Here is a 56,540-nt window from a genome sequence, read left to right as displayed (position 1 = left end):
GCGCCGCCGGGATCGGCGAGCGGGTCACGAGTTTCACTTCTGCCCGCGCCGGGTTCTCGCGGATATCGGGCACGGTCATCACCGAATCCGCCACCTCGATCTCGCCGCCCTCGGGCGCGACAAGCCGCCCCTCCTCGACCATCAGCGTATGCATGTTCTCGGTGATACCGGCAAAGCCGCGCCCGGCGCGCACCGGCGGCAGGGTGCGCAGCACATGCACATCGGCGCCGCGAAATTCGTAGCCCAGTTCCAGCCGCGGCTCGGTGCCCGGACGCAGCCGCACCGCCGCGCGCACATTGCGCAGCTCGCCCGTCGCCACATTCTCCGAAAGCCAGTCGCGGGTGTGCGGCACCAGCGCCTTGGGCCAAAGCGCCAGCAGATCGGCCGAGGCAATCTCGCCCACCGCGGCATCAAAGGCCACGGTCCAGCCCTCCGGCCCCGCCGAAATATTGCCACGCCCCTCGACCCGCCGCGGCCCTTCGACAAGCTGTACCTGCCCGAGATCAACCCGGAACGGGTCGAGCCTCAGCCGCAGGTCGAGCGCGCCTTGCGAGATCCGCGCGGGTTTTTCAAACAGCCCTTCGGGGTCAGACTGGATGTCGGAAAGCGCCACCTGCGCCAGCGCCTCGCGCGGCAGCCCGCCCTCGAAATCGCGCAGGAGCACCTGCCCCGAGGCGCCCAGCTTCAGCGCCCGGCTTTGCAGGTCGAGCCGGTCGATATCCACGCGCCGCGCCAGAGGGTCGTAATGCAGCCGCAGATCGGCGCCTTCGAATTCCACCGGGCGCGCCCCCTCGACGGGGCGCAGCGCCCCGGTGCCGATGCGCAAGGTCGCGTCGAGCCGCTCCAGCGCGCCGGTCTCGGTAATGCCCGAATGGATCGTGCCCGAGATCGGCGCATCAAGCAGCCCCAGCATCGCCAGCGCCGGGCTCTGCACCGCCAGATCGGTGGCGGGAACTTCGGTCACGGCGGCCCCGAAAGCCGCGCGCGGGCTGTGCTTCGAGGTCGAGGCCGTCAGCGCCACCTGTGCGGGCAACCGGTCCCGCTCGCCCACGTCAAATCCAAGCGACAGCGCGATCGTTTCGGCATCTTGCGTCAGCCGCACGCGCCCGTCGCGCACCTCCCAGACCCGGTCAAGCCGCGCATCCACCAACCGGATGTGCAGATCTTCCGCCGTGATCTCGGCCACGGGCGCCAGCGCGGGCGTGGCGAAAAACGCCTCGATCGCATCGGTGACCCGGTTCGGATCGGTCAGATCCAGCCCGGCGAGCGCCGCCTCGCCCCCCGCTTGCGGCAGCGTGAGGTCAAGCCGGCCATCGGGGCGACGAAACAGCGCCACCCGCGCGCCGCGCACCGCAAGGCTTTGCGGCTCGACGCGCCCCGACAAAAGCCCCGAGAGCCGGAACCGCACATCAATCTCTGGAAAGGCGGCGATCGGCAGGCCCGTGGGCTGATCCAGTTGCACAAAGCGCAGCCGCACCTCCGGCACAAGCCCCGGCACGATCGCCACCGCCGCGCCGCCGATCCGCAAGCGGACCCTGCCGCTGAGCGCTTCGTTGGCGCGCGTCTCGAGCAGGCTCACAAGCCCCTGCGGCACCGCGACGGGCGCATGGCTGAGCGCCAGAAAGCCCAGCAGCGCAAGCGGCAGCAAAAGCGCGGCCGAGAGCACCATCCAGATGCCGAGCCGCCGACGCCAGCGCACGCGCAGCCTTCGGCGGCGCGGCATTCGCGCCTCCGCCGCACGCTCCCGCGCGTCCTCTTGCTCGTTGTCGATGCCCTGCAACACTCCGCCCAGCTGCCCGATGGCGCCGCTTTGACGGCGCATTATTCTGCCCTAACTTAACCTTCGCATCTGCCATGGAGGAACGCAAATGATCGCTGTCGGCGAAAACGCGCCGGATTTCACCCTTCCGCTCACCGAACCGGGCACCGAACCGGCCGAGCTTTCGCTCTCGGCGCTGCGTCCGGGCAAGGTCGTGCTCTACTTCTACCCGAAGGACGACACCCCCGGCTGCACCACCGAGGCGCTCGATTTCACCCGCCTTGCCGCTGATTTTGCGGCGGCAGGCGCAACCGTGGTCGGGATTTCGAAAGACAGCCCGAAAGCGCATGAAAAGTTCTGCCAAAAGCACGGGCTGGGCATCAAGCTCGTTTCCGACGAGACCGGCGCGACCTGCGAGGCCTATGGCACCTGGGTCGAGAAAAAGATGTATGGCAAGACCTCGATGGGGATCCAGCGCGCCACCTTCCTGATCGACGGCACCGGCACCGTGGTCGCGGCGTGGCCCAAAGTCTCGGTCAAGGGCCATGCCGAGGCCGTGTTGGAAGCGGTGCGCGCGCTCGGGTAAGCGCCAGCGCCTCCTTGCCGGGCCAAAGCGCGGGGCCGGGCCAAAACGCGGGCCCGGTAAGGAATTTTCAACCATAAGGCGATAAATATAGATCCTGATCGCGCCCAAAGAGCATGTTTCGGCAGGATCTTGCGCAGTGACGCGCCGTGATCGGCAGATTCGCCCCATCGCCGGGCAAAACGGGTTGCGGCCCGGTTCTTCCCCTTGTTAAGCCTCACGCGGTCCCGGCAGCGCAAGGCGCGCCCGGGAGGAGGACAGGGCCGTTCCCTCGCCGGCCCGCAACCGACAGGAAGATCGCCTTGCCCCGCCGTATCCTCGACCGCGTCAATACCGTTCTCGAGCCTTGGCTGCCCGAACAGCGCCTGTTTCTGAAATCGGAAGATGCCACCCGCTTCGTGCGGATGCGCCCGCTCACGCAAGCGGTGACGCTGTTCCTTGCTGGCATGCTGTTTCTGTGGTCGGTGATCGCGACCTCGCTGCTCTTCATCGACGGGATCTCGTCGGGGGGGGCGCGCGAACAGGCGCAGATCGCCAAGGCCCAGTTCGAAAGCCGTCTCGACATTCTCGCCCATCAGCGTGATCAGCGCGCCGCCGAGGCGCTTGCCGCGCAAGACCGTTTTCAAATGGCGCTCGCGCAGGTCTCGCAGATGCAGTCACAGCTTCTCGCCTCCGAGGAGCGCCGCCGCGAACTGGAAACCGGCATTGATGTGATCCAGTCCACCCTCAAGCGCACCATGGCCGAGCGCGACGACGCCCGCACCGCCCTTGCCGCCGCGCATGGCACCGGGGCGCAAAGCTCCGAACGGCTCGCCGCACGCATCGGTGACATGGGCGGCACGGTCGATCTGCTCACCGTCGCGCTGGCGCGCACCGCCACCGAGCGCGATCAGGCGAGCCGGGCGGCGCTGGAAGCGCGCGATCAGGCCGAACAGGCCGAACTCGACCGGCGCCTGATCGAGGAACGCAACGACGAAATCTTCGATACGCTCGAAGGCGCGGTGCGGATCTCGATGGAGCCGCTCGACCGGATGTTCCGCAAGGCGGGCATGAACCCCGACGACATTCTCACCCAGATCCGGCGCGGCTACTCGGGCACCGGCGGCCCGCTCCTGCCGGCGGCGATCTCCTCCAAGAGCATCGCGGGCCCCGATGCCGATACCGCCCGCGCCGAAGGCATCTTGCAGCGGCTCGACGAGATGAACCTGTACCGCATCGCCGTCGACAAGCTGCCCTTCGCGATTCCGCTCAAGGGCGGCTACCGCTTCACCTCGCCCTTCGGCTACCGCTGGGGGCGGCTCCATGCGGGGATCGACCTCGCCGGTCCGGTGGGCATGAGTGTCCATGCCCCGGCCGATGCGGTCGTGACCGAAGCGGGCTGGGAAAACGGTTACGGCAACGTCATCAAACTGCGCCATGAATTTGGTGTCTCCACGGTCTATGGGCACCTCTCCAAAATCCGCGTGAGGGCCGGGCAAAAAGTGTCGCGCGGGGAGGTGATCGGTGATAGTGGAAATACCGGACGGTCCACCGGACCGCATCTGCACTATGAAATCCGGGTCGGTGGCGCCCCCATCAACCCGATGACCTTCATCAAGGCGGCTCAGGATGTTTTCTAAAAGCAAGATCCACGAACCCGGCCCGAAAGCGGCCCCCGATTCCGAGAAAAAGCCCGAAGCCGCGCCGGCGCCTTCGCGGCCCTTGGGCGATTTCGTCCCGGCCGCCGCGGCACGCCCGAAGCCTGCGGCGTCGGTGCTCTCCTCCGATCTCACCGTGATGGGCAATATCAAGACCACCGGCGACATTCAGGTTGAGGGTATGGTCGAGGGGGATATCCGCGCGCATCTGCTCACCGTCGGCGAAAGCGCCACGATCAAAGGCGAAATCGTCGCCGATGATGTGGTGGTGCATGGCCGCGTGGTGGGCCGCGTGCGGGGCCTCAAGGTGCGCCTGACCTCCACCGCGAAAGTGGAAGGCGACATCATCCACAAGACGATCGCAATCGAATCGGGCGCGCATTTCGAGGGCTCGGTGCAGCGTCAGGATGATCCGCTGCAGGGCGCGAATGCGCCCAAGCTGATGCCCCCCGAGTCTGCCCCGGCGCCGAAAGCGCCCGCCGCGCCGCCCTCGGCTGCTGGCAAGTAATCCCGCGAAAAGGCTTGAACGAGGGCGGCTTCGGCCGCCCTTTTGCGTTTCTCCGCCGCGCCCCCAGGTCTCCGCCGGGCCGAAGCCACCGATGCACACACAGCCCCCCCAAGAGGAGCGCCCTTGCAGGGGGTCCGGGGGGCGGCAGCCCCCCGGCGGGTCGCTTCGGCCCTGCCGAAGCGAAACCCCATCCCCGAATGGAAAAGGCACCCCGCGGGGTGCCTTCGCCTTGCCTGATCTGTCAGGGGATCCGCTCAGTCGATCGGCACCGCCACAAAGCGCGGCTCGCCACCGCGGCGGATCAAAAGCAGAACCGACTTGCGCCCGCCTTCCTTCGCCTCGCTCACCCGCGCCTCGAGATCGCCCACCGACAACACCGGCTGCTGCCCGGCCTCGACGATCACATCGCCCTTGCGCAGCCCCTTGTCGAAGGACTCGCTGCTCTCGTCGACATCGGTCACAACAAGCCCGATCATCCCCGACGGCAGGTTGAGCTCCGAGCGCAGTTGATCCGAGAGCGGCGAGAGCGTCATGCCCAGCACCTCGCCATCGCTGCCGCCCGGCGTGGCCTTGCCGCCGTCGTCCGACCCGTCCGACCCTTCCGCCAGCTCCCGCTGCCCGAGCGTGACAAGCAAGGTCTGCTCCTTGCCGCCGCGCATCACGACAACGCGAACCGCCTCGCCCACCGGCGCATCGGCAACGCGCCGCACCAGCTCCTTGCTGTCCTTCACCGGATTGCCGTCAAAGCTCACGATCACATCGCCAGACTGCATCCCGGCCTCTTTCGCCGGGCCATCGGGCACATCCGAGACCATCACGCCCTCGGGCGCCGAAAGGCTCATCGCCTCCGCCATGTCGGGCGTCACATCCTGAATTTTCACGCCCAGCCAGCCGCGCCGCGTCGCGCCGAATTCCTTCAGCTGGCCCACCACTTTCGACACCACATTCGAGGCCATCGAGAAGCCGATGCCGATCGAGCCGCCATTGGGCGACATGATCGCGGTGTTCACGCCGATCACCTTGCCCGAAGTGTTGAAGAGCGGCCCGCCCGAGTTGCCGCGGTTGATCGCGGCATCGGTCTGGATGTAATCGTCATAGGTGCCCGAAAGCTCGCGGTTGCGCGCCGAGACGATACCCACCGAGGTCGAGAAGCCCTGGCCAAGCGGGTTGCCCATCGCCATCACCCAGTCGCCCTCGCGCATCGTGTCGCTGTCGCCAAAGCTCACAAAGGGCAAGGGCTTGTCGCTCTCCACCTTCAAAAGCGCAATATCGGTTTTCGGATCGGTGCCGACCAGCTTGGCGTCAAGCTTGGTGCCATTGGCAAATTCGATCGAGATCTCGTCGGCATTCTCGATCACATGGTTGTTGGTAACGATATACCCATCTTCCGAGATCACGAAGCCCGAGCCCAGCGCATCGGAGCGGTGCGGGCGCGCCGGGCCTTGCGGCCCCTGCCCCGGCATGTTCGGCATGCCGAATTCCTTGAAGAACTCTTCGAACGGCGAGCCCGGCGGAAAGCCCGGCATGCCGCCCGCCGGTTCGGTGACAACGGTGGAGGTGGTGATCATCACCACCGCCGGTTTCACCTGTTCGACCAGATCGGCAAAGCTTTCGGGCGCGGCAAAGGCATGGGCGGGGGCAATCGGCGCCACGGCAAGCGCGGTCGAGACGAGCGCGGCGCCCAGAAGCGTCTTGGCAAAATGGGATGCCGCAGCACGGGGCTTTTGGCGAGGGGCGGTGGTGGTCATCAGGTTCTCTCCCGTGGTCCTTGCCGGCGCGGGGACCGGCCTGGCGTTGTTATGAAGCCTAAGCGGCACTTCCATCAAATGAAAGCCCGTCGCGGCGCGTAAATTCGATGTGAGAGCCTGCGCGGGCGCGGTTGAGGGGCCAGTTCAGGACAAGAGCCGCACCAGCGCCACCACCCCCACCCCGGCGGCAACGGCGGCAAGCCCGATCCGGCGCCGCCCCTCGGGGCCGAGCGCGGCGATCAGCGCCAGCACCTCCTCGATACGCCGAGGGGCCAGCGCAAGCGCCAGCCCCTCGATCACCAGCACAAGACCAAGTGCGGTGAACAGCGATGTCATCAATTCCCGTCCGCTTCCGGCCCGAGCGATTTCATGAACCGATTATAGTCGAAATAGAGGCTGTCCGGCTCGGTCACGAGCGAGGAGGAGCCCGGCTTCAGACTCTCGGCATAGAATTGCAGCGCCCGGGTGAAGGCAAAGAACGACGCATCCTTGCCATAGGCCTCCGCATAGATCCGGTTGCGCTCGGCATCGGCCTGACCGCGCACGATCTCGGCCTGTTTGCGCGCCTCGGAGGTCAGCTCGACCACCTGACGGTCCGCCGCCGCCCGCACCCGCTGCGCCGCCTCGCCGCCGCGGGCGCGCTCATCCGCCGCCTCGCGTTGCCGCTCCGCCCGCATCCGCTCATAGGTGGATTGCAGGTTCTGCTCGGGCAGGTCGGTGCGGGTGAGCCGCACGTCGATCACGTCGATGCCCAGCGCATTGGCCTCACGCTTGGCAATATCGCGGATCTGGTTCATCAGCGCGGTCCGGTCGTTCGAGAGCACCGCCGTCGACGGCACCGAGCCCATCACTTCGCGGATCGCGTTGTTCAAGATGCCATCGAGCCGGTTTTTGGCAAAGCTCTCGCCCCCGTCGCCCACCGCCTCGCGGAATTTCACCGCATCGATGATGCGCCAGCGCGCAAAGGCATCCACCACAAGGCGGCGGTCATCCAGCGGCGTCACCTCGAGCGGCTGGGTGGACAGGGCCAGAATGCGGTCGTCATATTTCACCACATTCTGCACCAGCGGGATCTTGAAGCCGATGCCGGGCGCCGTGCGCGAAGACACCACCTCGCCGAATTGCAGCACCAGCGCCTTTTCGCGCTCGTCGACCGTGTAGACAGAGGACAGGGCAACGCCGAGCGCGATCACGCCGACGGGGATCAGAAGTTGCGCGCGCATCAGTTGCTCCCTCCGCTGGTCGGGCCGCCCTGCGGGCGCAGTTGATCAAGCGGCAGATAGGGCACCGCACCGGCATTGCCGTCGATCACCACCTTGTTCACATCGCCCAGCGTCTGGCTCATCGTCTCGTAGAACATCCGCCGCTTCGTCACATCGGGAGCCTTGCGATATTCCTCGTAAACCGAGGTAAAGCGCGCCGCCTGACCTTCGGCATCATTGACCACCGAGGCGCGGTAAGCTTCCGCCTGTTGCTGGATCTGTGCCGCCTGACCGCGGGCCTCTGCCGTCACCTTGTTGGCATAGGCATCGGCTTCCTTCTCGAGCTTGTCGCGCTCTTGTTGCGCGGCCTGCACGTCGCGGAAGCTGTCGATCACCTCGCGCGGCGGGTCGGCGCGGTTGAAGTTCACCCGCACGATGTTGATGCCCGCCTGATAGCTGTCGAGCGTCTGCTGCACCGCGGTGCGCAGGTCGGCGGCAATCACGCCGCGGTCGCGGTTGAGAATGGGCGCGAGCGCCGAGCGCGCGATGATGTCGCGCATCGCCGATTCCGAAACCGCCCGGATCGTGTCTTCCGGGTCGGCGAGGTTGAACAGATATTTCTGCGGGTCCGAAACATTCCAGACGATCTGGTAGTTCACATCCACGATGTTCTGGTCGCCCGTGAGCATCAGGCCCGAATCCATCGCGCTGCCGCGCCCGGTGCCGATCTCGGTGGTGCGTTCGTCGGTGACGGGGATCACCTCGGCCGTCACCACGGGCCAGGGCGCGAAGTTGAGGCCCGGATTGCCCGTTGCGCGATATTTGCCGAACATCAGTTCGATCGAGCGTTCGTTTTGCTGCACGGTGTAAAACGAGGCCCAGGCCCAGACGGCCAGAAGCGCCAGCGCCCCAAGCCCGAGCGTGCCAAGCGTGAAGGCGGGGCCATTGCCGCGCCCGCCGCCGCCGCCGGGGCGACCGCCATTGCCCGAACGCCCGCCCATCAGCACGCGGAGCTGTTCGGACCCCTTTTTCATGATCTGGTCGATCTCGGGGATGGAATTGTTGCCGTCCTGCGGGCGGCGCGGGCCGGGGCGGCGCGGCGGTTCGCGGTCATCGCCGCCGCCCGAGCCCCAGGGTCCTCCGTTCGTCATGCTGTCCTCACCTAGTGTCTCTTACGCCCCGAAGTGGGGATCATGCGTCAAATTTCAACCGTTTCGCTCATGTTTGCCGCAGGCTTTTGCCGCGTCAATGGGCGTCAGTGATGCCGCACCGGTGCGCGCATCGTCACCAGCTCCTCCGCCATGGTCGGATGCACCGCGCAGGTGGCATCAAATTGTTCCTTCGTGGCCCCCATCTTCATGGCGATGGCGGCAAGCTGGATCATCTCGCCCGCCTCCGGCGCAACGATATGGCAGCCAATCACCTTACGGCTCTCTTTTGCCACAATGAGCTTCATCAGCACCCGCTCCTCCGCGCCTGCAAAGGCAGAGCGCATCGGCCGGAACGTGCTGACATAAACCTCGACCGGGCCGCCTTTGCGCGCCTCTTCCTCAGACAGCCCGCAGGTGCCGAATTCGGGCCGGGTAAACACCGCCGAGGCGATCAACGCGTGATCGGTCTTGCGCGGGGCCGCGCCAAACACGGTATCGGCAAAGGCATGGCCCTCGCGGATCGCCACCGGCGTCAGGTTTACCCGGTCGGTCACATCGCCCACGGCATAGATCGAGGGGATATTGGTCTGCGACCAGTCATCCACCACCACGGCACCATTTTGCGCGAGCCTCACCCCCGCCGCCTCAAGCCCGAGGCCATGGGTGTTCGGCACCCGCCCCGTGGCATAGACGATGGCATCAAATTCCTGACTGCGGCCATCGCCACAATGGGCCACAAACCCGCTGTCGGCTTTCGTCACCCGGTCGATGACCACGTTCTCATGCACGTCAATGCCGCGCGCGCACATCCGCTCCACGATCAGGTCGCGGCATTCGGTGTCAAAGCTGCGCAGCAGGGGCGAGCGGTTCCATTGCGTAACGTCGCTTCCCAGCCCGTTGAAGACACAGGCGAATTCGGAAGCGATATAGCCGCCGCCCACAATCAGCAGGCGCTTGGGCAGGGCCTCGAGATGAAAGAGATCGTTGGAGGTCAGCACATGCTCGCAGCCGTCGAACTTCGGCACGAACGGGCGCCCGCCCACCGCGATCAGGATGTGTTTGGCGGAAATCACCGTGCCATCGGCGAGCTGCACCTCATGCGCCCCCGCCACGGTGGCGCGCTGATTGAAAACGCGCACCCCCGCATTGTCCTGACCGGCACGGTAGATGCGCTCCAACCGGTCCAGCTCGGCATGAAGCTTGGCGCGGAAGGCAAGCCAGTCGAACGCCCCGAGTGTCGCGCTCCAGCCATAGGCCTGCGCCTCGTCCACCGCCGCCGGCATCGAGGCGGCGAAAACCATCAGCTTCTTGGGCACGCAGCCGCGGATCACGCAGGTGCCGCCCATCCGGTCTTCCTCGGCGAGCGCCACCCTGGCGCCATAGCCCGCCGCGATCCGCGCCGCACGCACGCCGCCGGAGCCGCCGCCGATCACGAAGAGGTCGAAATCGAAGCTCATCTGCCGTCCTTTCCCAGCGCGGCCCCTGATGCCGCCAGAAGGACTTAGCCCCGCCTGCCCGCGATAACAAGGCAAGCGGCCTACTTGCCGCGCGTCACCGCAGCAATGGCGGGCACGCGCGCGGCCAGTTCCGCACGCCAGGCGGCATCTTCGTCCTTGGTCAGCACCCAGCCCGGGATCGACAGCGCGCGCAGCCGCACCGCCGCCTTGCCGCCCGCTTTTGCGGGATCTTCGTCCTTGTCATGCAGCTCGGCATAGCTGACAGAGGAATATTTTCCCCAAAACCGCGCCACTTCAAGCCGGTCGGGGCGGAACACCAGCGCCGGACGCGGCAGCGACCAGAGCACCCATGCAAGGAAGAAGCACAACACCGCACCAACAAGCCCGGTCAGCGCAGACCAGACCATCCCCGCCTCGCCCCCGCCGCGGAGCATTTCCACCAGCGCGAAAGCCGGCGAAATCGCCTGCACAAGCCCGATCAGCACGATCCCCGCCGCCCAGACATGGGGCATCTTCGCCCGGCCCTCGATCACCAGATCGGGCCGATGCTCGGGATGGTCTGCCTGTGTCTGTGTCGCCATGGTTTTGCCCCGGTCGATTGCTCAGTCGATATCGGCAAATATGTTGGCATCCTCGGCAAAGTCGATGCGCTCCTGCGTCACGGTGCCCTCGTTGATGTCGCGCAACTCGACCGCGCCATCGGGCCCGCCAATGATCACCATGTCACAGATGTCGATGAAAAGGCCGTTCTCGACCACGCCCGGGATCTGGTTCAGCGCCATCGCGAGCTGACGCGGATTGGCGATGCGGTTGAGGTGCAAATCCACGATATGGTTGCCCTCGTCGGTGATATAGGGCTGCGAACCGTTGAGCCGCAGCGTCGTCTGCCGCCCCAGCACATCGACCGAGATCAGCATCTCCTCGATCAGCGCGCGGGTGGTCTGCCAGCCAAAGGGCACCACCTCGACCGGCAACGGAAAGGCGCCCAGGTTGACCACTTCCTTCGAGGCATCCGAAATCACGATCATCCGGTCAGACGCGGTGGCGACGATCTTTTCTTGCAGCAGCGCACCGCCGCCGCCCTTGATCAGATTGAGCTCGCCGTCAAATTCATCGGCGCCGTCAATCGTCAGATCGAGCCATTTCGCCTCGTCGAGCCCGACAACGGAAATCCCCACCTGCCGGGCCAGATCCGCCGTGCGCGACGAGGTCGGCACACCAGTGATCCGAAGCCCCTCCTCGCGCACCCGCTCACCAAGGCAGCGCACCATCCAGGCGGCGGTGGACCCGGTGCCGAGGCCGACCTTCATGCCGTTTTCGACAAAGTCGACGGCGCGGCGGGCGGCGGCGAATTTCGCCTTGTCGATGGGGGAAAGCTCGGCGGGCATGGCAACTCCTCTCGGACAATCGCCGCGGCGAAGCGGCGAGAGATGGGCGATGGTCTTGCGCGGTTATAGCCAAGCCAGCCCGGCCGTGCGAGCGGTATTTGCCTGTGTTCAGACCCGTTGCAACCCCGCCACCTGCGCCGGGCCCTGCCCCGCGCGATGCTGCAAGATCAGCCGCCCGACCTTGGAGGGCGGCACGATCGGGCGCGCGGGCAGCCGCAAAAGCGGCGCCTCGGCGAGCGCGTCGCGCAGGCCGCGCGCCTGCACCGGCTCCATGATCCGCATCGCCTGCGGCCCGAGCAGCAGGCTCTCGGCGCGGGCATTCTCGGCAAAGATCACCTCATGGGCGGGCAGAAGCACATGCACCCATTCGATCCGCGCACACGGCATGCGCGCCACGCCGGGCAGCCCGACGAGCGATTTCGCCGCCACCAGCACCTCCTCGCCTGCAAGCGGCCCGGCGGTCGGGCGCAACAGCACCCGGTGCTGACCGGAGACGAACAAGGGCCGGTCATTGCCCAAAACCCCCGCGGCGATCCGCACCGGCGCCGAGGCGCCTTGCGCGTTCACGCGCCAGCGCCCGACCCAATCAACCGGGACAAACCCGTTGTCAGAGGTCTGGAGCCGGTCGCCCGGCATCAGTGTTTCCACCGGCTTCGGCCCGCGCCGTGTGGCAATCAGCGTGCCAGCGGCAAAACAGACCGCGAGGCTGGAATAGGGCACGGCCGGGTCATTCGATTCGATCGCCACGATCTGATAGGTCTGGCCGGCAAGGAGCCTTTCCGAACTGGCGATGCCATGCACATGCGCCTCGACCTCCAGCGCATAAATGGTGATGTTGTCAGCCGGGTCATGCGAGCCAAGTGGCCGGATCACATAGGAATATTCGGTCTCCAGATCCCCGGCGCTGCCGGTGCCGTAGCTCCCCCCGTCAAAGGTCATCGCGGTGGCGAGTTCCTGCGAACCGTCTGCATCCTCGAACATCGCGTCATCATCGGCCAGATTGACCAGGCGCACCGTGGCATCGGGCAAGATCGTGAATGTGGTCGCCCCCACCGCATCGGCATTGGCGAGTGCATCCGATCCAAACGGATCGGGGCCGGAAATGATCAGATCGCTGAGCTGCCAGGCGCCAAAGAGGGGCATAGGGGGTCCGGAATTTTTCCCCAGTTTCCGCATCAAGGATGAAATTCGGTTTAACGGGGGCCGGCTGTCAGGGCGGGATGCGCCAAAGCGACGCTTGCGCGGCCCCGCGCGCGCCCCTAGAACCCGAGTGAAAAGATCGGAGGAGCCCATGACCGACCAGCCGCAAAAGAAACTCGCCCTCGTCACCGGAGCCTCGCGCGGGCTCGGCTTTGCCATTGCCGAGGAGCTGGGCAAGGCGGGCTGGCATGTGCTGGCGGTGGCGCGCACCGTCGGCGGGCTTGAAGCGCTCGACGACCGCATTCAGGCGGGGGGCGGCTCGGCCACGCTCGCGCCGCTCGACATCTGCAAACCCGAGGAAATGGAAACCCTCGCCAATGGCATTCTGGGGCGCTGGGGCGGCTTGCAGCTTTGGGTCCATACCGCGATCCATGCCGCGCCCTTGACCCCCGCGGGCCATCTCGACGCCGAAGATGTCGAGAAATCGGTGGCGACGAATTACACCGCGCTCACCGCGCTGATCCCGCTGATCGAACCGGCGCTTCGCGCGGGTGAGGGCACCGCGCTCTTCTTTGAAGACGACCGCACCGGCCTGCCGTTCTGGGGCGCCTATGGGGCGACCAAGGCGGCCCAGATGTCGCTGGTGCGCAGCTGGCAGGCGGAAACGCAAAAGATCGGGCCGAAGGTCTGCATTGCCCAGCCGCAACCGATGGAAACCGCGGTGCGCGCGCGCTTCTTCCCGGCCGAAGACCGCGATCCGCTGATCGACTGCCATGAGGAGGCGCGGCGCATTCTGGCAGAGCTTGGCGCATAGGGGGCGCTGCCCCCTCTTGGCCTGCGGCCAATTCACCCCCGGGATATTTGCACAAAGTCGAAGGCACGATCGGCGCTGCCTTCGACTTTGCAAAAATATCCCTGGGGGAGTCCGAAGGACGGGGGGCAGCGCCCCCCTCCTCGCCCCGACAAAGGCGCAACCGAGTCCTGAAGGGCACACCGGCGCGCCAATCGCCCCCTCTTGCTTGTCGTCACGCCGGGGCCTTGTTAAGCAGGCGCATGGCCGCAAGAGGACGAGCGATGCGCATTCTCATCACCAATGACGACGGGATCAACGCGCCGGGCCTTGCCGTGCTCGAACAGATTGCCGCCGAGCTTGCCGGCCCCGAGGGCGAGGTTTTCATCGTCGCCCCCGCTTTCGAGCAATCCGGCGTGGGCCATGCGATCAGCTTCAACCGCCCGCTGTCGATCGCCGAACTCGCCCCCCGTCGCTTTGCCGCCGAGGGCAGCCCCGCCGATTGCGTGCTCGCGGGGCTTTACGACGTGCTCACCGATGCCCGCCCCGATCTCGTCCTCTCGGGCGTCAACCGCGGCAACAACTCGGCCGAAAACGCGCTTTATTCCGGCACGATCGGCGGCGCGATGGAGGCCGCCCTGCAGGGCATTCCGGCGATTGCGCTGAGCCAGTTCCTCGGCCCCGCCTGTGTCGGACCGGGGCGTGACCCGTTCGAGGCGGCGCGGGTGCATGGCCCGGGCCTTGTGCGCAAGATCTGGGAGCGCGGGATCTGGGACGACGGCCCCTACCGGGTGTTTTACAGCGTGAACTTTCCGCCGCTTCCCGCCGCCGCCGTCAAGGGCGCGCGCGTGGCCGCGCAGGGCTACCGCACCGACAGCTTTTTCTCCGTCGCCCCTGCCGTCTCGCCCAATGGGCGGCGGTTCTTGTGGATCAAGGGCGGCCCGCAGCACGGCGCCACCGCGCCGGGCACCGATGCGATGCTCAACCTTGAGGGCTACACGTCGATCACGCCGATGCGCGCCGATCTCACCGCGCATGACCTGCTGTCTGATCTTGCCGGGCGCCTTGAATGACCGAGGGAGACGATCTCGCCCAGCGCAAGATGCGCTTTCTCTTCGCGCTGCGCTCCAAGGGCGTGACCGAGGCGCGGGTGCTCGCGGCGATGGAACGCATCGACCGGGGCGCCTTTGTGCGCGGGATCTTTTCCGAGCGCGCCTATGAAGACATGCCGCTCCCCATCGCCTGCGGCCAGACCATCTCGCAGCCCTCGGTCGTGGGGCTGATGACCCAGGCGCTCGAAGTGGGCCCGCGCGACACCGTGCTCGAGATCGGCACCGGTTCGGGCTATCAGGCGGCGGTGCTCGCCGTGCTCGCGCGCCGGGTCTACACGATTGACCGGCACCGCAGGCTCGTGCGCGAGGCCAACGCCGTTTTCGAGGCGCTGGACCTCTCCAACATCGTCTCGCTCGCCGCCGATGGCTCCCGCGGGCTTCCCGATCAGGCGCCGTTTGATCGCATTCTCGTGACCGCCGCTGCCGAAGACCCGCCGGGGCCGCTGTTGTCGCAGTTGAAGATCGGCGGTATCATGGTATTGCCCGTCGGCCAGTCCGATACCGTGCAAAGCCTGATCCGGGTGCGGCGGACCGAGACGGGATTCGACTACGAGGAACTGCGCCCGGTGCGCTTCGTGCCCCTGATCGAGGGAATGGCAGGGGACTGAACAGCCGCGCGACACAGGCGAGGCAGAGGCAAACCCCGAGAAACGGGGCGAAAAACGAGGAGCGAGCGATGGCAGACCGCAGCCGCAACCTGACCCGACTGGCGCTGACCGGGGTCGCCGCCCTGGCCCTATCGGGCTGTATGGATGCCGATCTGCGCGGCTTTGGCAATCTCGGTTTTGACACCGCCGAAGCGGCGCGGCAGGCCACGGCCAACCGCCCTGCCCCCGATGCGCGCGGCGTGATCTCTTACCCGAATTATCAGGTCGCGGTGGCGCGTCAGGGCGATACCGTGGCGACGGTCGCCGCTCGCCTCGGCGTCGACCCGGATGCGCTGGCGCGCTACAATGCGCTCAAACCCACCACCGCGCTCAACCGCGGTGAAGTGCTCTCCCTGCCCAGCCGCGTGGCCGAGCCGAGCGCCGCCGCCGCCGCGACCGCGGCGGGAAGTGACCGGATCGACATCACCTCGCTCGCCTCCGGCGCGATTGACCGCGCCGCCGCCGGGCAGCACGCCAGCAGCGCCCCCGCAGCGCAGCCCGCGCCGGCGCCGCGCGCCACGCCCGCCGCACGCCCCGCGGCAACGGGCGCCCAACCGGCGACCGCCGAGCCCGTCCGTCACCGGGTTGCCCGGGGCGAGACCGCCTATTCCATCGCGCGCTATTACAATGTCTCGGCCAAGGCGCTGGCCGAATGGAACGGCCTGCCCGCCGATCTGAGTGTGCGCGAAGGGCAGTATCTGCTGATCCCGGTGGCCTCCGGCAAGCCCCCGGCCGCGGCCACCGCCGCAGTGACCCAACCCGGAGAGGGCTCGCCCACGCCCGAGCCGCCCTCCGCGGCGGCGCCGCTCCCCGAAGACAACACGCCGCGCGCATCTGCGCCGGTCGACAAATCCGCCGCCCCCGATCTCGGGGCGAACCGCACCGCCGCCTCCTCGAATGCCCAGCTTGCAATGCCGGTTTCGGGCAGCATCCTGCGCCCCTATGTGAAGGGCAAGAACGACGGCGTGGATATTTCTGCCGCCCCCGGCAGCGCGGTGAAAGCGGCTGAGGCGGGCGTGGTTGCGGCGATCACCAAGGACACCGAGCAGGTGCCGATCCTCGTTCTGCGCCACGATGACGGGCTGCTCACCGTCTATGCCAATCTGGACGGGATCGCGGTCAAGAAAGGCGATCGGGTGAGCCGCGGCCAGACCATTGCCAAGGTGCGCGCGGGCGATCCGGGCTTTGTCCATTTCGAGGTGCGCAAGGGGTATGATTCCGTCGATCCGATGCCCTATCTGGACTGAAGACCTTCCCCGGCGTCAGCTGCACAAAGCGCTCAAAAAGGCGGCCCTTGCCGCCTTTTTTCATCACTTCACAGAGGCTTGACCTGAGCCCCTGCTTCGGCGCACGCTGCGCTCGGGGAGGGCACCCAAGAGGAGTGGGGTGACCATGGGTCTTATGCATTTTCTACATTCGTTATCGGAAGTGGCGCTCGCCTCGGCAGCGCTGGCACTTGCAGGCGCCTTGGGTCTTTTGCTCGGCGGGCTGAACTGGCGCGGCATCGGGCTTGGCATTGGCGGGGTGCTGTTTGCCGGGCTGATCACCGGCCATTTTGCCGCGATGGCGGGGCTGAACCTGTCCACCGAAATGCTCGAATTCGTGCGCGAGTTCGGGCTGATCATCTTTGTCTTCACGATCGGCATTCAGGTCGGGCCGGGCTTCTTTGCCTCACTGCAAAAGGCGGGGCTGCAATTCAACCTGATCGCCGCCGCGATCGTGCTGCTCGGCGTCGTCACCACGGTATCGCTGCATTTCATTGCCGATATTCCGGTGCCGGCGCTTGTCGGGCTGATGTCCGGCGCGGTGACGAACACGCCCGGCCTTGGGGCGGCCACGCAGGTTCTCAAAGATGCGGGCGTTGCCCCCGAGGTGATCTCGGAAGCCTCGCTTGGCTATGCCGTCGCCTATCCGTTCGGGATCATCGGCATCCTGATCACGATGATCACCCTGCGCACCGTGCTGCGGATCCGCATCGAGGCGGAGGAGGCCGATTTCGAGGCCGCCCGCGCCAAGGGCGCGCAGGAGCTGCCCACGCTCAACGTGGTCGTGCACAACACCAACCTCGAGGGGCTCCCGCTCGGCGAGGTGCCTGATCTTTATGATCGGGGCGTGGTCGTCTCGCGGCTCAAGCGCGGCGAGGTGTTGATGCACCCCTCCCGCAAGATGGCGCTGCATCTGGGCGATGTGCTCCATCTCGTTGGCCCGGCCGAGAAGCTGCATGCGATGGTGCTGATCCTCGGCGAGGAGGTCGATCACAGCATCACCAGCACGAAGGGCAGCCAGCTGACCTGGCAACGCATTGCCGTAACGACGAAAAAGGCACTTGGCAAACGGCTGAGCGATTTCGGGCTCGAGGAGCGTGGCGTGTCGATCTCGCGCTGCACGCGGGCGGGCACGCAATTGCCCGTGGAACCCGCGCTGAGCCTGCAATTTGGCGACATTCTCACCGTGGTGGGGGCGCCGGCCGATATCGACGCGGTCAAGCCGCTCTTCGGCAATCAAACGAAGAGCCTTGAGTTGGTGCAATTTGCAGGTGTGTTCTTCGGCATCCTGATCGGCATCGGGCTTGGCTCGATCCCGATTGCGGTGCCGGGCCTGCCCGCGCCGCTCAAACTCGGCCTCGCGGGCGGCCCGCTCGTCGCGGCCATCATCCTGTCAAGGATCGGCTTTTTCGGCCCCTTCGTGTTCTTCATGCCGCCGGTGGCCAACCATGCGCTGCGTGAGCTCGGGATCGTGCTGTTCCTCGCCGCGGTGGGGCTGAAAGCCGGCGGGCGTTTCATCGAGACGCTGGTCGATGGCGAGGGGCTTGCGTGGATGTTCTACGGCATGTTCATCACCCTGATCCCGCTGATGATCGTGGGCTTTGCCGCGCGGCTGATCTGGAAGGTGAACTACCTCAGCCTTTCGGGCGTGCTGGCAGGCTCGATGACCGATCCGCCCGCCCTCGCCTTCGCCTCGAACATGTCAAATTCCTCTGCAGCGGCGGTGGGCTATGCCTCGGTCTATCCGCTCGTGATGTGCCTGCGCATTCTTGCCCCGCAGATCATCGTGCTGGGGCTGATGGTGTAGAGGGTTTCGCTTCGGCAAGGCCGAAGCGACCCGCCGGGGGCTCCGCCCCCGGACCCCCGGGATATTGAGAGCAAGGAGAAAGAAAACCGCCCCCTCTTCGGGCGGAACAACCGTTTTCGTCTGCCGAAGAACCGGCGCCACAAATTGGGGGGATTGGGGGGCGAAGTCCCCCGACAAAGCGGGGGGTGCGGGGGGCGGCAGCCCCCCGCCGGGTCGCCTCGGCCTGCCGAGGCGAAAGCCGTCAGACCGCGCGGACCTGCGGCGCGTTGCGCCCCGGCCCGGTGCCGGAATTCGCATCGATGAAATCCAGCACCAGCGGGCGGATGTTGTTGCGCCAGCTCCGGCCCGCAAAAATGCCGTAATGCCCGGCCCCGGGCTCCAGATGCTGCGCCTTCATCTCCTCGGGCAGGCCGGTGCAGAGCCGCAGCGCCGCCACACATTGCCCCGGCGCCGAAATGTCGTCATTCGCGCCCTCGACGGTTTTCACCGCCACTTTGGTGATCTTGCCGATGTCAACGCGCTTGCCCGCCACGGTAAAGCGGTTCTGCGCGATTTCGAGGCCCTTGAAGATCCGCTCCACGGTGGAGAGATAAAACTCTGCCGTCATATCCATCACCGCGAGATATTCGTCATAAAAGACGTTGTGGTGATCGTGCTCCGAGCCCTCGCCCTGCGCCTCCGCCATGATCTTGTCGGAGAAGGCTTGCGCGTGCTTGTCGATGTTCATCGAGATGAAGGAGGCAAGTTGCATCAGCCCCGGATAGACCATCCGCCCGGCGCCCTTGTATTTGAAGCCGACGCGCTGGATCACCAGTTGCTCAAGCTGCCCCATCGTCACGCGCCGCCCGAAATCGGTCACCTCGGTCGCCGCCGCATCGGGGTCGATCGGCCCGCCGATCAGCGTCAGCGAACGCGGTTGCGCCTCCGGGTCTTCCTCCGCCAGATAGGCCGTCGCCGCGAGCGTGAGCGGCGCGGGCTGGCACACCGCGATCACATGGATCTCCGGCCCGAGCGCGCGCATGAACTCGACGAGATAGAGCGTGTAATCCTCGATGTCGAACTTGCCGGCGCTGACCGGAATGTCACGCGCATTATGCCAATCCGTCACATAAACGTCGGCATCGGGCAGCAGGCTCGCCACCGTCGAACGGAGAAGAGTCGCATAATGGCCGGACATCGGCGCCACCAGCAGCACCCGCCGCGGCATCGGCGCGCGCCCCTGCACCTTGAAATGAATGAGCGCCCCGAAGGGCTTGTCGAGCAAGGTCTCGACCTCGATCAGATGGTCCCGGCCATCGGCGGCGGGGATCGAGCGGATCCCCCAGTCCGGCTTGATCACCATCCGCGCAAAACTGCGTTCGGTCACCCGGCCCCAGGCCGACATCAGCTTGAACATCGGATGCGGCGCGAGGCCCCAGACGGGATAGGAGGCCATAGCGCGCGCCGAAGCCCCCATCCACTCGTTCGTGTTCCTGATGGTTTCCATCAGGTCGTAACTCATCATCCCTCTCATGGCGCTCCCTCGCAACCGCGCAGAACCCCGCTTGCCCCTGATGCATGCGACGTTATGCTCATTCCTCAGGATAGGGAGGAAAGCCACGCATGACAACGCCGGAGAAGATCGAATCTGCCGCATCGCAGCAAATGCGAGACAATCTGGCCAGGATCGAAACGCTGACCACGCGGCTTCTGGATGCCGTGACGCACAAGCGCACCCCGAACCCCGCCCTTGAGGGGCCCGGGATGGATCTCTACGTCGCCTCTTCCGCCGCCTATGTGAAGGCGCTTGCCGAACATCCCGCGAAGATCTTCGAGACCCAGGTGAAATACTGGGGCGAGGCGATGACGCATTACCTTGAGGCGACCCATGCCTTTGCGCAGGGCACGATGCAGCCCCCCGCCGACCCGGGGCCGAAGGACCGCCGCTTCACCAACCCACTCTGGGACACGCATCCCTATTTCAACTTTGTCAAACAGCAATACATGATCGCGGCCAAGGCAATCGAGGAGGGCGCGGCGCAGATCGAGGGGCTCGACCCGGTGAACCGCCGCCGGCTCGACTATTTCACCCGCCAGATCATCGACCTGATGGCGCCGACGAACTTTTTGGCCACCAACCCCGATGCGCTCGAACGCGCGGTGGCGACCGAGGGCGAAAGCCTTGTGCGCGGGCTTGAAAACCTCGTGCGCGACATCGAGGCGAACAAGGGGGATCTGATCGTCACGCTGTCTGACAAGAACGCCTTTTCCGTGGGCGAGAATATCGGCACCGCGGTCGGCTCGGTCGTCTACCGCAACCGGATGATGGAGCTCATCCAATATGCGCCCACCACCGAGACCGTGCACAAGACGCCGCTGATCATCTTCCCGCCGTGGATCAACAAGTTCTATATTCTGGATCTGAAACCGCAAAACAGCCTGATCCGCTGGATCGTCGATCAGGGCTTCACGCTCTTTGTGGTGAGCTGGAAAAACCCCGATGCCTCCTATGCCGATGTCGGCATGGAGGATTACATCACCGAGGGCTATCTGACCGCGCTTGATGAGGTGAAAAAGATCACCGGCGAGGCAAAGGTGAATGCGGTGGGCTATTGCATCGCGGGCACCACGCTCTCGCTCACGCTTTCACTGCTCCACAAGCGCAAGGACCGCTCGATCAATTCGGCGACCTTTTTCACCACGCTCACCGATTTTTCCGATCAGGGCGAGTTCACCGCCTTCCTGCAAGACGATTTCGTCAACGGGATCGAGGCGCAATGCCGGGCGGACGGGGTGCTGTCGAGCTATTTCATGACCCGCACCTTCTCGTTTTTGCGCGCGAATGACCTGATCTATCAGCCCGCGATCCGCGCCTATATGCTGGGCGAGTCTCCGCCCGCCTTCGATCTGCTCTACTGGAACGGGGATTCCACCAATCTGCCCGGCAAGATGGCGGTGCAATATCTGCGCGGCCTGTGTCAGGAGGATGCCTTTACCGGCGCGGGGTTCGAACTGTTTGGCGAAACCCTGCAGGTGCAGGATGTGAAGGTGCCGCTCTGCGCCATCGCCTGCGAAACCGACCATATCGCGCCCTGGGTGTCGAGCTTTACCGGCGTGGCGCAGATGGGCGCGAAGGACAAGACCTTCATCCTCTCCGAATCGGGCCATATCGCCGGCATCGTCAACCCGCCCTCAAAGAAGAAATACGGCCATTACACCTCTCCGGTCCCGGTCGAAGACCCGGCGGAGTGGAAAGCGGCGGCGGACTATCACGAGGGGAGCTGGTGGCCGCGCTGGGGGGCGTGGCTCGCAGAACGCTCGGGCAAGAAGATCCCGGCCCGGCCCGTGGGTGACGCCGAGCACCCGCCCCTCTGCCCCGCGCCGGGCAGCTATGTAAGCGAAGTGGTGGTGGTGTAAATCTTGACAAATGCGCAGATAATGCGCATATTTTGCACATCCTTGATCCTGTTGCGGAGACCATAATGAGCGTGCGCATGAATCTCGTCCTCTCGGACGATCTGAATTCCGCGATCGAGCAGGTGGTGACGGAGAGTGAAAGCAACAAAAGCGAAGTGATCCGCAAGGCGTTGCAACTCTTCATCGCGGCGCAAGAAGGCAAGAAACGCGGCCTCAAGCTCGGTCTTGTGGAGCCACAGACCCGCCGGATGGAAACCGAGTTCGTCGGCCTGTGACCGAGCCGCGCGTCTACGACCTCAGCGCCGCGCCGCCCGGGCACACCTATACGGCAACGGTCAAACCGGAAGAAACCCAGATGGATGCCTGGGCGCGCGTGATCCGGGAATTTCTTGTCCTGTTCGCCGCGCTCGGATTTCTGGGCCTGATCGCATGGATCTGTGTCGAGACGCTCAGGTCGTCCGCGGCCAGTGCCGAAGAGAAGAAATGGGCCATGTCATTTCTGACCGGAGCCGCCGGGGGCCTGATCGGCTACCTTGTAAAAAAATGACCCCGCGCGGGACAGGACGGCAAGCTCACTCCTCCAGCTCTTCCGCCGCAGGGCCAAGCCGGGGGGCGCGGCCTTCGGGGGCGCGGGTGCTCAGGAACGCGCGGCGCTCGGAGGCGGGGGCGTCGTCGTAACTCTCCACCAGCTCTGCGCGGGCACGGCGGGGGGCAGCATTCTCCAACGGCCGACGGAACACCATCAGATTGTGATAGACCGTCGTTTTCGAGGTGAGGCCGGTGCGCTCTTCGGCGGGCAGCGTCTCGGCGCGCCAATATTCCCAGCCCTCGGCCGCGAGTTCGTTCATCATCAGCCCGAGCGCATGGGCAAAGCGCGCGGCGCCCGTTTTCAGCCCGCGTTCCTTCTCGCCCCGCACCGGCGCCGGCACAACCTTGTATTCCCAGACCTGCATCACCGCCCCCATCGTCTTGCGCGCGCAGAAAACACCGCCCCGCCGGACGGGTCAAGGAACGAAGGGGTGAGGCCCCATTTTCTCTGCGCGCGCTGTGCCCGTCACAATGCGCCTCTTGCACGCCCTCCTGCGATGCGCCACAAAACGGGGATACGACAGTGAGGAAAACCGATGCTCGACCAGACCGCCAAGCCCACCGAGGAGATCGACCTGCGCGAGGTGTTCGGCCTCGAAAGCGACATGAAGGTGAAAGGGTTTGCCGAGCGCACCGAGCGCGTGCCGGACCTCGACCCGACCTACAAGTTCGACCCGGATACGACGATGGCGATTCTGGCGGGCTTTGCCTACAATCGCCGCGTGATGATCCAGGGCTATCACGGCACCGGCAAATCCACCCATATCGAGCAGGTGGCGGCGCGGCTCAACTGGCCCTGCGTGCGGGTGAACCTCGACAGCCATGTGAGCCGGATCGACCTGATCGGCAAGGATGCGATCAAGCTCGTCGACGGCAAGCAGGTGACGGTGTTCCATGAGGGCATCCTGCCCTGGGCGCTGCGCAACCCGACCGCCATCGTGTTTGACGAATATGATGCCGGGCGCGCCGATGTGATGTTCGTGATCCAGCGCGTGCTGGAGGCCGACGGCAAGCTGACGCTGCTTGACCAGAACGAGGTGATCACGCCGAACCCCTATTTCCGGCTCTTCGCGACGGCCAACACCGTGGGTCTGGGCGACACGACCGGGCTTTATCACGGCACGCAGCAGATCAACCAGGGCCAGATGGACCGCTGGAGCCTTGTCGCCACGCTGAACTACCTCAGCCACGATGCCGAGGCGGCGATCGTGCTTTCCAAGGTGCCGCATTACAACACCGAAAAGGGCCGTCAGGTGATCAACCGGATGGTGACCGTGGCCGATCTCACCCGTACCGCCTTCATGGCGGGCAACCTCTCGACCGTGATGAGCCCCCGCACCGTCATTGCCTGGGCACAAAACGCCGACATCTTCCGCAATGTCGGCTATGCGTTCCGCCTGACCTTCCTGAACAAATGCGATGAACTTGAACGCGCCACGGTGGCCGAGTTCTACCAGCGCCTCTTTGACGAGGAACTGCCCGAAAGCGCTGCGGTCATCGCCGGGCGCTGATGCGGCCCGGCCTGTTCCTTGCCCTCTGCCTCGCGCCGCTCCCGGCGCTGGCCGAAGGATCAGGCGGGCCGGTCTTCCATCCGATGACGCCGTTCGTGATCAAGCGCTTGCCCTCGGAAAACGCCACGACGCCGGAAAAGCCTGCGCGCGCCGACTGTATCGCGCTCGATCTGGCGATGCGCGCAGCCTTCGCAGAAGCGGACCTGTTCCTGCCAGAGGGTAACCCGCTCGGGATCACGCAAGCCGAACGGCGCGAGGCCGAGCCGCGGGTCGAGGATTTGAAACCAGTGATGCAGGACTATGCAGGCACGTTGCGCGCGCTGCAAAATGGCCATGAAACCAGTTTCAGCGACAAGGCTTTCCTGATCCCCGGACAGATTTTTACCTGTATCCAGCACTACGCACAGCCTTCGACCGCCCTGGACTGACAACGCCCACCCACATGCCGCCGATCCGTTGAAGGCCCCCTTCGGTGCCGGGGCACATGCAAACGGCGCGCCCCGAGGGACGCGCCGTTTCGTTTCGTGAGGGGATTTTCTCAGCCTCAGCCGCGCGCGGCCTTGGTGGCGGCGCCCCACCAGGCGATGTCATCAAGCAGCGCCTTGGCCGAGCCTTCGATATGCGGGGCAATCGTGCTCATCTCGGCATTCTGGCCCATCGGCGAGATTGCCATGAAATCACCGCCGCCGATGTGGACAGCATTGCGCACCGGCACCATCTGCAGCTCAACCGCAATCGCGCGCAGATGTTCGATCGCACGCCCCGCGCCGAGCCCGCCATATCCCACCGCGCCCATCGGCTTTTTGCCCCATTCGACATAGGCCTGATCGAGCGCGTTCTTCAAAACGCCGGTGATGGAGTGGTTGTATTCGGCCGTCACGAAGATGTAGCCGTCGAACTCGCCCACTTTCTTTTGCCATTTCACCGCTTCGGCGGATTGCGAGGGCGCCCAGGCGTTCGAGGCGACTTCGTCAAAGAACGGCAGGTCATAATCGCGCAGGTCGACAAGTTCGAAAGCGATTTCGGGATGTTGCGCTTTGGCAAAATCCAAAAACCACGTCGCGGGCTTGTCGGCCAGACGCGTCGGGCGGGTCGAGGAGAGGATGACGGCAATCTTGAGTGCTTGGGACATGGAAACCTCCGGGGTCCGGGAATGTGCGCTCAGTATTGCGCACAACTTTCGCGACGTCATGCGGTTTTCTGCGCAATCACGCACAGGTGCAGTGCCTTGGCGCGGGGCGCCACCTCCGCCGGCCCGCGCCCCCCATGCAGGTGCTTTACGGCGCGCGCTGGCGGTGCTTTACATGAGCCATGAGCAAGCCCCAAGACAACCCCGCCGACCCGTTCAAAAAAGCCCTCGCCGAGGCCACGCGCACGCTCGCCGATACGCCCGAGCTGAAGGTGAGCTTTTCGGTCGACCCCTCCGGGGTTTCGGGCGATCAGATGCGGCTGCCGCAGGTCAGCCGCCGGATGACGCGCGACGAGGTGATGCTTGCGCGCGGCACGGGCGATGCGCTGGCGATGCGCGAGCGCCACCACGATACCAAGGTCGCCGCACGCTACTCCCCCACGGGCGAAATGGCGAAAAGCCTGTTCGACGCGATGGAGACCGCGCGTTGCGAGGCGCTCGGGGCGCGCGACATGCCGGGCACGCTCACCAATATCGACTTCAAGATCGGCCATGAGGCAGAGCGCAAGGGCTATGGCCAGATCCGCACGCAGGCCGAGGCGCCGCTCTCGGTCGCCGCGGGCTATCTCGTGCGCGAGATGGCAACGGGGCGCAAGCTGCCTGCCGCCGCCGATCACGTGCTCGACCTCTGGCGCGGGTTTCTGGAAGACAGCGCCGGGCAAGACCTTGAAAACGTGGGCCATGTGCTCTCCGATCAGGCGGCTTTCGCGCGCATGGCGCGCAAGGTGATCGCCGATCTCGGCTATGCCGATCAACTGGGCGACGACCCGGATGAAGAGCAAGGCGCCGACAGCGAGGCCGAAGAGGCCGAGAATGACCCCGATGCCTCGAACGAGGATCGTTCGGAGGAGGATCAGGTCGAGGAGGACAGCGAGGCGACCGCCGAGCGCTCTCAGGAAGAGCAGCAGGACCAGACCCAGACCACGGTCAGCCAGGATGATCTTTCCGATCAGGAGCTGGGCGAAGAGGTGGAGATGCCGCAGGCGGATGCGCCGCTGGAGCCGCCGCCGCCCCCGCCGCACAGCCAGGCGGACCCGAATTACACCGTTTTCACCACCGAATTCGACGAGGAGATCCGCGCCGAGGATCTGGCCGAACCGGTGGAGCTGGAACGGCTGCGCGCCTATCTCGACACGCAGCTTGAGCCGCTCAAAGGCGCGGTGGCGCGGCTTGCCAACAAGCTGCAACGCCGCCTGCAGGCACAGCAAAACCGGAGCTGGGAGTTTGACCGCGAGGAAGGCACGCTCGATGCGGGCCGCCTTGCGCGCGTGGTGGCAAACCCGACCACGCCGCTCAGCTTCAAGATCGAAAAGGACACCGAGTTCCGCGACACCTGCGTGACGCTGCTGCTTGACAACTCCGGCTCGATGCGGGGCCGGCCGATCTCGATTGCCGCGATCTGCGCCGATGTGCTCGCGCGCACACTGGAGCGCTGCTCGGTCAAGGTCGAGATCCTCGGCTTCACCACCCGCGCCTGGAAAGGCGGGCAATCGCGCGAGCGCTGGCTTGCCGAGGGCCGCCCGCAGGCCCCGGGCCGCCTCAACGACCTGCGCCACATCATCTATAAAAGCGCCGATGCGCCCTGGCGCCGGGTGCGCTCGAACCTCGGGCTGATGATGAAAGAGGGCTTGCTCAAGGAAAACATCGACGGCGAGGCGCTCGAATGGGCCTACAAGCGCGCCACCGCGCGCCCGGAGGCCCGCAAGATCCTGATGGTGATCTCGGATGGCGCCCCGGTCGATGATTCAACGCTTTCGGTCAACCCCGCGATCTACCTCGAAAAACATCTGCGCGACGTGATCGCCATGGTGGAGCGCAAGCGCGCGGTGGAGCTGATCGCGATCGGCATCGGCCATGATGTGACGCGCTACTATAGCCGCGCCGTCACCATCACCGATGTCGAGCAGCTCGCGGGGGCGATGACCGAGCAGCTCGCCGCGCTCTTTGACAGCGATCCCCGCGCCCGCGCCCGTGTTCTGGGCATGAAGAAGGCCGTCTAACCCCTCCCGGAGGCAGCATGTTTCAGGATTTCACCAGCCGTTCCACCCCGGATCTCGGCGCCGGAAGGCTGGCGCGGCTGCGCGCGGCGGCCACACAGGCGGGGCTTGCGGGCTTTCTTGTGCCGCGCGCCGATGCGCATCAGGGCGAATATGTCGCCGATTGCGATGCCCGCCTCGCCTGGCTGACCGGGTTCACCGGATCGGCGGGCTTTTGCGCGGTGCTGCCCGAAATCGCGGGCGTCTTTGTCGATGGCCGCTACCGGGTGCAGGTGCGCGCCGAGGTCGACCTTGCCGCCTTCACCCCGGTGAACTGGCCCGAAACAAAGCTTGGCCCCTGGCTTTTGGAGCACGTCCCGCAGGGCGGGCGGATCGGCTTTGATCCGTGGCTGCACACCCGCCGCGAGGTGGAGGAGCTGCGCCGCACGCTCGCGGGATCGCCCATCGAGCTGGTCGAAAGCGCCAATCTTGTCGATGCCATCTGGGAGGATCGCCCGGCCCCGCCGATGGCGCCCGCACGGGAGCATCCGCTTGCCTTCGCGGGCGAACCGAGCGCCGAGAAGCGCGCCCGGCTGGGGCATGGCCTGTCCGCGCGGGGCGCCGCGGCGGCGGTGCTGACGCTGCCCGATTCCATCGCCTGGCTTCTCAACATTCGCGGCGCCGACATTCCCCGCAACCCGGTGATGCAGGCTTTTGCCGTGCTCCATGCCAGCGGCGAATGCACGCTTTTTGCCGAGGCCGCGAAGCTCTCGCCCGCGCTGCGCGCGGCCCTCGGCCCCGAAATCACCCTGCGCCCTGTCGCGGCTTTCGAGGCCGCCTTGCGCGCCCTCACCGGCCCGGTTCTGGTCGATCCGGCCACAGCGCCGCATCAGGTTGGCCGCGAGCTTGAGGATGCGGGCATCGCCGTGGTCTGGGGCGAAGATCCCTGCAGCCTGCCCAAGGCGCGCAAGAACGCGGCTGAAATCGCGGGGATGAAGGCCGCCCATATCCGCGATGCCGCGGCTCTGGTCGCGTTTCTCGCCTGGCTCGACGCGGAGGCGCCAAAGGGACAGCTCACCGAGATTGATGTGGTCAAGGCGCTCGAAGAGGCCCGCCGCAGCACCGGCGCGCTTCTCGACATCAGCTTTGACACGATCTGCGGCGCCGGCCCCAATGGCGCCATCGTCCATTACCGGGTGAGCGAGGCCACGAACCGCCGCGTCACCCCGGGCGCGCTCCTGCTCATCGACAGCGGCGCGCAATATCCCGACGGCACCACCGATATCACCCGCACCATCGCCGTGGGGGCGCCGCCCGAGGGGGCCGCCGAAGCCTTCACCCGCGTGCTGCAGGGGATGATCGCGCTCTCGCGCGCCCGCTTCCCGCGCGGCCTTGCCGGGCGCGATCTCGACGCGCTCGCGCGCAGCGCGCTCTGGGCCGCGGGGATGGATTACGACCATGGCACCGGGCATGGCGTCGGTGCGGCGCTTTGCGTGCATGAGGGGCCGGCGCGAATCTCGCGGGCCTCGGAGGTGGCGCTCGCCCCCGGCATGATCCTCTCCAACGAGCCCGGCCATTACCGCGAGGGGCATTGGGGGATCAGGATCGAGAACCTGCTCCTTGTCGAGGAGGCGCCCCCCCTTGGGGACGGGCGGGACCATCTCGCCTTTGCCACGCTCACCTATGTGCCGATCGACCGGCGCCTGATCGTGGCCGCGCTGCTCTCCCCCGCCGAACGCAGCTGGCTAAACAGCTACCACGCCGCGGTCTTTGCCCGCATCGCGCCGCTCGTCCCCGCCCCGGCGCGGCACTGGCTGCACGCTGCCTGCGCCCCCCTCTAGCGCGCCAGAGCGCCGGCCCTGTCGGCCCGCCGCTTGCAACGACAGAGCCCCGCGACGACAGGGCCCTTCGACTTTGCACAAATATCCCGGGGTGAGGACCCGTCAGGGTCCGAGGGGCAGCGCCCCTCCGGCCCAGAGCCAAAGCCCTCGCCGCAACAAAAGCCGCAGCGCGGGTTCGGGGAATGCCCTTGGGCAGAGGCGTCTGGCAGGGGGTCCGGGGGGCAGGGGGTCCGGGGGGCGGCAGCCCCCCGGCGGGTCGCCTCGGCCCTGCCGAGGCGAAACCTTAGTGTCTCAACGCCGACGTCGCGGCAGCGTCTCAACGCCGACGTCGCGGCATCCTTACAGCTTCAGCGCCGACTTCGCGGCGCGGGCGATCACGATCTCCTCGTTCGTCGGGATCACCCGCACCGGCACATGTCCGGTCGAGATGTCGCGCGCATGCGCCACATTGGCTTCCTTGTCGATCTCGATCCCTGCCCAGCCGAGGGGCGCACAGACCGCCTCGCGCACCAAGGCGGAGTTCTCGCCCACACCGCCGCAGAAGATCAGCGCATCAAGCCCCCCCATCGCCGCGCCAAGCGAGGCGATCTCGCGGCTCACCCGGTGGCAGAAATAGTCGATCGCCTCCTTCGCATGCGGCTCCTTCGAATCGATCAGCGTGCGCATGTCGTTCGACACGCCCGACATGCCCCAAAGCCCAGAGCGCTTGAACAAAAGCTCGGTGATCTCGGCGGCATCCATCTTTTCCTGATCCATCAGGTAAAGCACCACCCCCGGATCAAGCTCGCCCGCCCGCGTGCCCATCGGCAGGCCCGACAGCGTCGAGAACCCCATCGTGCAGGCGATCGACTTGCCATTGTGGATCGCGCAGATCGAGGCGCCCGAGCCAAGATGGGCCACCACCACACGCCCCGCCCGGAGCGCCGGCTCCTCGGCCGCCAGCACCCCGTCGATATAGGCATAGCTCAGCCCGTGAAAGCCGTAGCGCCGCACGCCCTTTTCGTAATAGCTGCGCGGCAACGCATAGGTGTCCTCGACAAAGGGATGGCCGCGGTGAAAGGCGGTGTCGAAGCAGGCCACATTCGCCACCCCCGGAAAGGCCTCGATCGCCGCGCGCACCCCGGCAAGGTTATGCGGTTGATGCAGCGGCGCAAAGGGGGTAAGCCGTTCGAGATGGTCCATCAGCACATCCGTCACCAGCTCGGGCTCGGCATGCTGAATGCCGCCATGCACGATCCGGTGCCCGATGGCCGTGATCTCGAGCCCGGGCAGATCGGCGCGAAAGGCCGAGAGCGCCGAGCGCAAGGCCAGCGTATGGGTGGCAAAATCGTCTGCCGTAAACCCCTCGCTTGGCATCTTGTGCCCGTCCGCATCGGTGAGCTTCAGGCATGCCTCGGGCGCCCCCAGACGATCGACATGGGCCGTGGCGAGGGGGGCAAGCGCCTCGTCAAAGAGCCCCAGCTTGAGCGAGGACGACCCCGCATTCAGCGTCAGGATCGCGCGCGTCATCACACATTTCCCCCGGTCATGCGATGCCAGTGGATCGAGGCCACCGCCGCCGAGGCGAGCCGCGCCATCGCGCTGTCAGACCGCGAATTGAGGATCACCGGCACCCGCGCGCCAAGCACCACGCCCGCCGCTTCGGCATGGGAAATATAAGCAAGCTGCTTGGCGAGCATATTGCCCGCATCGATCCCCGGCACCACGAGCACATCGGCCTGCCCCGCCACCGGGCCGCGCAGCCCCTTGGTGCGCGCAGCACCGAGATCGACCGCGTTATCCATCGCCAGCGGCCCGTCGACCACGCCCCCCTTGATCTGGCCGCGTTCCGCCATTTTGGAGAGAAGTGCGGCATCAATCGACGAGGGCATCGCCGGGTTCACCGTTTCCACCGCGCTCAGCACGCCCACTTTCGGCGTTTCCATGCCGAGCGAAATCGCAAGGTCGATGGCATTTTGGCAGATGTCGACCTTGGTGGGCAGATCGGGGGCGATGTTGATCGCCGCATCGGTCACCAAAAGCGGATGCGAGACGCCGGGCACATCCATCACGAACACATGGGTGAAGCGGCGACCGATCCGCAGCCCTTTTTCCTTGTCGAGCATCGGGCGCAGCAGGTCATCGGTGTGCAGATGCCCTTTCATGATCGCCTGCGCCCGGCCCTCGCGCACCAGCGCCACGGCCGCACGCGCCGCATCGCGGTGCGAGGTCATCTCCAGCACTTCGAAATTGCTCAGGGATTTGCCAAGCGCCTTCGCCGCCGCCTCGATCTTGGCGGGAAGGCCAATCAGGATCGGCTTGATCAGCCCACGCTCCGCGGCAATCAAGGCCCCTTCCAGCGCGCTCTGCTCTTCGGGGCAGACCACCGCCGTCGCCAGTTCAGGCAGATCTTCGGCTTTTTCCAAAAGCGCCTCGAAATGGCGATGGCGCTGCACGATCAGACCGGGGGCGTCAATCTCCTCGTAGCGGATATAGGTGGTGGGGGCATAGACCTTGGCAGTGCCAGAGCAGACCACTTCCCCGCCATCAACGCGGCGCACCTCGGTGTCGAGCGCCACGAGACCGTCGCCCTCCTTCGCCGTCACCGTGACCTTTGCGACGAGCTCTTCGCCCGCGGTGACGTAATCATGAAAGCTGATCTGCTGATCGCGGTAGCGGGTGCCGGGGCCGGGCAGGATCGAGCCCAGAAGCGAGGAGATCAACGACGCCACAAAAAGCCCGGGGGCCAGCGGTTTTTCCTTCTGGCCCTCCGCATCGACATGCTCGAGGTGCATCGGGTTGTGGTTCCCCGAGGCTGCGACGAAGGCATAAATGTCGTCTGCGGTGCAAAGCCGGCGCAGCTCTGCGCTCATCCCCGGCTCGATTTCGTGATACATGCGGCTTTCGAAAATCATTTCGGTCTCCTTGCAGCGCCCCAGCGGGTGGCGCCTCCCTTTCCCGCCATATCTCCTGCGCTCTTCGACAGAATTGATCAACAACAAGTCACTGCGATTTTTCGCCCCTTTCGGCCTCAGGCGCTAACGCCTAGAAGGGGGCGAAACGGCGGAGGACAGTATGGATCGGGCAGAGTTCTGGAATGAGGCTGAGGCGCTTCTTGGCGCAAGATTGTTGCGCACAAAGGCAGAATGCGATCTTCACGGCCGTTCGGAAACATGGTTCGCGCCGAGCCCGCCCGAGGCGGTCGCCTATCCCGAGAGCACCGCGGAGCTCGCCGCCCTCACGAAAATTTGCGCGGCCCATCGGGTGCCAATGGTGGGTTGGGGCGCGGGCACATCGCTCGAAGCGCATGCGCTGGCGATCCACGGGGGAATCGTTGTCGATTTTGCGCGCATGAGCCGGGTGCTTGAAATCCGCCCCGAGGACCGGCTTGTGCGCGTGCAACCGGGCCTGACCCGCGAGGCGCTCAATACCGAGCTGCGCACCACCGGGCTCTTTTTCCCGGTCGATCCGGGCGCCAATGCCTCGCTGGGCGGCATGGCGGCCACCCGGGCCTCGGGCACCACCACGGTGCGCTATGGCTCGATGCGCGACAATGTGGCCGCGCTGGAGGTGGTTTTGGCCGATGGCCGGGTGATCCGCACCGGCTCCGGCGCGGCAAAATCCGCCTCGGGCTATGATCTCACCGCGCTGATGCTCGGCTCGGAGGGCACGCTCGGGCTGATCACCGAGCTGACCCTGCGCCTGCATGCCCAGCCCGAGGCGGTCTCTTCCGCCGTCTGCGCCTTCGAAACGCTCGAAGCCGCGGTGGAAACGGTGCAGCATGTGATGCAACTGGGCGTTCCGATGGCGCGGATCGAATTTGTCGACACCGAGATCGTGCGCGTTTTCAACAAGATGAACGGCTCGGCCATGCCCGAGAAGCCGCATCTGATGATCGAGTTTCACGGCTCGGAAGCAGGCGTCGCCGAAGACAGCGCACGCTTTGGCGAGGTGGTCACGGAAATGGGCGGGGCCGATTTCCAATGGGCCACCACGACTGAAGACCGCAACCGGCTCTGGAAGATGCGCCACGCCGCCTATTCAAGCTGCCTCGCCTCGCGGCCGGGCTGCATGGGGCTCGTGACCGATGTCTGCGTGCCGATGTCGCGGCTCGCCGAGGCGGTGGCGCGGGGCCGCGCGATGATCGATGCCGCCGGCCTCACCGGGCCGATCCTCGGCCATGTGGGCGACGGCAATTTCCATGCGATCTTGCTTCTGGACCGCGCGGACCAGGACGAGCTTGCCCGGGCGAAAGAGGTGGCGCATGATCTCGGCCATATGGCGCTCGAGATGGGCGGAACGATCACCGGCGAGCATGGGATCGGCATGGGCAAACGCTATATGATGGTCGAGGAACACGGCGCCGCCTGGGGCGTGATGGGCGCGATCAAGGCGGCGCTCGATCCGTTGGGCATCCTCAACCCCGGCAAACTCGTGCCCGGGCCGGGTGAGTCGTCGTGATGCTGAGCGACCCCGCCGAGCTGGCACGCCGGTTTGCGGCGCTCTGGGGCACGCGCGACGCGCGCGGCATCGCGGCCCTTTTCGCGCCCGATGGCGAATTTCTGAGCCTCACCGGCGGCGTCGGGCAAAACCCGAAAGAAATTGCCGAACTTCTGGCGGGCGAATTCGCGGGCGCGTTTCAACGCGCGCGCCTCGTCACCGGACGCAGCCGGTTGCGGCCGATCGGCGAAGGCGCCGCGGTGATCTGGCAGCGTTTCGTGCTCTCCGGGCTCGTGGATGAAAATGGCGCCGAGGCCGGGCGGATCGGCGCGGCGCTCTGCGCCACGCTCGAGCGCACCGGCGCGGGCTGGCAGATCGTCTCTGCGCAGTTCGTGGTGGAAGCCTGAGCAAGGGGGGCGCTGCCCCCCGTCCGCAAGCGGACTCCCCCCGGGATATTTGCACAAAGTCGAAGCAGAGCCGTTTGCGCCTTCGACTTTGCGCAAATATCCCGGGGGGTGAATTTTCCGCAGGAAAAGAGGGGGGCAGCGCCCCCCTGCCTCAGCCCGCCAAAAGCGCTTCGGCTGCGGCGCGGGCGGCATCGGTGACTTCGGCGCCTGCGATCATGCGCGCGATCTCATCCACCCGCGCCGCCGGCGCGAGCGGCTCGACGCGCGAGGTGGTCATGCCGTCGGCGACCGATTTCGCCACACGAAAATGCGTTGCGCCGCGCGCGGCCACCTGCGGGGAGTGGGTCACGACAAGCACCTGCGCCCCCTCGGAAAGTTTCGCCAACCGCCGCCCGACGGCATCCGCGGTCGCCCCGCCGACACCGCGGTCGATCTCGTCGAAGATCAGCACCAAAGCATCCGCGCCGCGCGCCAGCACGACTTTCAGCGCCAGAAGAAAGCGCGACAGCTCGCCGCCCGAGGCGATCTTGTCAATCGGGCCGGCGGGCGCGCCGGGGTTGGTGGCCACGGTGAAGGCCACCGCGTCGCGTCCCTCGGGCCCCCCCTCGCCCGCCTCGATCCGGGTGGAAAACACCGCGCGCTCCAGCTTGAGCGGCGCAAGTTCTGCCGCCATCGCGGCATCGAGCCGCCCCGCAGCCGCGCCGCGCGCCGCTGAAAGGCGCTCCGCCGCCGCCGCATAGCTGCGCTCGGCCTCGGCCAGGTCCGCCTCAAGCTGCGCAATCCCCGCCTCGCCCGCATCAAGCGCCGCGAGCCGCGCCCCAAGCGTTTGCGCAAGCCCGGCAAGATCATCCGCCTGCACGCCATGTTTGCGCGCCGCCGCGCGCAGCGCAAAGAGCCGCTCCTCGCAAGCCTCAAGCGCGCGCGGATCAAAAGACATCGCCTCGAGCGCCGCCTCGACCCCCGAGGCGGCCTCGCCAAGCTCGATCAAGGCGCGCTCCAGCGCCGCCAGCGGCGCATCGAGCGCCCCCTCGGCACGGTCCGCCGCGGTTTGCAGCCAGCGGTCGGCATCGCGCATCGCGCCCTCCGCCCCCTCCGGGCCCAGCATTTGCGCGGCACGGGCAACATCGGCGCGGATCTTTTCGGCCGCCTGCATCTGGCGCCTTCGCGTGTCGAGTTCGGCCTCTTCGCCGCGCTGGGGCGCCAGCTTCTCGAGCTCGGCCCCGGCATGGCGCAAAAAATCTTCCTCGGCCTGCACAGCCGCAAGCGCGGCGCGCGCCTCTGCCAGGCGCTTGGCAATCACCGCCCGCGCGCCCCAGGCCGCCCGGCAGGCAACGAGCAGATCATCGTGGCCGGCAAAGGCGTCAAGTGCCGCGCGGTGGCCACGGGCATTGAGCAGACCGCCATCATCATGCTGGCCATGCAGCTCGACCAGCGTTTCGGAAACCGCCCGCACCACCTCGCCACTCGCACGCCGGTCATTGATGAACGCGGTCTTGCGGCCATCGGTGCCGTTCACGCGCCGCAAGATCAGCTCATCGGCAACCGGCAGCCCCGCCCCCGCCAGAACCGAGCGCGCCGCATGCCCCGCGGGCAGATCGAACACGGCGATGACCTCGCCCTGGCTCGCGCCCTTGCGCACCAGTTCCGCCCGGCCCCGCCAGCCCAGCACAAAGCCAAGACAATCCAGCAGAATCGATTTGCCCGCCCCGGTCTCGCCGGTCAGCACATTGAGCCCCGGCCCGAAATCGAGTTCGAGCCGGTCGATCAGCAACATGTCCCGAATATCGAGCGTGCGCAGCATGTCTGTCCTCGCACTCTGGCCGCAGCCCGGCTCAGAGCCACTCGCCCTTGATCACCTGACGATAGAGTGTGGAGAGCCAGCTCTCGCCTTTGGCTTCCGGTTCCAGCCCCTGCTTTTTCAGGCGCCGGTAGGCATCGTCATAGAAGGGCGAGGACTGGAAGTTGTGGCCAAGGATCGCGCCCGCCGTCTGCGCCTGATCGGTGAGGCCAAGCGCAAGATAGGCTTCGACAAGACGTTCCAGCGCCTCGGGGGTCTGGGTTGTGGTCTGATATTGTTCGACCACCACGCGGAACCGGTTGATCGCGGCGGTGTAATGCCCCTTCTTGAGGTAATAGCGCCCGATCTCCATTTCCTTCGCCGCCAGATGGTCGAAGGCAAGGTCGAACTTCATCGCCGCAGAGCGGGCGTAATCGCTCTCGGGATATTGCTCGATCACCTCACGCAAGGCTTGCAGCGCCTGGAAGGTGAGGCCCTGATCGCGGCCGACCTCGTCGATCTGGTCGTAATAGCTCAGCGCGAGCAGGTATTTGGCATAGGCCGCGTCTTCCGAGCCCGGATAGGTGTCAAGATAGCGCTGCGCAGAGACCCGCGCCTCCTCGTATTTCTTCGCCTTGTGCTGCGCGAAAACCTGCATGATCAGCGCGCGCTTGGCATATTCCGAATAGGGATAGAGCCGCTCGACTTCCTGAAAATACCGCAGGGCCTCGCCTGGCCGACGCGGGTTGCCGACCTCAAGCTCGTATTCGCCGCGCTTGAAGATCTCTTCGGCGGTGAAATTCTCGAGCGGCGGTTCCTTGTTCGAAGAGGCACCGCCGCCACAGGCCGCCAGCGTGCACACAAGCACGAGACTTCCGACCCGTAGCGCCGCCGATCTGCCCAGTGCCATGCCCTGCCTCTTCCGTTCTGCCGCCGGATTCGGTTCCGGCCATCGCTTGCAACCCCGAAAGGGCCGTGCTTCGCCCCTCCTAGCACAGAAAAATCGGCGGCGCAAAACGCCTTTCACACCCAAGGCGGCGGCTTTCGCAACCGTGACCACACCCGGGCCGCAGCGCGGTCATGCGGGCTCGAAAACCGCAAAAATGCAATGCGGCCGGGAGCTTCCCGACCGCCAAGGCAAACCACAATGGAACAGACGATCAGCGCGCCGCCACCGAAACCGGGCGCAGCACACCCGCGCCGGGCAGCCGGTGCACTTCATCGCTCGAGCAGGTCTCGCGCCGCCATGCCCGGGCATCGGCAAAAAGCGCGCGCAGGAGCTGGTTGGTCATCGCATGGCCCGCGCGGTGGCCCACGTAGCGGGCAATGAGCGGCGCCCCCGCAAGGGCAAGATCGCCCATCGCATCGAGCATCTTGTGGCGCACGGCCTCATCGGCGTGGCGCAGGCCACCGGGGCTGAGCACTTTTGCCCCATCGACGACAACGGCGTTTTCATAAGTGCCGCCAAGCGCAAGGCCATTGGCCTGCATGAACTCGACATCGGATTGGCGGCAGAAGGTGCGACTGTCCATCAACTCGCGCACGAAGGCGCCGTTCGACATTTTCAGCCGCTTTTCCTGCCGACCGATCGCCGCATCGGCAAAATCAATGGCAAAATCAATTTCAAGCGCGGCGGCAGGTTCGAGCCGGGCCCAAGCCTCGCCAGAGCGCACTTCCACCGGCTTGAGCACGCGGATCGCACTGAGCGGCGCAGACAGCGCGCGCAGCCCGGCGCGGCGGATTTTTGCCACGAACGGGGCGGCCGAGCCATCAAGGATCGGCACTTCCGGCCCGTCGATCTCGATCAGCGCATTGGTGACACCAAGCCCGGCAAGCGCCGCCATGATATGTTCGATGGTGGAGACCGAAACGCCATCGGCGTTTTCGATCAGCGTGCAAAGTTTCGAAGGCGTGACCCGATCCCACAGCGCGACGACACGCGGATCCGCGCTCGGCTTGAGCGTTCCAAGCTCCGCCGCTTTCGCCACATCGGTGCGGCGGAAGGTGATGCCGTGATCGGTCGGAGCCGGGTGCAGCGCCATGCGCACCGGAGCGCCCGAATGGAGCCCCACCCCTTCGAAGGTGACGGTTTTTGCAAGCGTCGTTTGCACGATCATGCGCCTTTCATTCCCAACCCCCTCAGCCTCATCGACCCAACATTCGATCCGGCCCAAGGTTCCCAGTGTCAGTTAAGGAGCATGGCGCCGCACCACAACTCACCTTTTGCAACAGACTGAAACATTGCCGCCCGCGCCGGGCAAAACCCCGCCGAAACCTAGCTAAAGCTTTGCTTTAAAAAGAAAAAGGGCCGGGAGAACCCGGCCCTTCCGCGACATTTCGTGATGCGTCAATTTGCCTGGCGGCGCAGGAATGCGGGGATCTCGATCCGGTCTTGATCGGTTTCCGCCTCATCCTCGTAAGCTTGATGCTGCGGCGCGGCGGGCATTGCACGCTGAGTCGCCGCGGCAGCTTCGCCCCCGTGGCCAGTCATGCGGTTAATCAACGAGTTGATGCCGAAGCGGCCTTTTTCGCCACCCTGCTGCGGCGCAGAAGGCGCAACGGCACGGCTCGCGGCCATCGGCGCAGGCGCCGATGCGGCGGGGCGTTGGTAGCCCCCCGCGGGCACCTTGTTCACCGCGGCCTGCAGCCGGGCAAGCGCCTCGGGCGAGGGCGTGCCGGGCGCACGCGGGCGCGGCGCGACAAAGCTCGCCTCGTCGTCGTAACCGGCCGCGTAGCTCGCGGGCTCGGCGCGCTGCGGCGCCGGACGCGGCTGGTAGGCGGGCGGCGGAAGCTCGTCTTCGACCGGCGCATGTGCCACCGGCTGCGGCATCGGCGCAGGCTCGGCCACCGGCGCCTCAAACAGCGTGCGGTCATAGCTTTGCGGCGCGGCAACGGGCTGGTGCACCGGGGCGGGCGCAGCTTGCTGCGGCGCGGGCTGCGCGGCCGCCATCACCGGCTGCGCCGAGGTCACACTCAACGCCGGTTTCGCCGGTTCGGGCGCATGCGCGGTTTTCAGCGGCTCGGCCATCGAGCGGCGCGGCACCGGGATCTCGGTCGTGGCGGGCGCGGCGTCGATGCCGGTGGCCACCACGGAGACACGCATCATGCCTTCCATGTTCGGATCGAGGGTCGAGCCGACGATGATATTGGCATCCGGGTCGACTTCCTCGCGGATGCGGTTTGCCGCCTCGTCGAGTTCGAACAGCGTCAGGTCGTAGCCGCCGGTGATGTTGATCAGCACGCCCTTGGCGCCCTTGAGGCTGATTTCGTCCAGAAGCGGGTTCGAGATCGCCTTCTCGGCGGCCACCACGGCGCGGTCGTCGCCCTCGCCCTCGCCCGTGCCCATCATCGCCTTGCCCATCTCGTCCATCACCGCGCGCACGTCGGCGAAGTCGAGGTTGATCAGGCCGGGGCGCACCATCAGATCGGTCACCCCCTTGACGCCTTGATAGAGCACGTCATCTGCAAGCGCGAAAGCCTCGGTGAAGGTGGTCTTTTCGTTCGCGAGCCGGAACAGGTTCTGGTTCGGGATGATGATCAGCGTATCGACGACCTTTTGCAGCGCCTCGATGCCGGCTTCCGCCTGACGCATGCGCTTGGGGCCTTCGAACTGGAACGGCTTGGTGACAACACCCACGGTCAGCACGCCCAACTCACGCGCGGCCTGCGCAATGATCGGCGCGGCGCCGGTGCCGGTGCCGCCGCCCATGCCCGCGGTGATGAAGCACATATGCGCGCCCACGAGGTGATCGACGATTTCCTCGATCGTCTCCTCAGCCGCCGCAGCCCCGACCGACGGCCGCGCCCCCGCGCCAAGCCCTTCGGTCGCCTTCACCCCCATCTGGATGCGGGCTTGCGATTTCGATTGTTGCAGGGCTTGCGCGTCGGTATTGGCCACGACGAATTCGACGCCCTCAAGCGCCTTTTCGATCATGTTGTTGACCGCATTGCCGCCCGCACCGCCGACCCCGAAAACGGTGATCCGCGGCTTGAGGTCTTCGTTGTCTGATACGATCAGATTCAAGGTCATTGGAGTCCGCCTGTGTGTTCCCGCGGCCTTGTGCCGGCCGACTGTCCCCGCAATTAGCTCCAATATTACCGGTCTTTCCCCGGCGCGTCACCCCAAAAACACGGGCTTTCCACAAAATATGGAGGGGCAAATGCCTCTTTTGGCGGTATTTCGCGCATGCTCCAGCATATGGGGGAATCGAATCGTGATTCCCCTGTGGGTTGTCTTACCAGTTGTCGCGGAACCAGCGGATCGCGCGCTTGAAAGAGCGCCCCGACATACGTTCCACGGGAATCTCGAAATCCCACCACTCGTCTTGCGGGCAAGCGGCAAACAGCGCGAGCCCGACCATCGCCGAGAAGCCGGGACCGCGGGCGGCCTCCGGCATGCCCTGCACCCGCATCGGGCGGCCAAGGCGGACGTTCTGGCCAAGGATCTTCGCGGCCAGCATGTCGAGGCCGGGGATCTGGCTTGCACCACCGGTGAGCACGATCTGCTGGCTCGGGAGCAAATCAAAGCCTGCCACATCGAGCCGCGCCCGCACCTCTTCGAGGATCTCCTCGACGCGCGGGCGCATGATGCCGATCAGTTCGGTGCGGCTCACCCGGCGGCGATCCTTTTCCCAGTCGCCGGAATTGGCGGAAAGCTCGATCATCTCGCGGTCGTCCATGCCGGTGGCATAAACCCCGCCATGAAAGGTCTTGATACGCTCCGCCATCGCCATCGGCACCTGCAGGCCCGCGGCAATGTCGCGCGTCACGGTATCGCCGCCCATGCGCACGGCATCGGCAAAGATCATGTGCTTTTTCAGGAAGATGGAAACGCCCGTTGCGCCACCGCCCATATCGATGCAGGCGGCCCCGAGCTCCTGCTCATCTTCCACCAGCGCCGAGAGCCCCGCAACATAGGCCGAGGAGGCGATGCCCGCGAGTTCAAGATCGCAGCGGCGGATGCAATGGATGATGTTTTGCACCGTTGCGGCATCGACGGTGAGCATATGCATGTCGGTCGCGAGCCGCGCCCCGACATGGCCGCGCGGGTCATTGAGCCCGGAGCGGTGGTCGAGCGCAAAGTTCACCGGATGGGCGTGGAGCACCTCGCGCCCGTTGCCGATCTCGGGCAGGTCACAGGCGGCCAGCACCCGCGCCACATCCTGCTCATCGACATGGCTGCCCGCCACCTCGACCTCGCCCGCCAGCCCGTAAGAGCGCGGATCGCCCCCCGCAAAGCAGGCGATGACGTGATCGACCCGCGTGTTCGCCATTTTCTGCGCCGCCTGCACCACGGTGCGGATCGCGCGCTCGGTCTCCACCATCGCATCAATCTCGCCGTAACGCACGCCCTGCGCGGCGATCGTCTTCGCCCCCACCACGCGCATCGCCGATTGCCGGTAGAGCGGGCTCACCACGTCATTTGCCGGTTCGGGCGGATCGAAGCGCAGCACGAGGCAGGAAACCTTGGACGTGCCAATATCGAGAAGTGCGATCACGCCGCGGCTCATCGCGGCGGTCCGCATCGACCGCATGGCGCGCTGAGTCTTGTGGAACTCGGTCATGGAGTGGCCTTTGCTGAGGTGGAAAGGGTCCGGGCGTCGTGCAGCGCGGTCAGCGCCGCCGCACTCAGACGGATCGTCGGGCGCGCTTCGGTGCGCAGATCAAGCTGGGTGAAATCGCGCGCAAGGAGGTCTTCGGCGCTATCAAGCGCAAGCGTCCGCTCCACCGCGCGCACCGGGTTTTCCTCTGGCAGAAGAATGCGTTGGCCGCGGTCAAGCACCAGATCCCAGCGCCGCTCGCCCACCCGCACAAGGCCGCGCGCGCGCGGCAGAATCGGGCGCGCTGCAGCAAGAATGGCGAGCGCCTCGGGAACGGCGCGATCCGCCCCCTCGCCCGCGATCAGGGGCAGGTCCGGGCGGGCATCGCGGCGCGTGAGCGCGGCGGTGCGATGGCCGGTGGCATCAAGCATCTCGATGCCGCGCGCGGTGCGCCACAGCATCACCGGCACCCGCTCGGTCACCCGCACATCGAGCGTGCCGCCCGATTGCACCACGATCGTCACCGATTCCACCGCATCAAGGCGGCGGATCGCGGCGCGGTAGCTGTCGAGATCAATGGCGAAGCGCGAGGCGGGCAGGCCCACCGGCAAAAGCGCGCGCACCGCCCCCTCGACCTCGGCGGAAGCGCCCTCGACTTGCAGCGTGGACAGGCGGAACTCGGGGCGGTTCTGGATCTGGGTCTTGAGGATCTCGTAGCGCTCGATCAGCTCCGCCCGGCGGCCGGGATCGCCGAGCCAGAGCCCGAGGCCAAGCGTGACGCAAAACACCGGCACCCCGATCCGGGTGACGAGCCGCACGAAGGGGGTGAGCCAGAGCCGCTCAAGGCGGAACGCCAGCCGCGAGGGCGGCGCGCTGCGGCGCGCAGCTTTTTGCGGCTTGGCGGCGCCAAAGCCCATCGGCGCGGCACCGGCGCCTTTCGCCTTCGGCACCGCGGGACCACGGGCGGGATAGCGCGGCTCGGCGCTCAGCGGTCGCATGAGGCATCCTCCACGATCCAGCGGCAGAGCGCCGGGAAGTCGATCCCCTCGGCCGCCGCCTGTTCGGGCGCGAGCGAGGTGGGCGTCATCCCCGGCTGGGTGTTGGTTTCAAGAAGGATCAGCCCGGCAAGGCCCTCCGCCGCGTTCCAGCGAAAATCGGTCCGGCTCACACCGCGGCAGCCAAGCGCGCGATGGGCGCGCAACGCATAGTCGCGGCAGGCGGCGGCAATGTCGGCGGGCAGGTCTGCCGGGCAGACATGGCGCGAACCGCCCGCGGCATATTTGGCCTCGTAATCATACCAGCCCGCGGTGAGGATCTCGGTCACGCAAAGCGCACGATCCCCCATCACGGTGCAGGTCAGCTCACGCCCGGGCACATAGGCCTCGACCATCACCACCTCGGGCATGGCCTCGGACAGAACCGGCGGGCGGTTTGCGCCATCAAGCACCAGATAAACGCCGACGGAAGAGCCCTCGTTATAGGGTTTCACGACATAGGGAACGGGGAGCACATGCGCCGCGGCCACCTCGGCCTTGCGCGCCAGGCGGCTCTCGGCCACCGGCAGCCCGACGGCGGCATAAGCCTCCTTGGAGCGCGCCTTGTCCATCGCCAGAGCCGAGGCCAGCACGCCCGAATGGGTATAGGGCAGGTGCAGCCATTCCAGCAGCCCCTGCACGCAGCCATCCTCGCCCCAACGACCATGCAGGGCATTGAACACGACATCAGGGGCTGCCGCGCGCAACCTTTCCGCGAGGTCTGCCCCCGCGTCGATCTCCAGAACGTCAAAGCCCGCCACCCGCAGCGCCTGGGCGCATTCACGCCCTGATGACAATGACACTTCGCGCTCAGACGAAGGTCCGCCCATCAATACCGCCACAAGGGGGGTTGCCCTGCTCGACATACCCGCCACTTTCGCCTCTGCCGGGTTTGCCCCGGTCCGTTTGCGCCCGGATTGCTCCGGGACATCATGATCTTGTTATAGCCGCGCCTCAGGCCTCAATATTCGCCGATGCGCATGATTTCCCATTGTAACGAAATTCCCTGCGTCTGCAAAACCTTTTTGCGCACCTCTTCGCCCAGCTGCTCAAGATCTTGCGCTGTGGCGCCCCCGGCATTGATCAGGAAGTTCGAGTGTTTCTCGCTCATCTGCGCGCCGCCAAGCCGCGCGCCGCGCATTCCCGCCTTGTCGATCACCGCCCAGGCTTTCAACTCATGCGTGTCATCCGCGCGGCCCGTCGAAGAGGCGCCCGACGGGTTGCGGAAGGTCGAGCCCGCGGACCGCTCTTTCGTCGGCTGCGAGGCATCGCGCTTGGCGATCTGCGCCTCCATCCGCGCGGCCAGCGCCGCCGGGTCGCCCGCCCCGGCGCGGAAGGTCGCCGCAACGATCACCGCCCCCTCGGGCAGCTCAGAGCTGCGATAGGCAAGATGCAGATCCGCCGCCGGAAGGCTCACCGCCTCGCCCGCGCGCGTGATCAGTCGCACCGAGACCAGATGATCCGCCACATAAGCGCCGTAACAGCCCGCGTTCATCCGCACCGCCCCGCCAATCGAGCCGGGGATCGTGCGCAAAAAGGTCAGATCGCGCCCGGCTTCGGCGGCGCGGCGCGCCACATGCGCATCGAGCGCCGCCGCCCCCGCCGTCACGGTTTCGCCCGCCACCTCGATGGCGTTGAAGCCCCGCCCGAGCCGGATCACCACCGCCCGAATGCCGCCATCGCGCACGATCAGGTTGGAGCCCACCCCCATCGGGAAGATCGCAACCTCGGGCGGCAAGGCGCGCAAAAACGCGGCCAGATCGGCCTCGTCGGCGGGCTGGAACAACCAGTCCGCCGGGCCGCCCACGCGCAGCCAGGTGAGATCGGCCAGCGGACGGTTCGGCGTCAACGCGCCACGGGGGGTATAGGTCAGGCTCTCCATCCCCCAGCCCTAGCGCGGCCCGCTCCATCGGGCAAGGGGGCTGGGGCCCCGCAGCAGCGGATGCTTAGCAAGTGGCACGCCGATGGGCTGCCCCGCCTTTCATCCGCCGCGCCGCTCCTTGTGCGGCGGAACGGCGGATCAGAGCAGCGCCTCGATCTCGCGGCGCAGCGCCTCGGGCTTGGTGGCGGGGGCAAAGCGCTCCCGCACCCGGCCCTCCCGGTCGACAAGAAATTTGGTGAAGTTCCACTTGATCGCCGTGCTGCCCAGAACTCCGGGCGCTTGCGCGCGCAAATACTTGAACAGCGGGCTCGCCTCCGGGCCATTCACCGCCACCTTGGCAAACATCGGAAAGCGCACATCATAGGTGAGCGAACAGAAGTGCGCGATTTCCTCGGCCGAGCCGGGCTCCTGCGCGCCAAACTGGTTGCAGGGAAAGCCGAGCACCACGAGACCGCGCGGCTCAAGGTCTTCATAAAGCGTCTCAAGCCCCGCATATTGCGGGGTAAATCCGCATTTGCTTGCGGTATTGACGATCAGAAGAACCTTGCCGCGATAGTCTGAAAGCGGCATTTCGGCGCCGGCAAGTGTGGTCGCGGTGAAATCATAGATCGTGCTCATGGGGTGCTCCTTCAGAGGGCGGGGGGCGCGCTGCCCGGCGCCGCGCCCGGGTCCAGTGCCGCCAGAAACAAGGAAAATAGCTGCGCCTGCGAAGAAATCGAGAGCCGCCGATAGGCGTTCTTGCGGTGCACCTTCACCGTTTCCTCGCTGATTTCGAGCCGGGCACTGATCGCGCTGGAGGAATAGCCGCGCAGCACCATGGCGATCACCTCTGCCTCGCGCGGTGTCAGCACCCCGTCGGCGATGCGGTCAATCAACACCTGCAGCGGCGGCAGCGTGAGCGGGGCAGGCCCCGGCGCAGGCGCCCAGATCGCCCCCCAATGCGCGCGCATCAGCGCCTCGATCACCGGGCCGACCGCCTCCAGCCGGGCGCGCTCGCGCGCGCCAAACACCGGCTGGCCCCGATCCCGCGCGAAGCTGAGCACCGCCACCCGCCGCGCGTCGAGCCCACAGAAAATGCCGATCTCGTCGCGAATGCCGGTGCGGCTGTAATGCTTGGCGTAATATTCGGACTGGAAGAATTTGTCGGGTGCCATCTGCCGCAACCCCACCATGCCCGAGCGCCGCCCCGCCTCGGTCTGGGCATAAAACGGATCGAGCAGATAGGGGCCAAGGCAGTAATCCCAGATCACCACCTGCGCCGTCTCCTCCGGGAGGTTGTGATAAAGCGATTGCGGCGTCGCATTGCCCTCATAGGCAAAGACCATGCAGATCCGGTAGCCGAAAAGCGCCTGCGCCGCCGCATCGAGCCGCACCGGAAAAGCCTCCGTTCCCAAGGCGGCAATCGCTTCGGCAAGGCGCGCGTTCCAGTCTGGCATGCGGTCTCTCATGGTTGGCTCGGAGCGGTCGACCCTACCCCTCGGGGGGTATTGGTCAGGTCTGGAAACACTCTAGGCTACCCGGAGATCAAGCAAGAGGGAACGTCATCACAATGCCGTCCGAAAACCACCGCGCCCCTGACATGCACGAGACCCTCGACCGGATCGGCGCGCACCATGTTCACATCGGCATCTTCGATCAGGACGGGCTGTTCCGCGTCAAGCGGGTGAGCCGGGCAAAGGCGGAAAAGCTCCACAAGGGCGGCTATCCGTTTTGCGACGTGCTCTACAACTGGGACAGCGCCGAGCAGACCTATGGCGGCGGCGATTACCTCGACATGCCCGCCGAAATCTACCCCGAGACGCTGCGGCCCTGGCCCTTCGAGGGTGATCAGGCGCTCTGCATCGCCGATTTCGCCCAGCCCTTTGGCGCGCGCTCGGCCCGCCACCAGCTGATCGGGCAGATCGCCAAGGCAGAGGCGATGGGCTTCTCGGTCCATTCCGCCTTTGAGTTCGAATTCAACCTGCTCGACGAAACCGCCGCCTCGCTGCGGGCGGGTGGCTTCGCGCAGCCCAAGCATTACGCGCTCGGCAACCGGACCTATTCGCTTGAGACGCTGGCGAACGAGGCGCCGCTCCTCTCCGGGCTCGAGGCGATGGCGGAGCGGCTCGGGATCGGCATTGATGCGCTTCATACCGAGCTGGGGCCGGGCTGCCTCGAGATCCCGCTGAGCCATGCGCCGGGGGTGAAGGCCGCCGATGATGCGGCGCTGTTCAAGAACTTCGCGCGGACCTATTTCCGCCGTCACGGGCTGACGGCCTGCTTCATGTCGAAGCTGAACGAAAACCTCCCCGGCCAGTCCGGCCATCTGCATGTGTCGCTGCGCCATCTGGCGGGGGGCGCCCCCGCCTTTGTCGATCCTTCCGCCGCTGACGGGCTGAGCGCGACCGCGCGCCATTTTATCGGCGGGCTGACCCGGCTGATGCCGGAAATGCTCGCGCTGTGCAGCCAGACCGTCAATGCCTACCGCCGGATGGTGCCGGGCATGTGGGCGCCGACCCATGCAAGCTGGGGCATCCAGAACCGCACCGTCGCGGTGCGGGTGATGAACGACAGCCCCGAGGCAACGCGGATCGAGTTTCGCGTGCCCTCCGCCGATACCAACCCGCATGCCGCGCTTGCCATGTGCCTTGGCGCCGGGCTTTGGGGGATCGCGCACCGCGTCGATCCGGGCCCCGCGGCCACGGGCGATCAATATCTGAGCCTCCCCGCGCCCGAGCGCCGCTTTCCCACCGATCTCGGCATCGCCGCCGACCGGCTGGATGCGAGCGCCGCCGCGCGTGCGATCTTCGGGGATGTGTTCATCGACACGTTCGTGCGCGCGCGCCGTCACGAACATACGGCCTTCGCGCGCCATGTGAGCGAATGGGAAAGGGAACGCTACCTCGAAGTCGTCTGATCATAACCAATCACAACAGACGCAATCTCCATCAACAGGGAGTCATGGAAAGATGAAACAATCCAAGGGACTGACGATGTTCTCGCCAGATCGGCGCCGGGTTTTGCAAGGGCTTGGCGCGGCGGGGCTGCTGGCGGCAACGGGCGGGCTTCCGGGCCGCGCACAGGCGGCGACGGCGCTCAAGTTCATGTGCTGGGAAGGCTATGACAGCCCCGCGATCCTCGGCCCGTTCGAGGCGGCGCAGGATGTCTCGGTTTCGGTCGACCTGATCACCGACAGCCCCGGCGGCTTTGCCAAGCTCGCCGCCGGCGCCTGGCGCGATTTTGACGTGGTGGCCACCGACAGCCCCTGGGTGCAGCGCATGGGCCCGGCCGGGATCGCCGATTTCCTCGACGATGCCGAATTCGCCGATGTCTACGAAAGCTTCTATCCGCAGTTCCGCGCCCCCTTCGCGCCGCTCGATTTCGAGGGCAAGGCGACGGGCCTGCCGACCCGCTGGGGCTGGGTTGGCCCGACGGTGAACACCAAGTTCGACAAGCTCGAAACCTGGCGCAGCTATGCGCCCTGCTTTGACCCGGCCTACAAGGACAAGATCTGCCTGCTCGACTGGGGCGACTGGCCGATCATGCCGATGGCGCTTTACGCGGGCATCGACCCTTACAAGGAACTCGACGACGCCGAGCTGAACGAGATCCGGCTGGTGCTGCGCGCGCTGTTCAAGAACACCCGCGCCATCGTCGGCGATCTTTCGGTGGCGCAAAAGGGCCTGATGGACGGCTCCTTCCGCGCCCTGATCGGCGGCGGCACCTATTGCACCTCGGCGCTGCGCAAGGACGGGCAAAAAGAGATCATGTCGATCGTGCCCGAGCCGAAAGACGGGCTCAAACAGGGCATCATCTGGATGGAGGCGGGCGGCGTGGTCAAAGACCCGGCAGACCCGGCCAAGGCGCGCGCGCTCTTGCGCCACCTGACCTCGCCCGAGGTGGCGGTGGATCTGGCCTGGACCGAGACCACCTGCAACCTCGTGCCCTCGCAGGCCGCCGAAGCGCTGTTTTCGGACGAGCAAAAAGACGTGCTGCAGATGGATTACATGTGGGAGGCCTGGGAGAAGTCGCATTTCCACACCGTCGCGCCCAACATTGACCAGATGCTTGAGATCTGGTCGCAAGAGTTGGCCGCCGCGCGCTGAGCCGCCCCTTTGCGGGGGCGGCCCGATCCGCCCCCTGCCCTTTCCGAGACAGGATGACCCCCTTGGCTGCACCCCTCATCCAGGCCACTGACATCACCAAATTCTACGGCACCTACCGGGCGCTGAGCGACATCACGCTGAGCGTGGCCAATGGCGAATTTCTCGCCCTTGTCGGCCCCTCGGGCTGCGGCAAGACCTCGCTTCTGAAGATCCTTGCGGGCTTCGAGGAGGTTTCCTCCGGCAGCCTGATCATCGACGGCAAGGACATGGCGGGCGTGCCCGCCTCGGCCCGCCCGACGCGGATGGTGTTCCAGAAGCTCGCGCTTTTCCCGCACAAGACGGTGGCGCAGAACATCGGCTTTCCGCTTATGCTCGCCAAGCGCCCGAAGGCAGAGATCGACACCGCGGTGCGCCGGATGCTGGAGCTGATGCATCTCAAGGAAAGCTATCTGAACCGCTTCCCGCATGAGCTGTCGGGCGGAGAACAACAGCGCGTGGCGCTCGCCCGCTCGATGGTCTCGCAACCGCCCGTCCTGCTCCTTGACGAGCCGATGAGCGCGCTCGATGCCAAGCTGAAAAAATCGCTGCAGGCAGAGCTGAAATACCTGCACCGCCATGTCGGCACGAGCTTCGTGCATGTCACCCACGATCTGGAAGAGGCGATGATGCTGGCCGACCGGATCTGCGTGATGCGCGCCGGCCGGATCGTGCAGCTTGGCGGCCCGGCGGAAATCTATTACCGCCCCGCCAATGCCTTTGTCGCGGGCTTCATCGGCGATACCAACCTGCTCCCGGTCACGCTCACGCCCGAGGAGGGCGGGTTTCACTTCTCCTGCCTCCCGCTGGCCTGCGCCGCGCCCCGGCTCGGCGCCGATCAGGTGGCGCCGGGCGCGGCCTCGGGCGGCACGGCGCTTTTGATGATCCGGCCGGAGATGCTGCGCCTCCTCGCCCCCGGTGAACCCGCCGAGGCGGTGATCGAGGGGACGGTGAGCGAATATTTCATCCGCGGCGCCTCGATCCAGTATCGCATCGCCGCCACGGACGGCACCGAAATCGTGATGGATGTGCCCGGCACCTCGGTGCTGCCTGCCGATCAGGGGGCGCCGGTGCGCCTTGGGCTCACGCTCTCCGATCTCTTCGTGGTGGAGGCCTGAGATGGCCGAAATCCGCAAATCATGGCGCGACGGCGCGCTGCAGCTCTCCACCATGCCGCTGCTGGTGATCCTCGGCGCCTTCTTCGTGATCCCGCTCGTGATGACGGCGCTGTTGAGCTTTCAGGGCACCGCCTATTACCGGCTCGTCTGGACATGGGATCTGAAGATCTGGCGCGATGTGTTCAGCCAGATCCATTACTGGTCGATCATGTGGCGCACGCTGGAGATGGCGTTGATCTGCACCGCGCTGTGCACCCTGCTGGCAATCCCGGTCGCTTACGGCATGGTGCACCGGCTGGTGCGCTGGTCGGGCGCGGTAACGCTTCTGATGGTCTTTGCCTTTCTCACCGATGCGGTGCTCAAGACCTTTGGCTGGGTGCTGTTTCTCGATCGCAGCGGGGTTCTCAACGGCGCGCTCGCGGCGATCGGCCTGCCCCCTGCCGCGGTGAACATCCTCTTCACCCCCAACGCAACGCTGATCGGCATGGTCTACAACCTCCTGCCCTACACGATCTTCACCACGGCGCTCTCGATGGCGCGGATCGACCGCGATCTTGTGCTTGCCGCGCGCGATGCCGGCGCCTCGCGGATGCGCGCCTTTGTCGAGGTCACGCTGCCGCTCGCCAAACCGGGCATCTGGGCCGGGGCGGTGCTGGTTTTCGTGCTCAGCCTTGGGGTCTTTCTGGAACCGAAGGTGATGGGCGGCGGCACCTCGCCGATGGCGGCCGAGCTGATCCGGCAAAGCTTCGAGACGCGAGTGAACTGGCCTCTGGGCGCCGCGCTCACGCTGGTTCTGATCGTGATCGGCGCTGCGGTTCTGGCGGTTGCGGGCGCGGTGGCGCTCCTGCGGGGACGGAGGACAAGCGATGAATGACCGGCTCGAAAAGCGTCTCGCCGACATAACGCTTGTCGGCGCCGTGATCGCGGCGCTCGTGTTCTTCTATATTCCGATCGCAACGCTGATCCTGTTTTCCTTCACCCAGAGCCGGTTCCTGTCCTGGCCGATCACCAGCTTCTCGACGCGCTGGTATGGCGCGCTGCTTGCGGATCGCGATTTCTGGACCGCGCTTGGCAATTCGGCGGTGCTCGCCATTGCCGCAACGCTCTTTGCAACGCTTCTGGGCATCGGCGGCGCCTTTGCCTGGAGCCGCTACCGGTTCCGCTTTCAATGGGCATTCCGGGCGCTGACCTTTGCGCCGCTCCTGTTCCCGCAACTGCTCCTTGGCGTGGTGATGCTTTTGTGGTTCTCGGTGCTCGCGGGCTGGCTCAACCTCTCGCCGGGGCTCTGGTCGGCGGTGATCGGCCATGTCGTCTACATCACGCCGTTCTGCATCGTCATCATCTCGGTGCAGATGCAGGGCTATGACGACACGCTCGACGATGCCGCCGAAGATGCGGGGGCGACGCGCTGGCAGATCCTGCGCGAGATCACCCTGCCGCTGATCTGGCCCGGCATCCTCTCGGCGGCGACCTTCGCCTTCCTGCTCTCCTGGGGGAACTTTTACATCACCTACAGCCTCTCCGGCTCGGCGCGCACCCTCCCCACCTATGTCTTTTCCGGCATCGCGGTGGGCTCCTCGCCCATCTACCCCGCGCTCGCCACGCTCACCTTCCTGCCCGCGCTCGTGCTGATCTTCGCCGTCGACCGGCTGCGCCGCCGCGCGGCACGCCGGCGCATGCGCCGGGTCCTTGACACCTGACCTCCCACGGAGACCCTGATGACGACCTGCCCAGATTTTTCGACCCTGCAAACACGCTGGGGCTTTCCGACGCTGGTCTGGTTCGGCGCCGGGCGGCTCGCCGACCTCCCCGCCGCCCTTGCCGAAATCGGCGCCAAGGCCCCGCTCATCATCACCGACCGCGGCCTTGCCAGCTCCACCATCGTCGCCGCGGCGCAGGCGGCCTGTGCCAAGGCCGGACTCATGGCGGGGCTCTTTTCGGAGGTGCAGCCAAACCCGACGGTGGCCAATGTCACCGCCGGGCTCGACGCGCTGCGCGCAGGCGGGCATGATGGCGTGATCGCTTTTGGTGGCGGCTCGGCGATGGATGCCGCGAAGGCGGTGGCGATGATGGCGGGGCAAACCCGACCGCTGCTCGATTTTGAAGATGTGGGCGACAATTTCCGCCGTGTGCAGACCGCGGGCATGGTGCCGGTGATCGCGGTGCCGACGACCGCAGGCACCGGCTCGGAATTTGGCCGCTCCTCGGTCATCACCGATGAGCAAACGCACCGCAAGGCGATCATCTTCCATCCCCAGATGCTCCCCGAACTGGTGATCCTCGACCCGGAGGTGACCGTGGGCCTGCCGCCCGGGTTGACCGCCGCCACCGGGATGGACGCGCTCTCCCATGCGCTTGAGGCGCTTTGCGCGCCCGGCTGGCACCCGATGGCGGACGGGCTCGCGCTCACCGCGCTTGGCCTGATCGACGCGGCCCTTGAAAGGGCCGTGACCGAGCCCGCCAATCTTGAAGCGCGCGCGAAGATGCTCGTGGCCTCGGCGATGGCCTGCACCGCGCTGCAAAAGGGGCTTGGCGCGGTGCATGCGCTCGCCCATCCGCTTGGCGCGCGCTATGACGCCCATCACGGCCTGCTCAACGCCGTTCTGATGGCACATGTGCTGCGGTTCAACCTTGCCGCGGTGCGCCCGCAAATGACGACATTGGCGCATGCGCTCCACCTTGAGGGGGAAGATCCGGGGCAAGCGGTGCTGGGCTGGCTGGAAGCTTTGCGCGCGCGCATCGCCCTGCCTGCGACGCTCGGGGAAATGGGGCTTGGCGTGGCCGAGGAGGATATCCCCGCGCTTCTCGCCGATGCGCTGCGCGACCCCTGCGCGCTTGGCAACCCGGTTCCGCTGACCGCCGCGAGCCTTGAGCAGATCCTGCGCGCCGCGCTCTGACCCCCGCCCCACTGACCTCAGCCCAACCAAGGAGGCGCCCTTGAAACTAGCGCTCGTGCAACCGCATCCGCCCGCGCCCTGCCCGGATCAGACCCTCGCCGCGATCGAGAGCTGGGTGACCGGGCTCGCCGCACTCGGCGCCGATCTTGTGGTGCTGCCCGAGCTGATCTTGCCCGGCTACAACCGGCCCGAGCGCCATCGCAGCGCGGCCCAGCCCCTTGGGGGGGCATGGTGCACCGCCATGGCGGCGCTCGCCCGCACCGCGGGCACCGCGCTTTGTTATGGCTGGGCCGAACGCGCGGGCGGGCAGATTTTCAACGCCGCCTCGGTGATCGACAAAAAGGGCACGCAGATCGCGCATTACCGCAAGATCCAGCTTTTCGGCGCGGTGGAGCGGGCGAGCTTTGCCTTCGGCACCGAGGCGCCCGCGGTGTTTGATCTCGGCGGCACGCGGATGGGCCTCCTGATCTGCTATGACATCGAGTTTCCCGAGCATGCGCGCGGGCTTGCGCGAGCCGGGGCGGAGGTGATCCTCGTGCCCACCGCCAACCCGGCGGGATATGACCATGTGCCCGAGATCCTTGTGCGGGCACGGGCGAGCGAGAATGCGCTGAGCATCGCCTATGCCAATTACACCGGCACCGATCACGGGCTCCGCTTCGGGGGGCGCTCGCTCATTGCCGGGCCCGATGGTCAGGCGCTGGCACAGGCCGGATCGGCCCCCGCCGTGCTGCTGGTCGATCTGCCGCAGCGGCAGGATTGCCGCCCAGAGACGATTTCGGCGCAACTCACGGATCTGCGCCAGCCCTTCGGGGCCGAAGAGACGGCGCGCTGAGTGCGCGCGTGTTGGGCGCGGATGTCGCGCGCATCGAGATCCGCTAGGGCAAGGTGATCACGCGTGACCGAGGTGCTTGCGCCCGGCGGATGATGCGCGCCCCGTGCCCGTCCGCTGTGGTGCGGCCGGCGCGGCCCAAAATCGGCCGGGCAAAACGGCACTGACATGGGGCCGGCGGGCCAGACCATCCGGGCCGTATCCCACCGCGCGGGGTGTTTCCCTTCCCCTTTTGCCCCGGTCTTATTGCCGCACGCAGGGCCCCGCGCCCAAAGCGGATATTCGCCCGCGCCCCCGGCGAGACAGCGCCAAAAACAGGTTTTTGACATTGCGTTGCGCCATCGGGGCTCGGAAGAAAATAAAATTGCAAAGCGGGCTTGCTGTGGACAGCAATCTTGTTTCTTTATATCGAGCGGCATGGAGCACTTGGAGGTGCGTCACACCAGGGGCCGCTCGGCCCGAACTACGACGGGATGAGATTCATGACATTCGGAACATTTGGCGGGATCGTCGGGAAAACCGCGCTGGCGGGTCTTCTGGCGAGCGCGATGATGGTCAGCGCGGCCACGGCAGAAACCCTGCGTCTGTCGCAAAACACCGGCGACACCACGACCTGGCAAAAAGGCGCCGAGAAATTCGGTGAGCTCATCGCCGATGCGACGGGCGGTGACATCAAGGTGCGCGTGTTCCCGAATGCCCAGCTCGCCGGTGGCGACCAGATGAAACAGGCCGAAATGGTCGGGCGTGGCGCGATTGACCTTGTGGTGAGCTCGGCGATCAACGTCACGCCGCTCGTGCCCGAGATGGCGGCCTTCTCGCTGCCCTATCTTTATGCCAATTACGCGCAGATCGATGCCACAACGCAGGGCGAGCCGGGCAAGATCCTCGCGGGCATCCTGAAGGAAAAGGGCATCATCGTTCTGGCCTGGGGCGAGAACGGGTTCCGCGAAGTGACAAACAACGTCCGCCCGATCAAATCCCCCGCCGACATGAAGGGCCTGCGCATGCGGGTTGCGGGGCCGATGTATATCGACGTGATGAACGCGCTCGGCGCCAACCCGCAACAGATGCAATGGAGCGAAACCCTGACCGCGCTGCAACAGGGCGTGGTCGATGGTCAGGAAAACCCGATCGGCGCGGTGATCATCCCGCAGCAGGTCTATGAGATGCAGAAATACCTGACCACCTGGCATTACTCCTACGACCCGATCTTCCTTGGCATCAGCCAGGCGAAATGGGACAGCTTCGACGAGGCGACGAAGGCGAAGTTCCAGGCTGCCGCCGATCAGGCGATGGCCTATCAGCGCGAGATCTCGCGCGAGGCAACGGCCTCGGGCGTCGCGTTCCTGCGCGAGAAGGGCATTGATGTCTATGAGCCCAGCGCGGAAGAACTCGCAGCCTTCAAGGCCGCCACCCAGCCCGCCTTCGACAAATGGGCCCAAAAGGTCGGCCCGGATCTGGTGAGCGCATTCGAAGCGGCGATCGCCACCGCGCAATAAGCGCGGCCATCGCAACGACCTGCGAGGCGCCCCGCACCGGGGCGCCTTCCGCAGTGAAAAGACCCAGGAGACCCAATGCCCCTCTTAAAGTTCCTTCTGCGTGATGCGGAAAAGATCCTCTGCGCGGTGATCTTTCTGGCCATGACGCTGCTTGGCTTTGCCAATGTCGTGGTGCGCTATGGCACCCATTACTCTTTGGCAGCCACGGAAGAGCTGCTCACCAACGGGTTTCTGCTTTTGACGATTTTTGGCGCGGCGATCGCGGCGCGGCGGGGCGAGCATCTGGCGGTGGAGCTGGTGAACGACATGCTGCCGCGCGCCGTGCAACGGGTGGTGCTGGCGGTGTCGGTGCTGGCCTCGGCAAGCCTGCTCGTGCTTTCGGCCTATTTTTCGTGGGATGCGCTGCAAAACCTCCTGGCCAATGGCATGCGCTCTTATGCGCTTGGCATTCCGGCGTGGTATTATCAGGCCGCCGTGCCCTTCGGCTTTGCGCTGATCCTGATCCGCTATCTGCAACATGCCTGGGAAGAATGGCGCCGGGGCCACGCATTCGGAGAGATCGGCGATGTTTGATCTGATCCCCGGCCTGTCGACCGGCACCGAGATGGTGCTTTTGTTCTTCATCCTGCTGGCCTTGCGGGTGCCGGTGGCGTTTTCGCTCGGCCTGTCGGCGATTTATGCGATGTGGCAGATGGGCTTCGGGCTCGACATGGTGGGCGATCTGATCGCCGCCGGGATCACCAAGTTCTCGCTGCTGGCGATCCCCTTCTTCATTCTCGCGGGCACGCTTCTGGGCACGCTCGGAATTGCCGAGCGGATGATCCGGTTCTTCCGGGTGCTGATCGGCAATGTGCCGGGCGGCATGGGGCTCGTGGGCACGGTGGTGTGCCTCTTTTGGGGCGCGGTGAGCGGCTCTGGGCCCGCCTCGGTGGCCGCAATCGGCCCGATGATCATCAAGGGCATGGAAGACGACGGCTATCCGCGCGCCTTTGCCGCCGGGCTGGTGTGCACCGGCGCGGCGCTCTCGATCGTGATCCCGCCCTCGATCGGGCTGGTGATCTATGGCGTGATCGCCGAGACCTCGATCTCGAGCCTGTTTCTCGCCGCGATCGTGCCCGGGATCTTCATGGGGCTGTTGATGCTCTTCACGCTGCCCTTTGCCAAAGCCAGGGGCGCGGGCCCCTCGGCCACGCTCGCGGCGCTCAGCCCGATGCCCTATGCGGGCCATTCCTACCCGCACCGGCTGCTGCTTGCTTTCAAGGACAGCTTCTGGGGCCTGATGACGCCGGTGGTGATCCTTGGCGGCATCTATTCGGGCATGTTCACCCCCACCGAGGCGGCCCTTGTGGCCACGGTCTATGCGCTTTTGGTGGGCGGGCTCGCCTATGGCACGCTGACGCTCTCGGGGCTTTACGCGGCGCTGACCAATGCGGCCGCCTCTTCGGCGATGGTGATGCTGGTGGTGGCCTATGCGAGCCTTTTTGGCTGGGTTGTCTCGGTCGAGGATCTGGTCGGCACCTATTCGGGTGCGCTGCTCGGGCTTTCGGGCAACGAGACGGTGATCCTGTTCGTGATCATGGTGATCCTGCTCATCGCCGGGATGTTCATGGATGCGATCACGGTGATGTTCATCTGCCTGCCGATCTTCCTGCCGGTGGCGCGGGAACTCGGCTGGGATCTGGTCTGGTTTGGCGTGCTGATGATGGTGAACCTCGCCATCGGCCTGATCACGCCGCCGGTGGGCATCAACCTTTATGTGGCGGCGAATGTCGCGCGCCTGCCGATCGAGCGGATCGCGCGGGGCACCCTGCCCTTCCTCCTTGTGTGCCTGATCGGGCTGGCGCTGATCGCGGCCTTCCCGGCGCTGTCGCTGATCGGCTCCGGCAAGTAGGCGCGGCGCCGGCGCGCTTACAGCGGAAGGTCGATCTCGATGGTGAGCGAGAACCGGCGCGTCTCTCCGGGCGCAAGCGCGACACTGAAGGGGCGCGCCGCGATCTCGGGGCCCGCCCCGAGCCGTGCCGGCAGACCGTGCCATGGCTCGATGCACAAAAAGCCCGCGCCGCGCGGGTGCCAGAGCACGAGGTTCGGCAGCCCCTCGGTCACAAGGCGCAGCCCCCTGCCCGCGCGGGTGCCATAGCGCAGCGCCGCCCCGGTTCCCTTTGCGAAAACAAGCGAGCTGTCTTCGGCAAAGACCTCCTCGGAAAGCGCAAGCCGCCCGCCCCTGAACGGCGAGGGCAGCGCCCTTCCGGTGAGCAGCCCGCCCGCAAGCGCCTGCGCCGCAGGCTCCGCGCCGTTTTCCAACCGCAGCTCATGGGCCTG

The 56,540-nt window shown here is 66.1% G+C and carries 52 protein-coding genes (2 of these 52 cut by a window edge); 27 read left to right on the top strand and 25 right to left on the bottom strand.

Annotated features, from left to right (window positions below):
• Positions 1-1,822, bottom strand: the 5' portion of a protein-coding gene (locus ACFSM0_RS08250) for a hypothetical protein (RefSeq protein ID WP_377389157.1). It extends 1,556 nt beyond the left edge of the window; the window shows 1,822 of its 3,378 coding nt (coding positions 1-1,822); it begins with the start codon at positions 1,820-1,822; its stop codon lies off the left edge, out of view.
• 46 nt (positions 1,823-1,868) lie between these two features.
• On the opposite strand from ACFSM0_RS08250, the gene ACFSM0_RS08245 reads away from it, so the two are divergent.
• From ACFSM0_RS08245 to ACFSM0_RS08235, 3 genes are all read left to right on the top strand, one after another.
• Complete coding sequence (locus ACFSM0_RS08245; protein WP_377389155.1) at positions 1,869-2,345, top strand: peroxiredoxin; 477 nt, start codon at positions 1,869-1,871, stop codon at positions 2,343-2,345.
• 299 nt (positions 2,346-2,644) lie between these two features.
• A complete protein-coding gene (locus tag ACFSM0_RS08240) occupies positions 2,645-3,961 on the top strand; it encodes a DUF5930 domain-containing protein (RefSeq protein WP_377389152.1) in 1,317 nt (438 codons plus the stop codon).
• Positions 3,951-4,487, top strand: coding sequence for a bactofilin family protein (locus ACFSM0_RS08235; protein WP_377389149.1), 537 nt, complete (start codon positions 3,951-3,953; stop codon positions 4,485-4,487). Before ACFSM0_RS08240 ends, ACFSM0_RS08235 begins: the two co-directional genes overlap by 11 nt.
• Positions 4,488-4,741: 254 nt before the next feature.
• Here ACFSM0_RS08235 and ACFSM0_RS08230 read toward each other — a convergent pair whose 3' ends face one another.
• The 8 genes from ACFSM0_RS08230 to ACFSM0_RS08195 all read right to left on the bottom strand — a co-directional run bounded on the left by ACFSM0_RS08230 (position 4,742) and on the right by ACFSM0_RS08195 (position 12,576).
• Positions 4,742-6,235, bottom strand: a complete 1,494-nt coding sequence (locus ACFSM0_RS08230) for a DegQ family serine endoprotease (protein WP_377389146.1) — start codon at positions 6,233-6,235, stop codon at positions 4,742-4,744.
• A 144-nt stretch (positions 6,236-6,379) separates the two neighbouring features.
• On the bottom strand, positions 6,380-6,571 hold the full coding sequence (locus ACFSM0_RS08225) for a DUF2065 family protein (protein WP_377389144.1): 192 nt from the start codon (positions 6,569-6,571) through the stop codon (positions 6,380-6,382).
• A complete protein-coding gene (hflC, locus tag ACFSM0_RS08220) occupies positions 6,571-7,461 on the bottom strand; it encodes a protease modulator HflC (RefSeq protein WP_377389705.1) in 891 nt (296 codons plus the stop codon). The genes ACFSM0_RS08225 and hflC overlap by 1 nt, the downstream gene beginning before the upstream one ends.
• The gene (gene hflK / locus ACFSM0_RS08215; RefSeq protein ID WP_377389142.1) at positions 7,458-8,588 is read right to left on the bottom strand and encodes an FtsH protease activity modulator HflK; all 1,131 of its coding nucleotides are present in this window, start codon (positions 8,586-8,588) and stop codon (positions 7,458-7,460) included. Before hflK ends, hflC begins: the two co-directional genes overlap by 4 nt.
• A 104-nt stretch (positions 8,589-8,692) precedes the next feature.
• A complete protein-coding gene (gene gorA, locus ACFSM0_RS08210; protein WP_377389140.1) occupies positions 8,693-10,045 on the bottom strand; it encodes a glutathione-disulfide reductase in 1,353 nt (450 codons plus the stop codon).
• A gap of 80 nt (positions 10,046-10,125) precedes the next feature.
• Positions 10,126-10,626, bottom strand: coding sequence for a hypothetical protein (locus ACFSM0_RS08205; RefSeq protein WP_377389137.1), 501 nt, complete (start codon positions 10,624-10,626; stop codon positions 10,126-10,128).
• Between the two features lie 21 nt (positions 10,627-10,647).
• A complete protein-coding gene (gene rpiA / locus ACFSM0_RS08200; protein ID WP_377389134.1) occupies positions 10,648-11,433 on the bottom strand; it encodes a ribose-5-phosphate isomerase RpiA in 786 nt (261 codons plus the stop codon).
• 108 nt (positions 11,434-11,541) lie between these two features.
• Complete coding sequence (locus ACFSM0_RS08195) at positions 11,542-12,576, bottom strand: Hint domain-containing protein (RefSeq protein WP_377389132.1); 1,035 nt, start codon at positions 12,574-12,576, stop codon at positions 11,542-11,544.
• 148 nt (positions 12,577-12,724) lie between these two features.
• Here ACFSM0_RS08195 and ACFSM0_RS08190 point away from each other — a divergent pair, with 148 nt between their 5' ends.
• The 5 genes from ACFSM0_RS08190 (at position 12,725) to ACFSM0_RS08170 (ending at position 18,194) form a co-directional block, all read left to right on the top strand.
• Positions 12,725-13,387, top strand: coding sequence for an SDR family NAD(P)-dependent oxidoreductase (locus ACFSM0_RS08190; protein WP_377389130.1), 663 nt, complete (start codon positions 12,725-12,727; stop codon positions 13,385-13,387).
• A 260-nt stretch (positions 13,388-13,647) separates the two neighbouring features.
• On the top strand, positions 13,648-14,436 hold the full coding sequence (gene surE, locus ACFSM0_RS08185) for a 5'/3'-nucleotidase SurE (RefSeq protein WP_377389128.1): 789 nt from the start codon (positions 13,648-13,650) through the stop codon (positions 14,434-14,436).
• Entirely contained in the window at positions 14,433-15,083 is a 651-nt protein-coding gene (locus ACFSM0_RS08180; RefSeq protein WP_377389126.1) for a protein-L-isoaspartate(D-aspartate) O-methyltransferase, read from the top strand. Before surE ends, ACFSM0_RS08180 begins: the two co-directional genes overlap by 4 nt.
• Before the next feature lie 68 nt (positions 15,084-15,151).
• Positions 15,152-16,369 (top strand): peptidoglycan DD-metalloendopeptidase family protein, encoded by a 1,218-nt coding sequence (locus ACFSM0_RS08175; RefSeq protein WP_377389124.1) that lies wholly within the window; start codon positions 15,152-15,154, stop codon positions 16,367-16,369.
• A gap of 145 nt (positions 16,370-16,514) precedes the next feature.
• Positions 16,515-18,194, top strand: a complete 1,680-nt coding sequence (locus ACFSM0_RS08170; RefSeq protein WP_377389703.1) for a putative transporter — start codon at positions 16,515-16,517, stop codon at positions 18,192-18,194.
• 241 nt (positions 18,195-18,435) lie between these two features.
• On the opposite strand, the gene phaZ is transcribed toward ACFSM0_RS08170, so the two are convergent.
• Positions 18,436-19,707: a polyhydroxyalkanoate depolymerase gene (gene phaZ, locus ACFSM0_RS08165; protein ID WP_377389122.1), complete on the bottom strand. Its 1,272-nt coding sequence runs from the start codon at positions 19,705-19,707 to the stop codon at positions 18,436-18,438.
• An 89-nt stretch (positions 19,708-19,796) separates the two neighbouring features.
• On the opposite strand from phaZ, the gene phaC reads away from it, so the two are divergent.
• The 3 genes from phaC (at position 19,797) to ACFSM0_RS08150 (ending at position 22,137) form a co-directional block, all read left to right on the top strand.
• Positions 19,797-21,590, top strand: a complete 1,794-nt coding sequence (gene phaC, locus ACFSM0_RS08160; protein WP_377389120.1) for a class I poly(R)-hydroxyalkanoic acid synthase — start codon at positions 19,797-19,799, stop codon at positions 21,588-21,590.
• A gap of 65 nt (positions 21,591-21,655) precedes the next feature.
• Complete coding sequence (locus ACFSM0_RS08155; protein ID WP_377389118.1) at positions 21,656-21,865, top strand: hypothetical protein; 210 nt, start codon at positions 21,656-21,658, stop codon at positions 21,863-21,865.
• Entirely contained in the window at positions 21,862-22,137 is a 276-nt protein-coding gene (locus ACFSM0_RS08150; RefSeq protein WP_377389116.1) for a hypothetical protein, read from the top strand. The genes ACFSM0_RS08155 and ACFSM0_RS08150 overlap by 4 nt, the downstream gene beginning before the upstream one ends.
• A gap of 25 nt (positions 22,138-22,162) precedes the next feature.
• Here the strand turns inward: ACFSM0_RS08150 and ACFSM0_RS08145 are convergent, their stop codons facing one another.
• A complete protein-coding gene (locus tag ACFSM0_RS08145) occupies positions 22,163-22,543 on the bottom strand; it encodes a DUF4177 domain-containing protein (RefSeq protein ID WP_377389114.1) in 381 nt (126 codons plus the stop codon).
• A gap of 171 nt (positions 22,544-22,714) precedes the next feature.
• Here ACFSM0_RS08145 and cobS point away from each other — a divergent pair, with 171 nt between their 5' ends.
• Together cobS and ACFSM0_RS08135 are read left to right on the top strand one after the other, a co-directional pair.
• Positions 22,715-23,689: a cobaltochelatase subunit CobS gene (gene cobS, locus ACFSM0_RS08140; RefSeq protein WP_377389112.1), complete on the top strand. Its 975-nt coding sequence runs from the start codon at positions 22,715-22,717 to the stop codon at positions 23,687-23,689.
• Entirely contained in the window at positions 23,689-24,117 is a 429-nt protein-coding gene (locus ACFSM0_RS08135; RefSeq protein ID WP_377389110.1) for a hypothetical protein, read from the top strand. The genes cobS and ACFSM0_RS08135 overlap by 1 nt, the downstream gene beginning before the upstream one ends.
• 116 nt (positions 24,118-24,233) lie before the next feature.
• On the opposite strand, the gene ACFSM0_RS08130 is transcribed toward ACFSM0_RS08135, so the two are convergent.
• Positions 24,234-24,821: an NADPH-dependent FMN reductase gene (locus tag ACFSM0_RS08130; RefSeq protein WP_377389108.1), complete on the bottom strand. Its 588-nt coding sequence runs from the start codon at positions 24,819-24,821 to the stop codon at positions 24,234-24,236.
• A 179-nt stretch (positions 24,822-25,000) separates the two neighbouring features.
• On the opposite strand from ACFSM0_RS08130, the gene cobT reads away from it, so the two are divergent.
• Together cobT and ACFSM0_RS08120 are read left to right on the top strand one after the other, a co-directional pair.
• Positions 25,001-26,878: a cobaltochelatase subunit CobT gene (cobT, locus tag ACFSM0_RS08125; protein WP_377389106.1), complete on the top strand. Its 1,878-nt coding sequence runs from the start codon at positions 25,001-25,003 to the stop codon at positions 26,876-26,878.
• A gap of 17 nt (positions 26,879-26,895) precedes the next feature.
• Positions 26,896-28,695, top strand: coding sequence for an aminopeptidase P family protein (locus ACFSM0_RS08120; protein ID WP_377389104.1), 1,800 nt, complete (start codon positions 26,896-26,898; stop codon positions 28,693-28,695).
• A gap of 339 nt (positions 28,696-29,034) precedes the next feature.
• On the opposite strand, the gene ACFSM0_RS08115 is transcribed toward ACFSM0_RS08120, so the two are convergent.
• Together ACFSM0_RS08115 and ACFSM0_RS08110 are read right to left on the bottom strand one after the other, a co-directional pair.
• On the bottom strand, positions 29,035-30,204 hold the full coding sequence (locus ACFSM0_RS08115) for an acetate/propionate family kinase (RefSeq protein WP_377389102.1): 1,170 nt from the start codon (positions 30,202-30,204) through the stop codon (positions 29,035-29,037).
• Positions 30,204-31,589 (bottom strand): bifunctional enoyl-CoA hydratase/phosphate acetyltransferase, encoded by a 1,386-nt coding sequence (locus ACFSM0_RS08110; RefSeq protein WP_377389100.1) that lies wholly within the window; start codon positions 31,587-31,589, stop codon positions 30,204-30,206. The genes ACFSM0_RS08115 and ACFSM0_RS08110 overlap by 1 nt, the downstream gene beginning before the upstream one ends.
• 160 nt (positions 31,590-31,749) lie before the next feature.
• Here ACFSM0_RS08110 and ACFSM0_RS08105 point away from each other — a divergent pair, with 160 nt between their 5' ends.
• On the top strand, positions 31,750-33,135 hold the full coding sequence (locus ACFSM0_RS08105) for an FAD-binding oxidoreductase (RefSeq protein WP_377389098.1): 1,386 nt from the start codon (positions 31,750-31,752) through the stop codon (positions 33,133-33,135).
• Entirely contained in the window at positions 33,135-33,521 is a 387-nt protein-coding gene (locus tag ACFSM0_RS08100) for an SgcJ/EcaC family oxidoreductase (protein ID WP_377389096.1), read from the top strand. The genes ACFSM0_RS08105 and ACFSM0_RS08100 overlap by 1 nt, the downstream gene beginning before the upstream one ends.
• A 151-nt stretch (positions 33,522-33,672) precedes the next feature.
• Here ACFSM0_RS08100 and recN read toward each other — a convergent pair whose 3' ends face one another.
• From recN to ACFSM0_RS08050, 10 genes are all read right to left on the bottom strand, one after another.
• Positions 33,673-35,322, bottom strand: a complete 1,650-nt coding sequence (gene recN / locus ACFSM0_RS08095; RefSeq protein WP_377389094.1) for a DNA repair protein RecN — start codon at positions 35,320-35,322, stop codon at positions 33,673-33,675.
• 31 nt (positions 35,323-35,353) lie between these two features.
• The gene (locus tag ACFSM0_RS08090) at positions 35,354-36,208 is read right to left on the bottom strand and encodes an outer membrane protein assembly factor BamD (RefSeq protein ID WP_377389092.1); all 855 of its coding nucleotides are present in this window, start codon (positions 36,206-36,208) and stop codon (positions 35,354-35,356) included.
• A 250-nt stretch (positions 36,209-36,458) separates the two neighbouring features.
• Positions 36,459-37,409 (bottom strand): UDP-3-O-acyl-N-acetylglucosamine deacetylase, encoded by a 951-nt coding sequence (lpxC, locus tag ACFSM0_RS08085; protein ID WP_377389701.1) that lies wholly within the window; start codon positions 37,407-37,409, stop codon positions 36,459-36,461.
• A gap of 236 nt (positions 37,410-37,645) precedes the next feature.
• A complete protein-coding gene (ftsZ, locus tag ACFSM0_RS08080; RefSeq protein ID WP_377389090.1) occupies positions 37,646-39,328 on the bottom strand; it encodes a cell division protein FtsZ in 1,683 nt (560 codons plus the stop codon).
• Between the two features lie 205 nt (positions 39,329-39,533).
• Positions 39,534-40,862 (bottom strand): cell division protein FtsA, encoded by a 1,329-nt coding sequence (ftsA, locus tag ACFSM0_RS08075; protein ID WP_377389088.1) that lies wholly within the window; start codon positions 40,860-40,862, stop codon positions 39,534-39,536.
• Positions 40,859-41,836, bottom strand: coding sequence for a cell division protein FtsQ/DivIB (locus ACFSM0_RS08070; RefSeq protein ID WP_377389086.1), 978 nt, complete (start codon positions 41,834-41,836; stop codon positions 40,859-40,861). Before ACFSM0_RS08070 ends, ftsA begins: the two co-directional genes overlap by 4 nt.
• Entirely contained in the window at positions 41,824-42,738 is a 915-nt protein-coding gene (locus tag ACFSM0_RS08065) for a D-alanine--D-alanine ligase (protein WP_377389084.1), read from the bottom strand. The genes ACFSM0_RS08070 and ACFSM0_RS08065 overlap by 13 nt, the downstream gene beginning before the upstream one ends.
• 95 nt (positions 42,739-42,833) lie before the next feature.
• Entirely contained in the window at positions 42,834-43,754 is a 921-nt protein-coding gene (gene murB / locus ACFSM0_RS08060; RefSeq protein WP_377389082.1) for a UDP-N-acetylmuramate dehydrogenase, read from the bottom strand.
• Between the two features lie 138 nt (positions 43,755-43,892).
• Complete coding sequence (locus ACFSM0_RS08055; protein ID WP_377389080.1) at positions 43,893-44,372, bottom strand: glutathione peroxidase; 480 nt, start codon at positions 44,370-44,372, stop codon at positions 43,893-43,895.
• An 11-nt stretch (positions 44,373-44,383) separates the two neighbouring features.
• Positions 44,384-45,190 carry a helix-turn-helix transcriptional regulator gene (locus ACFSM0_RS08050; protein ID WP_377389078.1) on the bottom strand — a complete coding sequence of 269 codons (807 nt, stop codon included), beginning with the start codon at positions 45,188-45,190 and terminating at the stop codon, positions 44,384-44,386.
• A 113-nt stretch (positions 45,191-45,303) separates the two neighbouring features.
• Here ACFSM0_RS08050 and ACFSM0_RS08045 point away from each other — a divergent pair, with 113 nt between their 5' ends.
• From ACFSM0_RS08045 to ACFSM0_RS08000, 10 genes are all read left to right on the top strand, one after another.
• Positions 45,304-46,650, top strand: coding sequence for a glutamine synthetase family protein (locus ACFSM0_RS08045; RefSeq protein WP_377389076.1), 1,347 nt, complete (start codon positions 45,304-45,306; stop codon positions 46,648-46,650).
• 52 nt (positions 46,651-46,702) lie between these two features.
• The gene (locus tag ACFSM0_RS08040; protein ID WP_377389074.1) at positions 46,703-47,839 is read left to right on the top strand and encodes an ABC transporter substrate-binding protein; all 1,137 of its coding nucleotides are present in this window, start codon (positions 46,703-46,705) and stop codon (positions 47,837-47,839) included.
• A 62-nt stretch (positions 47,840-47,901) separates the two neighbouring features.
• Entirely contained in the window at positions 47,902-48,993 is a 1,092-nt protein-coding gene (locus ACFSM0_RS08035; RefSeq protein ID WP_377389072.1) for an ABC transporter ATP-binding protein, read from the top strand.
• Position 48,994: 1 nt separating this feature from the next.
• Positions 48,995-49,867, top strand: coding sequence for an ABC transporter permease (locus ACFSM0_RS08030; RefSeq protein WP_377389070.1), 873 nt, complete (start codon positions 48,995-48,997; stop codon positions 49,865-49,867).
• On the top strand, positions 49,860-50,693 hold the full coding sequence (locus tag ACFSM0_RS08025) for an ABC transporter permease (RefSeq protein ID WP_377389068.1): 834 nt from the start codon (positions 49,860-49,862) through the stop codon (positions 50,691-50,693). Before ACFSM0_RS08030 ends, ACFSM0_RS08025 begins: the two co-directional genes overlap by 8 nt.
• A gap of 18 nt (positions 50,694-50,711) precedes the next feature.
• Positions 50,712-51,890, top strand: coding sequence for an iron-containing alcohol dehydrogenase (locus tag ACFSM0_RS08020; RefSeq protein ID WP_377389066.1), 1,179 nt, complete (start codon positions 50,712-50,714; stop codon positions 51,888-51,890).
• A gap of 40 nt (positions 51,891-51,930) precedes the next feature.
• On the top strand, positions 51,931-52,725 hold the full coding sequence (locus ACFSM0_RS08015; protein WP_377389065.1) for a carbon-nitrogen hydrolase family protein: 795 nt from the start codon (positions 51,931-51,933) through the stop codon (positions 52,723-52,725).
• Between the two features lie 479 nt (positions 52,726-53,204).
• On the top strand, positions 53,205-54,221 hold the full coding sequence (locus ACFSM0_RS08010; RefSeq protein ID WP_377389064.1) for a DctP family TRAP transporter solute-binding subunit: 1,017 nt from the start codon (positions 53,205-53,207) through the stop codon (positions 54,219-54,221).
• A gap of 75 nt (positions 54,222-54,296) precedes the next feature.
• Positions 54,297-54,794: a TRAP transporter small permease gene (locus ACFSM0_RS08005; protein WP_377389062.1), complete on the top strand. Its 498-nt coding sequence runs from the start codon at positions 54,297-54,299 to the stop codon at positions 54,792-54,794.
• The gene (locus tag ACFSM0_RS08000; protein WP_377389060.1) at positions 54,787-56,112 is read left to right on the top strand and encodes a TRAP transporter large permease; all 1,326 of its coding nucleotides are present in this window, start codon (positions 54,787-54,789) and stop codon (positions 56,110-56,112) included. Before ACFSM0_RS08005 ends, ACFSM0_RS08000 begins: the two co-directional genes overlap by 8 nt.
• A 17-nt stretch (positions 56,113-56,129) precedes the next feature.
• Here ACFSM0_RS08000 and ACFSM0_RS07995 read toward each other — a convergent pair whose 3' ends face one another.
• A protein-coding gene (locus tag ACFSM0_RS07995) for an aldose epimerase family protein (protein ID WP_377389058.1) crosses the window boundary here: on the bottom strand, positions 56,130-56,540 show its final stretch. The gene runs 453 nt beyond the window's last position; the window shows 411 of its 864 coding nt (coding positions 454-864); its start codon lies beyond the right edge, outside the window; it ends in the stop codon at positions 56,130-56,132.

Origin of the sequence: Rhodobacter lacus (assembly GCF_042683065.1) — a bacterium.
Lineage (GTDB): Bacteria > Pseudomonadota > Alphaproteobacteria > Rhodobacterales > Rhodobacteraceae > Rhodobacter > Rhodobacter lacus.
This window is presented reverse-complemented; position numbering and strand designations above follow the sequence as displayed.

Bases quoted from the DNA above. Each gene is read 5' to 3' on its own strand.
- ACFSM0_RS08245 (WP_377389155.1), top strand. From the start codon at position 1,869: ATGATCGCTGTCGGCGAAAACGCGCCGGATTTCACCCTTCCGCTCACC.
- ACFSM0_RS08235 (WP_377389149.1), top strand. From the start codon at position 3,951: ATGTTTTCTAAAAGCAAGATCCACGAACCCGGCCCGAAAGCGGCCCCC.
- ACFSM0_RS08230 (WP_377389146.1), bottom strand. From the start codon at position 6,235: ATGACCACCACCGCCCCTCGCCAAAAGCCCCGTGCTGCGGCATCCCAT.
- ACFSM0_RS08225 (WP_377389144.1), bottom strand. From the start codon at position 6,571: ATGACATCGCTGTTCACCGCACTTGGTCTTGTGCTGGTGATCGAGGGG.
- hflK (WP_377389142.1), bottom strand. From the start codon at position 8,588: ATGACGAACGGAGGACCCTGGGGCTCGGGCGGCGGCGATGACCGCGAA.
- gorA (WP_377389140.1), bottom strand. From the start codon at position 10,045: ATGAGCTTCGATTTCGACCTCTTCGTGATCGGCGGCGGCTCCGGCGGC.
- ACFSM0_RS08205 (WP_377389137.1), bottom strand. From the start codon at position 10,626: ATGGCGACACAGACACAGGCAGACCATCCCGAGCATCGGCCCGATCTG.
- rpiA (WP_377389134.1), bottom strand. From the start codon at position 11,433: ATGCCCGCCGAGCTTTCCCCCATCGACAAGGCGAAATTCGCCGCCGCC.
- ACFSM0_RS08195 (WP_377389132.1), bottom strand. From the start codon at position 12,576: ATGCCCCTCTTTGGCGCCTGGCAGCTCAGCGATCTGATCATTTCCGGC.
- ACFSM0_RS08190 (WP_377389130.1), top strand. From the start codon at position 12,725: ATGACCGACCAGCCGCAAAAGAAACTCGCCCTCGTCACCGGAGCCTCG.
- surE (WP_377389128.1), top strand. From the start codon at position 13,648: ATGCGCATTCTCATCACCAATGACGACGGGATCAACGCGCCGGGCCTT.
- ACFSM0_RS08180 (WP_377389126.1), top strand. From the start codon at position 14,433: ATGACCGAGGGAGACGATCTCGCCCAGCGCAAGATGCGCTTTCTCTTC.
- ACFSM0_RS08175 (WP_377389124.1), top strand. From the start codon at position 15,152: ATGGCAGACCGCAGCCGCAACCTGACCCGACTGGCGCTGACCGGGGTC.
- ACFSM0_RS08170 (WP_377389703.1), top strand. From the start codon at position 16,515: ATGGGTCTTATGCATTTTCTACATTCGTTATCGGAAGTGGCGCTCGCC.
- phaZ (WP_377389122.1), bottom strand. From the start codon at position 19,707: ATGAGAGGGATGATGAGTTACGACCTGATGGAAACCATCAGGAACACG.
- phaC (WP_377389120.1), top strand. From the start codon at position 19,797: ATGACAACGCCGGAGAAGATCGAATCTGCCGCATCGCAGCAAATGCGA.
- ACFSM0_RS08155 (WP_377389118.1), top strand. From the start codon at position 21,656: ATGAGCGTGCGCATGAATCTCGTCCTCTCGGACGATCTGAATTCCGCG.
- ACFSM0_RS08145 (WP_377389114.1), bottom strand. From the start codon at position 22,543: ATGCAGGTCTGGGAATACAAGGTTGTGCCGGCGCCGGTGCGGGGCGAG.
- cobS (WP_377389112.1), top strand. From the start codon at position 22,715: ATGCTCGACCAGACCGCCAAGCCCACCGAGGAGATCGACCTGCGCGAG.
- ACFSM0_RS08135 (WP_377389110.1), top strand. From the start codon at position 23,689: ATGCGGCCCGGCCTGTTCCTTGCCCTCTGCCTCGCGCCGCTCCCGGCG.
- ACFSM0_RS08130 (WP_377389108.1), bottom strand. From the start codon at position 24,821: ATGTCCCAAGCACTCAAGATTGCCGTCATCCTCTCCTCGACCCGCCCG.
- cobT (WP_377389106.1), top strand. From the start codon at position 25,001: ATGAGCAAGCCCCAAGACAACCCCGCCGACCCGTTCAAAAAAGCCCTC.
- ACFSM0_RS08120 (WP_377389104.1), top strand. From the start codon at position 26,896: ATGTTTCAGGATTTCACCAGCCGTTCCACCCCGGATCTCGGCGCCGGA.
- ACFSM0_RS08115 (WP_377389102.1), bottom strand. From the start codon at position 30,204: ATGACGCGCGCGATCCTGACGCTGAATGCGGGGTCGTCCTCGCTCAAG.
- ACFSM0_RS08110 (WP_377389100.1), bottom strand. From the start codon at position 31,589: ATGATTTTCGAAAGCCGCATGTATCACGAAATCGAGCCGGGGATGAGC.
- ACFSM0_RS08105 (WP_377389098.1), top strand. From the start codon at position 31,750: ATGGATCGGGCAGAGTTCTGGAATGAGGCTGAGGCGCTTCTTGGCGCA.
- ACFSM0_RS08100 (WP_377389096.1), top strand. From the start codon at position 33,135: ATGCTGAGCGACCCCGCCGAGCTGGCACGCCGGTTTGCGGCGCTCTGG.
- recN (WP_377389094.1), bottom strand. From the start codon at position 35,322: ATGCTGCGCACGCTCGATATTCGGGACATGTTGCTGATCGACCGGCTC.
- ACFSM0_RS08090 (WP_377389092.1), bottom strand. From the start codon at position 36,208: ATGGCACTGGGCAGATCGGCGGCGCTACGGGTCGGAAGTCTCGTGCTT.
- ftsZ (WP_377389090.1), bottom strand. From the start codon at position 39,328: ATGACCTTGAATCTGATCGTATCAGACAACGAAGACCTCAAGCCGCGG.
- ftsA (WP_377389088.1), bottom strand. From the start codon at position 40,862: ATGACCGAGTTCCACAAGACTCAGCGCGCCATGCGGTCGATGCGGACC.
- ACFSM0_RS08070 (WP_377389086.1), bottom strand. From the start codon at position 41,836: ATGCGACCGCTGAGCGCCGAGCCGCGCTATCCCGCCCGTGGTCCCGCG.
- ACFSM0_RS08065 (WP_377389084.1), bottom strand. From the start codon at position 42,738: ATGTCGAGCAGGGCAACCCCCCTTGTGGCGGTATTGATGGGCGGACCT.
- murB (WP_377389082.1), bottom strand. From the start codon at position 43,754: ATGGAGAGCCTGACCTATACCCCCCGTGGCGCGTTGACGCCGAACCGT.
- ACFSM0_RS08055 (WP_377389080.1), bottom strand. From the start codon at position 44,372: ATGAGCACGATCTATGATTTCACCGCGACCACACTTGCCGGCGCCGAA.
- ACFSM0_RS08050 (WP_377389078.1), bottom strand. From the start codon at position 45,190: ATGCCAGACTGGAACGCGCGCCTTGCCGAAGCGATTGCCGCCTTGGGA.
- ACFSM0_RS08045 (WP_377389076.1), top strand. From the start codon at position 45,304: ATGCCGTCCGAAAACCACCGCGCCCCTGACATGCACGAGACCCTCGAC.
- ACFSM0_RS08040 (WP_377389074.1), top strand. From the start codon at position 46,703: ATGAAACAATCCAAGGGACTGACGATGTTCTCGCCAGATCGGCGCCGG.
- ACFSM0_RS08030 (WP_377389070.1), top strand. From the start codon at position 48,995: ATGGCCGAAATCCGCAAATCATGGCGCGACGGCGCGCTGCAGCTCTCC.
- ACFSM0_RS08025 (WP_377389068.1), top strand. From the start codon at position 49,860: ATGAATGACCGGCTCGAAAAGCGTCTCGCCGACATAACGCTTGTCGGC.
- ACFSM0_RS08020 (WP_377389066.1), top strand. From the start codon at position 50,712: ATGACGACCTGCCCAGATTTTTCGACCCTGCAAACACGCTGGGGCTTT.
- ACFSM0_RS08010 (WP_377389064.1), top strand. From the start codon at position 53,205: ATGACATTCGGAACATTTGGCGGGATCGTCGGGAAAACCGCGCTGGCG.
- ACFSM0_RS08005 (WP_377389062.1), top strand. From the start codon at position 54,297: ATGCCCCTCTTAAAGTTCCTTCTGCGTGATGCGGAAAAGATCCTCTGC.
- ACFSM0_RS08000 (WP_377389060.1), top strand. From the start codon at position 54,787: ATGTTTGATCTGATCCCCGGCCTGTCGACCGGCACCGAGATGGTGCTT.